The sequence below is a fragment of the Bradyrhizobium algeriense genome, assembly GCF_003062295.1.
GTDB lineage: Bacteria > Pseudomonadota > Alphaproteobacteria > Rhizobiales > Xanthobacteraceae > Bradyrhizobium > Bradyrhizobium algeriense.
In genome coordinates, this window is record NZ_PYCN01000011.1 from 1 (window position 1) to 56,936 (window position 56,936).

Consider the following 56,936-nt stretch of genomic DNA (forward strand, 5'->3'; position numbering starts at 1 on the left):
AAAGCGAAGCCGTTCTTCCATCACCGAACTCGCTTTCCACGGCATCCACACCTCCCGCTTGCAAAAAAAGCGAAAAGTGTAACCCATGTGTCCGGTACGAAATGTCACCTATGTCTCGGGCCGCTCACCTGCCGTGAAGAAGCTGATGCCCGGCCAAGGCGTCAGCCGGGAGCGAGCGATCCTTGCTTGAAGAGACAGACAGGCGGCAGGTCTGATGCGGATCATCTTTTTCTGTCTGGGTTGGGTGATGGTCGCGCTTGGCGTGATCGGTCTGGTGATGCCGCTGATGCCGGGAGTGGTTTTCCTGATCGCGGCAGCGGCGTGTTTCGCGCGTTCCTCGCCCCGGCTGGAGGCATGGCTGCTCGATCATCCGACATTTGGCAAATCGCTGCGGGATTGGCGCGCCGCCGGGGCCATCCCGCGTCCGGCCAAGGCCATGGCTTGCGCGGGGATGACGATCGGGTTCGTCGTATTCTGGTATAGCGTCGATCCGTCAATGCCGCTTGCTGCGGGTGTGGCGGTGCTGTTCCTGGCCTGTGCTGCCTATGTCGTATCGCGTCCGGCGATTGTCGATCAGGACTCCTCCGTCTAGGACACCCGGTTCGGTGGAGGACGGCGCCAGATCAGCACGGCCGTCGACGTGTCCGGGCTGCCGGGGTGGGCGGCAAAGCTGGCCCGCTCAGCGCAAGACCGCGATTGATTTTCGATCTGGTACGACCTGCCTTCGCACTTCGAGCCCTCTACCGATGGAATCCTGGCCCCATCGGACCTCGTTCATTGAGGCTTGATGCCTGCTTGCTTGATGATGCGGTCCCATCTGTCGATTTCGCTCTTTAGGAGGGCTTCGAGCGCTGCTGGCGTTGCGCGCTCCTGCTCGACGGGCGCCATGCTGAGTTCGGCGAAGCGGCTCACCAAAGGCGGATCCGCGAGTGCCTTCTGCAGGGCGTTCACGAGCGCATCGACGATCTGCTTCGGCGTATTGCGCGGCGCATACATCCCATACCAGGTCGTGACGTCGAATTGCGGCACACCAGCCTCGGCGGACGTCGGCACATTCGGCAAGGTCGCGACGCGCTTTTTGCTGGTAATGGCGAAGCCCGGGATGGTGCCGGCTTGAATATAAGGCGTCGGTCCGGTGGCGGGATCGCAATAGACGTCGATGTGACCGGCGATGATATCGTTCAGCGCGGGACCACCGCCCTTGTAGTAGATCGGCGTCAGCTTGGCTTCGATAGCGCTCATGAACATCAGCCCGCAGAGATGCGATGCGGAGCCGAGGCCGACATTGCCATAAGTAACCTTGTCGCCCTGGGTGCGCACATAGGCGACCAACTCCTTCAGGTCCTTGGCGGGAAAATTGGCTCGCGCCACCAGGATCATGGGCACGTCGGTGACGAGGCCGATCGGGGCAAAGTCGCCGACGGGATCAAACGGCAGCTTCGCATAGAGCGAGGGCGCGGTCGCCTGGCCGACATGCATGAGCAGGAGGGTGTGGCCGTCGGGTGCGGCCTTGGCGACACGGTTGGTGCCGATCGTGCCACCGGCGCCGACGACGTTCTCGATCACCACCGCCTGCTTGAGTGTCGCGCTCATTGAGCTGCCGAGCAGGCGCGCGATCACGTCGCCTGGGCCGCCGGCCGAGAAGGGAACCACCATGGTGATCGGTCGGTTCGGGAATTCCTGCGCCAATGCCGGCAGCATCGGCGACAGCAGCAACATCAGGAGAACGCCTTTTACGAACTTCATGGCAGCTTCCTATCGGCCTTGTGGCCCTTCGTAGCTCGATCGGGAAAAGGATCGGTCATTCATCCGCGTTCACCTTTTCGTCCGATGCGGATGTTCGCTCGATCATGCTGAGCGCGGCCACGGCCGCCGCCTTGATATGATCGACACAGCACTGCTCGGCGAGGTCGGGATCGCCGTTCTGGATGGCGCGCCAGATCGCCGTGACCTCGCGAAGACTCTTGTTAATTCGCTTCGGCTGCGACATCGACGTAATTCGCAACAGCGTGATCCGGTCGTGCAGCGGCCTGAGCATTCGCTCGATGAAGGCGTTCTGACAGCCGCCGATCAGCGCGGCGTAGAACTCGGTCTTGGCCTCGAGAGCCGTCATGAGATCGCCGTCGGCGAATGCGGCTTTCAATTTGGTCAGGGCATCCCCGATCCGGCGAACGACAGCGGGATCGTGCAGGCGCGCGCACTCTCGTCCGGCAAATCCTTCGAGGACGGCGCGGGCTGCGTAGAGCTGCTTTGCTTCCTCAAGGCTGATGGTGCTGACGACAGGGCCACGGTGAGGGACCGTATTGACGAGACCATCGGCTTCCAGCAACCGGAGCGCTTCGCGAATGGACGGCCGGCTTACACCCGTCATCTCGCAAAGCTCCCGTTCGACCAGGCGCTGGCCCGGCTTTAGCTTTCCGGACATGATCGCCTCGCGCAGCTTCTGGGCGACCCTCGACCGGACGGTCGGAACGTCCTCGATCCGGAGCGTAGATTGCAATTCACCGCGTTTGTCCATTGTCTACCGCCTTGGTGCCGGCATTGGTTCAATAGCGATTTACGGGCAGAATCATCATCTCCGCAATCTGAACATGCGGCGGCTGGTCCAACGCAAAGACGATCGACCGGGCAATATCGGCCGGATCGAGCGCCATCTTGAACTGGTCGAAATAGTCCTTTTCCTTCTCCCGGTCGCCGCGATAGCGGGTGAGGATGATGTTGGTCCTGGTCAGGCCGGGCTGCATCTCGGTGACCCGGATCGCCGTTTCCGCGAGCTCCCCCCGGAGCGTTTCGGTAAACATGTGTACGCCCGCCTTGCTGGCGCTGTAGGCAGCCATGTCGGGAATGATGCGTACGGCGTTGATCGAACTGATGTTGACGATGTGGCCTGCGTTACGCCTGACCATCTCGGGCAGCAAGCTACGGGTCACCCGCATCAGTCCGATCAAATTGGTCTGGATGATCCCGGACCAATCGTCGGCCGCGCCGGCGTCGAAGCGCGTCCGGCCGCCAATGTCGTGGCCGGCATTGTTGATGAGAATGTCGACCGGCTTGAAGGAGTCCGGGATGAGGTCGGGCAGGCGATCCACGGCCTTGGCGTCGGTAATATCGAGTTCAATCGGAAATGTTTTGTCGCCCATTTCGGCGGCGAACTCACGAAGCGAAGCCGGATCGCGATCAGCGAGCACGACCCGGCGTCCGCTTTCGACCAGCGCTTTCGTGATGGCGCGACCCATGCCTCCGGCGGCACCGGTCACCACGGCATTTCGGCTCGATGTTTCAGCCATTGCAGATCTCCTGAGTGAGACGGCCGACGGTGCTCATGCGATGGACCAGCCCCCGTCGATTGGCAGCGTTGCTCCGGTGACATCCTGTGCGGCAGGGCTGCACAGGAAGGCAGCCATCGCACCGACGGCCTCCATGGCGACAAACCGTCCGGTTGGCTGGCGTGCCGCCAGATAATCGCGCGTCGCTTCCTCGACGGTGCTGCCGTCGGCGGCCGCGATCCCTGCGATTTTTCCCTGAATGGCCGGCGTCGGCAGCGTGCCCGGGCAAAGCGCGTTGCAGGTAATCCCGCTCCTTGCCGTCTCGATCGCGACGGCGCGGGTCATGCCGACAATGGCTGTTTTGGTGGTCACATAATCGATGCGGTCCGCAACCGCGCGGGTCGAATAGATCGACGCCATGTTGATGATGCGGCCCCAGCGTCGCTCTTTCATTCCGGGCAATGCGAGACGGATCAGGTGGAACGGGGCCGACAGATTGACGGCGAGCGCTTCGTCCCATCGTTCCGGCGGGAAGTTTTCGACCGGTGAAAAATGCCGCACCACTGCATTGTTCACCAGGATATCGACCGCGCTGACGCGGCCGAGCAAGTCGTTCATCATCGCTTCGATGGCGGTGCGCTGCGACAGGTCGGCTGCGATGCTGACCACCTCGACGCCAAACTGCGTGCGCAGACGATCTTTCGTCTGCACCGGTTCGTTGAAATCATGCAGGACAATGTTGGCTCCCGCTCCGGCAAGGCTTTCGGCCACGGCCAGGCCCAGGCCCGCCGTTGCCCCGGTCACGAGAGCCCATTTGCCCTTCAACATCGTCTCAGGCCCCGGTTACTTCTTGTCCAGTTCGGCAAACACTTCCTTGGCGTTACGGAAAGCGTCCACGCCGGCCGGCACGCCGCAATAGATCGCGACCTGCATGAACACCTCGCGTATTTCCTCGCGCGTGGCGCCGTTGGTCAGGGCACCCCGCACATGGGTCTTGAGTTCCTGCGGCCGATTGAGCGCGCACAGCATCGCGAGGTTGAGAAAGCTGCGGGTCTTGTGCGTAAGGCCGTCGCGGCCCCAGACATAGCCCCAGCAATACTCCGTCGTGAGGTCCTGCATCGGGCGGTTGAAGTCGTCGGCCGATGCGATCGCCTTGTCGACGAATTCATTGCCCAGAACATTCTTTCGGATCTGGAGGCCTCGATCGTATGTCGTCTTGTCCATATCGGTATCCAATCTTCAGCTAGTTTTTGGGCCAGAACGGCTGGGACAGCGCCAGTTGCGGCGGGAATACCGTGACCGGTACGCCGGCTTGCCACTGCACGATGGTCATCCCAGCGCCGACGCGACGGCCCTTTTCGTCGAACTTGATTTCGCCGAGCGGGTAATATTTCGACGGACCGGCATCCATCGAGCGCAGCGCGTCGGCGACCGCAACGCGGTCGGCCTTGCCGGCCTTCTCGAGCGCGTCCTTGATCACCCACATGTCGCCATAGGTGGAGATCGCGTTCTGCGTCATCCAGGGCTCCTTGTAACGGGTCTTGAGTTCGGCGATCAGCGCCTCGTGGCCCTTGGCGCCCCAGCTCGCGACACAAGTGAGCAGGCCCTGCAGCAATTCCGGGCTGACGGTCTGCAGCATGTCCGGTTCGGCAATGGCGATGCCGAACGAGATGGTTGGAATCTTGCCTTGCCCGAGGCCGAACTCGTTCATCTTCTCGAGCAGCAGCTTGGCGTCGGAAATCACGGTCGGCAGGAAGAAGAGCAAGTCAGGCTTGGCCGACCGGATTTTTTGAACCAGTGGGGTGGCGTCGGCGAGCGGCGGGGTAAAGGTTTCATCGACGATCAACTGCAGACCGTTTTCGGCGAGCAGGCCGTCGCGCATCGCCTTTGCCGAGGAAACCGATGCCGCGGTGTTGTCGGTGATGATCGCGACCGTCTTGGGCTTCTTTCCGGAAGCGGTTTCAGCAAGCTTCACGATCTGCGGCAAAGCCTGTTTTGCCTGCGACCCCGCCGTGGCCGATGTCTGGAAGACATATTTGAAGCCGCGATCGGTAATCAGGTCGGAGTAGGAGAGGGTGAGGACCGGAAGATTGGCTCGCTCCGTGACCTCGGTGACCGCCAGCGTGAACGAACTCAGATAGGAACCGCTGGCCGCCACCAAATCGGGTTCCTGCGCGACCATGCGCTGCGCGGCATTTTTGGCCTTCTCGGTGGTATCGCCGGAATCGAGCACGACCAGCTTGAGCTTGGCGCCGCCGAGCGACTTGATGCCACCCTGCGCATTGATGTGTTCTACCCCCATCTCGGCACCGTGGCGCATCACGGCTCCCGGGCGCGCATAGAGGCCGGAAATCGGCACCAGCAACCCGACCTTCACTTCGGACGGTTGTTGCGCCCACACGCGCGACGAGATCAGGCCGGCGGATGCGCCAGCGAGCAGGCTGCGCCGCGTCAATGCGGCCCGGGTAATTTTTGTCATGACTATTCCTCCCTGAAATTTTTGAGATGCGTTGCAGTCAAGATTTCTTCGGCCAGAATGGAGCAGCTAATGCGAGGTCGGACGGATAGACGGTGACGGGCACGCCGGATTGCCATTGCGCGATGACAACACCGGCGCCGACACGGCGGCCCTTTTCGTCGAACTTGAGCTGGCCGCCGGGGTAGTGTTTCGACGGCCCGCCATCCATGGTGCGGAACGCCTGCGCAACGGAAAGTCGGTCGGCCTTGCCGGCTTGCTCCAGGGCAGCCTTCATCAGCCACATGTCGCCATAGGTCGAGATGACATTCTGCGTCATCCAAGGCTCCTTGTACTTCGCCTTCAACTCGGCGATCAGCGCCTCATGGCCCTTTGAGCCCCAGTTGGCGACAACCGTCATGATGCCCTGCACGGCGTCGGTGCTGACGCTTTGCAGCATGTCCGGCTCCGCAATCGTGATCGAGAAGGACACGGTTGGAATCTTGCCCTGGCCAAGCCCGAACTCGTTGATTTTTTCGAGGCCGAGTTTGGCGTCCGAGATGGCGTTGGGCATGAACAGCAGCAGGTCCGGACGGGCCGATCTGACCTTCTGGATCAGCGGCGTGGCGTCGGAAAGCGGCGGGGTCCACACTTCCTCCACGACCAGCTGCAGGCCTTCCTGCGCAAAGATCTTCTCCTTGAGCGCCTTGGCGGTCGCAACCGACGTCGCCGTGTTATCCATCAGCATCGCCACTGTCTTCGGGCGCTTGCCGGAGGCGGCTTCGGCAAGCTTCATCAGTTCAGGCAGGCCGAGTTCCGATTGCCGGCTCGCAGGCGCCGCCGTCTGGAAGATGAATTTGAAGCCGCGTTCGGTCAGCAAATCCGAATACGACAGCGTGAGGACAGGCAGTTCGGCGCGCTCGGTGACTTCAGTCACGGCCAGCGTGAAGGAGCTCAGATAGGAGCCGGTCGCCGCAACCAGATCGGCCTCCTGTGCGACCATGCGCTGCGCCGCGTTCTTGGCCTTTTCCGTGGTGTCGCCGCAATCGATCACGACAAGCTTCATCTTCGCGCCGCCGAGCGATTTGATGCCGCCTTGCGCGTTGATGTGCTCGATGCCCATCTCGGCGCCCATGCGCATCACCTGGCCCGGACGGGTATAGATACCCGACAACGGCACGATCAGGCCTACCTTGACCTCCGCCGGCTGCTGCGCGCGTGCTACCGTCGACAGGCCGATCGCAGCCGCACCGGAAAGCACGGTTCGTCGCGTCAGCGACGTCTGCGAGACCTTGTCGGATCGGTTGTCCTGGCCCATTTTCGTCCTCCCAATGGTGTCGTTTGTTGGTTACATGCCGAGGTAGGCCTTGCGGATGCGGTCGTCCGCCCGCAAGGTTTGGTTGTTGCCTTCGAGTGCGACGCGGCCGGCTTCGAGCACGTAACCGTGGTCGGCGGATTCAAGCGCCTCCGCCACGCGCTGTTCGACCAGCAGGATCGTCAGGTTCGATTGCCGGCGGATTTCGATCAGCCGTTCGAAGATGAAATCTGCGATCGTGGGCGCGAGGCCCATCGAGGGTTCATCCAGCATCAGGAGCTTGGGCGAGCCTGCGAGCCCGCGGCCGATCGCGAGCATCTGTTGCTGTCCGCCCGACAGCGTCCCTGCGAACTGGCCGCGGCGCTCGGCCAGGATGGGCAGCCATTCGAAGATGCGCTCGATGTTGTGTTTCCAGTCGCGCTGGCCGGCCTCGGTCATCGCGCCCATTTCGAGGTTTTCCATCACCGTGAGCGAAGGAAACACCTGGCGGCCTTCCGGTACGTGGGCGATGCCGAGATGCGCGCGTTGCGCCGGCCGGATCGACAGCAGGTCGTGATGCCTGAATGTGATCGTTCCCGCGCTTGGGCGCACGATGCCGGAAATCGTCTTGAACAGCGTGGTCTTGCCGGCGCCGTTCGGTCCGACGATCGCAACGAACTGGCCTTCCTCGACCTTGATCGAGACGCCGTTCAAAACGGGAATCGCGGAATATCCGGCGGTCAGCCCTTCAATGCGGAGCATGGGCCACCCATTTTTTGCCGAGATAGGCCTCGATCACGCGGCTGTCGCGGGTGACAGCTTCCGGTTCGCCCTCGACGATCACGGCGCCGTGGTCGAGCACCAGGAAACTGTCAACCAGGCGAACCATCGCCTGCATCGTGTGTTCGATGATCGCGATCGTCATGCCGTCGCGGGCAAGCCGCTGGATTACCGCGACGACCTCGTCAGCCTCGTCGTGTCCGAGGCCCGCGAGCGTCTCGTCGAGCAGCAGGATGCGCGGCTGTCCGGCCAGCGCGCGGGCGAGTTCCATCAGCCGCAATTCCTTGGTCGTGAGTTCGCCGGCGATGCGCTCGGCGATCTCGGACAGTCCGACGCGGGCAATTGCATCGGCCGCCAGCTTCCTTGCCTCGACATCGGTCTTGGCGCGCACATAGGCTCCGACCACGACATTGTCCGAAATCGACATGCGCAGGAACGGGCGCATGATCTGGAAGGTGCGGCCGATGCCTGCCTCGCAGAGCTCATGCGGCTTGCGGCCGGACATCTCCCGCCCGTCGAGGAGAAATTCGCCCGTACCTGGCCGAAGGAATCCGTTCAGCAGGTTGAACAGCGTGGTCTTGCCGGCCCCGTTGGGACCGATGATTCCGAGGATCTCATTTCGCCGCAGCTTGAAGCTGACATCCTGCACGGCCTTCAATCCGCCGAACGAGCGCGACAGGTTGCGAACTTCCAGGACGACGTCGCCTGTTCCGACGGATCGTTTGGCACGCGCTGGTGCCGGTGCGGCGGGGATGGCAACCGCAACCGGGACATCCGGCGCGCTCGACGTTGCCGCAGCCGGTGGTGCCGACCGCTTGCGCAGGAAGTCTCGCACTTTCCAGAACAGGCCCTCAGGCGCGAGAAGAATGACGCATATGATCGCGAGGCCGTAGATCACCCCCTGAATTCCGGGAAAGCGCGAGCCCGCTTCAGCATTGAGCGTTTCGGCCAGCGGTATCAGGATCACCGATCCGATCACCGGACCCCAGACCGTTCCGACGCCGCCGAACATGGCGACCGTCAACGCTTGTGCCGACACCAGCATGCCGAACACGGATTGCGGGGTCACCACCAGCAGCACGACTGCATAAAACCCGCCAACCGCTCCGGCGATGGCGCCGCTGAGCGTGACGGCACGGAGCTTCCAGGCCAGCGTGTTGATCCCCGCGGCTTCCGCGGCGGTTTCGTTCTGTTTGATCGCGAGCAACGCCATGCCGAAGCGCGATCGTTCGATGGCACGCGTCAGCAGGATCGTGGCCAGCATCATCGCCAGCGCCAGCAGCGTGTAGAGACGGTGATCGGCGAATTGCATATAGGCGATCGGATTATCGCGCTTGATCGGCAGCGTGACTTCCTGAAGGCCGAGCCATTCGAACACGTAGAGAATGGCGAGCGGGTAGGCGAGCATCGCCAGCGCGAAGTAGTGTCCCTGCAGTCGGAAGGTCGGAAAGCCGATCAGCAGTCCGGCGATGCCGCCGAGGATGGCCGCGATCGGGATCATGATCCATGGCGACAGATCGAAATGGATCTGGCCGAGCACGACGGCATAGGCCCCGACGCCGAAGAAGGCGGCATGACCGAACGAGATCAACCCGGTGTATCCGCTAAGCAGGTTCCACGACAGGCCGAAGATCGCCCACACCGGAACCAGCGTCATCACCAGCTGGTAATAGGAATTGGTCACGCTTAGCGACACCGTGGCATAGAGCGCGGTGAAGACGAAGATAGGGAGCAGCGAACGCCATCCGCGCATGATCATGTCCTTTCGACCATGCGCCCGAAGAAACCTTGCGGACGGAAGAAGATGATCAGGAGGAACACGACGAAGATCGCGGCATTCTGCAATTGCGTCGGCAGGATCAGCGTCGACATCTGCTGGACCAGCCCGATCGTCATGCCGCCCCAGAAGGCACCGATGATGCTGCCCATGCCGCCGAGCACGACGCCGGCATACATGACGATGACGTATTCGACCCCGACAAAGGGGTGAAAGGGGTAGTTGGTGGCGAGCAGGCCGCCGGCAATCGCGGTAATGCCGGTGCCGAGTGCGAAGGCAATGCGGTGCGCACGGTCGACGTCGATGCCCATATAGGTCGCCGCGGTAGGATTGTCGGCCGCGGCGCGCAGCGATTTTCCGATCCGGGACCGCGTGATCATCAGCGTCAGCAGCAGCATCGTCACCAGCGAGACGACCGCGTCGATCCCGCGCGCCTTGTTGATGAAGACGCTGACGTCATAAAACAGCGGTCCGAGCTCCCACGCCGAACTCGACAGCGGCGTCCGGATCGAGGCCAATACCGAGCCAAACACGAGCAGGCCACCATTTTGCAGGATCAGTGCGATCCCCAGCGTAAGAATGAGCTGGGCGTAGTGACCCTCGCCCTCGAGTGAAGAGGTGCGCGTGCCGGATACCCGCGAGATCAGGGTGAGGTGGACGAAGTAACCGAAGACGGCCAGCACGGGGCCGGCAAGCACGATCGCGACGAACGGCCCGAAGGTGTTGCCGAAAGTGGCCTGAACGCCGAGCGCGGTGAAGAAATAGAACGCCGCATACATGCCGAGCATCATGAAATCGCCCTGCGCGAAGTTGATCACCCGCATGACGCCGAAGATCAGCCCGAGCCCAACGCACATCAGGCCGTAGACCGCGCCGATCAAAAGCCCGGCGGACAATGCCTGCAGGAAGCCTTCCAGTGCCTGGGTCACCGGCAACCTCGCACAGGAATGGAACATCCGTGTTTCGTACCGGCTATTATCGGTATGGCCGTATCGGCGGTCTCCGGCTTGAACATGATGCCCCCCATTTTCTGTTTGTCGTTATCGATCATGACGCTGGCCGCAGCCTTTGTTCGGTCGGCTCAAGCCGGCACCGCGCGGCGATGACGCGGCTGTCCGGAAGTGATGCGCAATTGTCGACCAACTCTTCCAGATGCCGCGCCTGCTTGTCACCGATGACGGCGGCGGCAGCACCCCGAAAGCGGGTGCGGATTTCTTCGGGCGTCGCGGCAATCACATTGTCGAGACGCTGATGGACGGTGTTTCCGTTGCGGAGGCCAACCCGGATCTCGGCGCCCTGGTTGGCCGGGAACGCGGCGGTGAGACCGGGCTCGCTTTGCAGGTCGGTTCGTTCGACGAGGCGGAGGATCCTGATATCGTCGATATCAGCGTAATTGTCCTCTTCGAGCGCACCGCGCGCCAGCACGGCAGCGACGCTGAAGGGAATGCTCATCTTGGCCTGTAGCGCGTTGTGAAATGGTCCCTTGGAATCGCAGCCGGGGTAGCGGGCGGCAGCCTCCGGGACTCTGATCGCAACGGTCGCGATGTCTTCGGATGTTCCGAGTTCGCGCGCGACACGTAACGCTGTCTGCGCTGCGGTTTGTGCGAAATTGCAGGCGGGAGCGGGCTTGTTGTAGACGGCCATGATCTCGGGCTGGGAGCCGGCAAACAATCGGATCCCGGCGGGGGCAGGCTGGCGGCGGAAGGCGGCGAACAGTCCGGCCTCGCCCTCAAGGATGGTTTCGGAGGCGCACGCGCCGGCCTCGGCCAGTTCGACCGCGGCAATCGCGTTGCGCGCCGCAAAGCCTGGGTGGAAATACATTTCGGAGCCGCCGGCGCGCGGCCATTCGTTCAGGCCGGACGACGTGTTGGCGGCAATGGCAATTGCGCTGGTTGCGACATCTTCGGTCAGGCCGAGAGCATAGCTGCCCGCAAGGGCTGCCCCGAGCGGCGCAACAAGCCCGGTCGGCCGGTAGAGGCGCGCGAGGTCGGCGGCAAACAGTGCGCGGCCGATCTGTGCGCCGGTCTCATAGCCGATGATCGCGGCGCCAAGGAACGTTGCGCCGGACAGCGGCGTTCGTTCCGACAAAGCGAGCAGGGTCGGCCAGATCACCACGCCATGGTGACAGATGCTGGCCGCGTGCATGTCTTCGCGCACCAGGCCATGGCCCATGGTGGCGTTGGCGAAGGCCGCGTCGCCCGGCGAGGCGAGGGTGCGGGTGCCGATGACGGTTGCGCCGTTTCCGACCTCGCGCGCGATGCCGATGGCCTGGCGACTCCATGGATGGTTTCTCGCCTCGAAGGCACAGGAAAGAAAATCCAGCAGGCAGATTTTCGCCTTGGCGATGACATCAGCGTCAAAACGGCCGAGGTCGACGGCAAGCGCGGTGCGTGCCAACGCCCGCGCCAGCGACACCTCGCCTGATCCGGTCGATCCGATTGTCATGGCAATCGCCCTCGCGCGCCGTTGACCCGGGTCTAGCCGCGCATTTCCACGCCGGCCCATTCCTCCAGCACTTTCGCGATCGAGGTGAAATCGGATGACGCGCCATATTTGGCATTGGTGATGGCGAGCATCTGCCGGACCACCGAGCCGCAGACCATCGGCACGCCCATGGCCTCGGCCTCGTCGACGCAGAGCCGCACATCCTTGTAGGAGAGGCCGGTGGTAAAGCCGAAATCGAAGGTGCCGGGAAGCACGGCGCGAGGGAATTTGTCTTCCGAAGCGCTGTTGCGCCCGCTGCTGGCGTTGATGATGTCGATCAGCACCTTGGCGTTGACGCCGCCCTTGACGCCCATCGCGACTGCCTCGGAGGTGATCACAAGCGCTGCCGCCGCCATCAGGTTGTTCGCGAGCTTTGCGGTCTGCGCCGTGCCCGGCTTGTCGCCGGTGTAAAACAGCTTTCCGAAGTTCTTCAGGATCGGCTCAACCCTGTCATAGGTCGCTTTCGGGCAGGACACCATCACTGCAAGCGTGCCGTTCACCGCGCCCTTGATGCCGCCGCTGACCGGCGCATCGACCAGCGTCAGGTTGCGCGCTTCAAATCCCTTCGCGATCAATTTGGCGGCGCCGGGCCCGGTGGTGGACAAGTCGATCAGGACGGTCGCGCGGTTTCCGGCGATGATTCCATCGGGCCCCAGCGCAACGGCCTTGACGATGTCGGGGGTCGGCAGGCTGGCCAGCACGATGTCTGCGCTGGACGCGACTTCGGCGGGCGATTTCGCCAGCCGTGCGCCGCGCGCAACCAGCGGCTTGGTCGCTTCAGCCTGTGTATCGTAAATGCACAGCGAATAGCCGGCGTCGAGCAGGCGCCCGGCCATCGGTCCGCCCATGCGGCCCGTTCCGACAAAGCCGATTGTTTCTGCTGCCATGATTCGCTCCCTGTCGCGCCGCTGGCGCTTTCTTGTTCTTGCCGCGGCAGGTTTCCTGGCCGCGTTTGACCAAGCTCACAGATTGTCAGTTAATCTGTCAAGCATAAGATTCCTGTCGACAGGGCTCAACGCGCCGGAATAGGATTGGAAAAACAAGCTCCGGGGAATTCGCTCAGTGCGGCAAGATGAAGCGCAAGGCGTCGGCACAATTTTCGCCGATTTCGTTGCCGGTACAACGTGGACGGATGTCGCGAGCCAGAATCATGAAGCGAAGCGTTCGGTTCTGAACTTCTTTGCGACGTCCCTCGGTTCGGCTCATGACCCTGCGGTCGGCGTTGCCTTGCGCGTGCTGTCGCCGTTCAGCGGCGCTGCAACATCGGCGATCATCGGCCGCTCCGAGCGGCTCGATGCGATGGGCGCGGCGTTCGTCAACGCGATTTCGGCCAATCTGCTCGATTTCGACGATACCCATCTGGACACGATCATTCATCCGGCAGCGCCCGTTGCGGCGCCGGTCCTGGCATTGGCGCAGGCGCGCGGGTTTTCGGGGCGGGACGTTCTGACCGCGTTCATTCTCGGCGTGGAGATCGAATGCCGCGTCGGCAATGCGGTATCTCCCGGACACTATGCGCGTGGCTGGCACATCACCTCGACCTGCGGCGTGTTCGGCGCGGCCGCCGCTTGCGCCAAATTGCTCGGCCTCCCGGCAGACCAGATTTCCAATGCGATTGGAATTGCGGCAAGCCAATCGGCCGGCATCGTCGAAAATCTTCCGAGCGCCGCCAAGAATGTCAGCGTCGGCAATGCGGCGCGCAATGGCCTGTTTGCGGCATTGCTTGCGGCTGAAGGCTATTCCGCATCGCCACGGGCCATCGAAGGGCCGCTCGGCTGGGCCCGTGCCATGGGCGACGAACCTGATCTTGAGCGTTTGACGGACAGTCTCGGCAAGACCTGGGAGATCGCGAAGAACACCTACAAGCCCTATCCTGCGGGCATCGTGTTTCATGCCGTGATCGACGCCTGCTTCAAATTGCGGGAAAAGCTGGATCGGCGCATCGACGATATCGCCTTCATCACGGTGCGGGGTTCGGCGCTTTTGCTGGCGCGCGGAGACCGGCCGGTTCGCAACGAACGCGATGCGCGGGTCAGCATTCATCATTGTGCCGCCTGTGCATTGCTGCTGGGCGCGGCCGGCATCACCGAATTCTCGGACGCGATCGTATTTCGGCCGGAGGTCGCGGCCTTGCGGCAGAAAGTGAAGGCGGAGCTTGACGCTTCGCTTCCGGACGGCGCCGCGCGCGTCGCTATCCAAATGGCGTCGGGGGAGATGCTTAGTGAGGTCGTGATGGAAGCGAAAGGCAGTCTTGCCGATCCGCTGTCGGACCGTGATATCGAAGCGAAAATGCGCGATTGTGCGCGGCTGGGGCAAAGCGATTGGGATATCGATCGCATCATCGACGATGTTTGGCGTCTCGACACGCTTGCTGACGTCTCAGGCCTGATGAGGGCACACGGCTGAGCCGCACCTGAAAAGCAATACTCAAACAATGGAAGGAACCAATGATGAGCGAGTTGTTCGAAAAAGGCCTGCAGGTCCGCAAGGAAGTACTCGGCGAAGAGTACGTCAACAAATCCATCGCCGGCGCCGACGAATTCACCCGGACGATGGCGGAATGGTCGACCGAGTTTTGCTGGGGCGCGTTGTGGACCCGGCCGGGACTCGACCGTCGCACCCGCAGCATCGTCAATCTGGCGATGCTCGGCGCGCTGAATCGGCCTCACGAGCTGAAGCTGCACGTCAAGGGAGCGCTGAAGAATGGCCTCACCAAGGAGGAGATCAAGGAGATATTGCTTCAGGTCGCGGTGTATTGCGGCATCCCGTCGGGAATCGATGCCTTCCGGAATGCGCGCGAGGCGTTCAACGAGGTCGACGCAAAGTGATGAAGCGCCGCTCTATGAGGAGATAGCATGGCCGAGCAGGAGTACGAACTCTTTGCTATCCGCTATGCCACTCGCGAGGCGCGGCGGAGCGAGCATTTCATCGGCGGCGATCCGCACGACGGACCGATGCCGATGGACTATTTCATGTGGCTGGCAAGGGGAGGGGGCCGCACCTTTGTCATCGATACCGGTTTCAACGCGGAAGTATCGAAGAAGCGAAAGCGGACGTTCCTGCGTTGTCCGGTGGAGACGCTCAGTGCGTTCGGCATCGGTGCGAACGAGGTCGAGGATGTCATCCTCACACATCTGCATTACGATCATGCGGGCAATTTCGACCGATTCCCGAACGCGCGATTCCATCTGCAGGAGCGCGAACTGGCGTATGCCACGGGGCGCTTTATGCGATATCCGAGGTTGTCGCATTCGTTCGAGGTCGAGGACGTTTGCGGGATTGTACGGCTGAACTATGCGCGGCGCGTCTTGTTCTATGATGGCGACGCCGAACTCGCTCCCGGTCTTACGATACATGCGGCCGGCGGCCATTCCGCCGGGCTTCAGTTCGTTCGCGTCAGGACCCGCCGGGGATTTGTCGTAGTTGCCTCCGATGTCAGTCATTTTTACGAGAATATGGCCAGTGAGCGTCCGTTTACGACCGCCCTCCATATCGGCGAAATGCTGGAGGGATTTGATCGGCTGCGGGCGCTTGCGCCGGATGAGAGCCATATCGTTCCGGGGCATGATCCGCTCGTCATGAAGCTTTATCCGGCTCCAAGCCCGCAACTGAAGGGTATCGCCGTGCGCCTTGATGTGCCGCCATCAGGCGCCGCGCCCGTTCGCGCCGATTATCTGGCGGGGCATTAGCCAATGTCGATGAGCTACCATAGCGTTTTCGAGCGAAGTGGGTACCGGTTCGCGTGAAGAAAATGCGTCAAAACAAGAATCTAGAGCTTCGGTTCTGATTCAATCAGAACCGATAATGCTCTAACGGAAGCGAACGCGTTCCAACGGCAGATACATTCGCCGCGCTTATTTCTCCGCCGCTTCTCTTAGAATCGGCATCAACCGGGCAGATTCGCTTTTTATCAGGTTCGCGAGTGCCTTTGGTCCACGGCGGTCAGGCTCCACGATATCAGCGCCGAGATCAGCCAACCGTTTTTGCACTGAATCTTCGCTGAGGCCTTTGTTCAGGGCTTCCGCAAGTCTATCAATAACTGACTGCGGCGTGCCACTTGGCACGAACACCGCGTAAAATGGAGCGCAGTCGAACTCGGGCAGGCCCTGTTCATAGGAAGTTGGTACATCCGGCAACATTGGGCTGCGTTTCTTGGCGGCGATTGCCAGCGCCTTGACGGTGCCAGCCCGCACCTGGCTCAATGTGCCGAGCACTGGATCGCATTCATAGTCGATTTGACCGCCGAGCATCGCATTCAACACCGGGGCTGTGCCGGTAAACGGAACCATTGTCGGCTTGATGCCGATGGCCGCGTTGAGGAGGAGACAACCGATGTAGGATACCGAGCCAAGTCCGGCGTGCCCGACATTGAGCTGGCTCGCGTTGGCTTTGGCATAGGCGACGAACTCGTTGAGATTATTGGCGGGGAAGTCTTTGCGGACGACAAGCAGCTCGGGATATTCTGCGGTCAGTCCAATCGGCTCGAAATCCTTCTGCGCATCGTAGCCCAGATTCGGATAGAACGCCGGCGCCAGCGCATTGGTGCCCAAGTGGCCGGACAGGATCGTGTATCCGTCGGCCGGCGCGCGAGCGGCGCGAAGTGCGCCAATGGTGCCACCGGCACCTCCGACATTCTCCACCACGAATTTCTGGCCGAGATGACGGTTGAAAATGTCGGCGGCTATCCTGCCCGTGATATCGGCCGGCCCACCGGCTGCGAACGGAACGATAATCGTGACCGTTCTCGCGGGATAATCCTGGGCCTGTGCGCTATTCATTCCGGCCGCCATGAGAAGAACAGCCGCCGCCATCAAATGCCTTGCCATTTATCGCCTCCCTGAAATTTTTTATTGCTGTGAGCATATGCCGGTCTCGCCGGGAGGCAAATTGAATTGACGTCGTTGCCGTCCCCTTCGTGACCCTAGGCATTTGCTGTGCGCGAGCTAAAGTTGATCGTGCGCATCGATCATCTGTGAGTCAGGAGAAAGAAATGTTGGCCATCACCGCGATTATCCGGGTCAAGAAGGGGTGCGAGGCCGCCATGCGTGAAGCGCTGCTCGAAGTCGTCAGGAGCGTATGCGCAAATGAACCGGTGGCCTGGAAGCCGACATCGGACTAGGAATCCTAAGGGTAGGGTGCCTTCCGGCCGCGAGCTACCTACGGCTCGGCATGCCCGACTCTTCCAAATGAGCCTTGCGAAGCAACGCGTCTCGAACGATGCTCACAAGCTCCGCAAGCCACATCAAGGGATCGTCATGCCCGTCGACGTCAAAACCGCCACCGATCGCCTCATGCGCTTCCTCGCTGTCGAGGGAGTGACCGGAAAGGAGGCCGCGATAGGGCGCGAGCTCAGCGCGGCGCTGCAGGAAAGTGGCGTGCCGGCGACAGCGATCCGCCTCGACGACGCCAATACGCGCATTCCCGTGCCGACAGAGACCGGCAATCTCATTGTCGATCTGCCCGGCCGGGGCGCAATGCACAACCAGCCGCGGATCATGTTTATGACTCACATGGACACCGTGCCGCTGTGCGCCGGAGCGAAGCCGAAGCTAACGGGGCGCAAGATCGTCAATCAGGCGAAGACCGCGCTCGGCGGCGACAACCGCGCCGGCTGTGGCGTTCTCGTCACGCTGGCGGCCGAGCTTGCGAAACAGAAGCTCGATCATCCGCCAATCACGCTTCTGTTCTGCGTGCGCGAGGAGAGCGGGCTTTACGGCGCGCGCCATGTCAAGACCGCCGACCTCGGCTCGCCTGCCATGGCCTTCAACTACGACGGCGGCGCTGCCTCCAATGTCACGATCGGCGCCGTTGGCGCGGATCGCTGGCAGGTCGAGATTTTCGGCCGCGCGTCGCACGCTGGTGTCGCACCCGAGCGCGGGATCAGTTCGACCATGATCCTGGCGCTTGCGCTCGCCGATGTGAAGGCCGGTGGCTGGTTCGGCAAGGTGGTGAAGCGCAAGCTGCAGGGCACGAGCAATGTCGGCCCCGTCACCGGCGGCGACGGCCGGCCGGCCGGGGACGCCACCAATGTTGTCACCGACTATGTGCACGTGCGCGGCGAAAGCCGCAGCCACGACAGCAAGTTCTTCAAGGAGATCACCAAGGCCTACAAGGCGGCGTTCGAGAAGGCCGCAAAGCGCGTGAAGAACAGCGATGGCAAGTCGGGCCGCGTCAAGTTCAAGGCTGAGACCGACTATTATCCGTTCCGCATGAAGGAGAGCCTGCCCGTGGTCAAACGCGCGGTTGCGGCAGTGTCCGGCATCGGCGCAACACCGAACATCCGCGCCGCGAATGGCGGATTAGATGCAAACTGGATGGTCCGCCACGGCGTTCCGACGGTGACCTTCGGCGCGGGGCAGAACGAGCCGCATACGATCGACGAGTGGATCAATCTCGACGAGTACGACCGGGCGTGTGCTCTCGCGGTCCAACTCGCGACGATGCGGTAAGCATCGCAGTTCAGCTCCCGAGCTACGCACGGTCTCGTGTTTCATCGAGGTCGAACTCCAAAAGGGTTCTGGGTGAGCGGGCCGCGCTCCCGCGCTGGAAACGCGGCCGGTATCGGATGAAGCGCTTGCTACGCGCGCTGGTTCGGCCCTAACCCGACAGGTGGTCAGTAGTCCCACCAGGTGGGCACCCAACGAAAGACGTCGCCGGCGACCGCCACCCGGCCGACGGACGGGAACGGCATGTGCGTAGCCACCAGCCACGCGCCAGTCGCCGCCAGCTCCCGCAAGAGTTGGACCCGGACGCGGGCCGCCTCCTCGGGGTCGTGTTCGAAGCCGTTGTGCCAATCGGGGTGGTCGAACGACACCGGGAATATCGCGTCGCCGGCGAACATCAGCCGCTCACCGCCGGACGCCAGCCGGACCACGCTGTGCCCTGGGGTGTGGCCGCCGGTGCGACTGACGATCACCCCCGGCGCCACTTCGTACTCCTCCTCGAACGGCCGCAGTTGACTGCGGTACTCGTTCAAGAACCGCGTGGCGGCCGACCGAGCCACGTCCGCGAGCGCCGGCGGCATGGCGGTGCGCGAGAAATCGGGCGAGGCCCAGAACTTGACCTCGGCGGCGGCTACGTGGATCCGCAAGTCCGGGCGCAGCTGCTGCTTCACCCCGTCGACGAGCAGTCCGCCAACGTGATCAAAATGCATGTGGGTCAGCACTACGTCGGTCACCGATCCAAGATCAATGCCGGCGGCCTCCAGTCGCCGGCTCAACTGACCGGCTCGCGGAAAGTCCGGGTATTCCAGCCCCAGCCCACTGTCGATCAGGATGGTCTGGTCGCCGCTCCGCACCACGACGTCGTTCAGCGCCCAATCGAACGCGTCCCGCGACAGGAACATGTCGTCCAGCCAGGCCCCTCGGACGGCCGGGTCGGCGTTGGTAGCCATGGACTCGGATGGCGGAGTGAGCACTCCATCGCTGATCACCAGCACGTCAATCTCACCTACTCGCAGCGCGTAGCGCGACGGAACCAACTCGTCGGTCTCCGATCTGCCGAGGGGCGAGGTGTTGTCCAGGCTGATGTTCGTCTCCCGCTGAGTGCTCTGGATCATCTGATTCATCTTTGCCTCCTGCTGAGTGTTGCGGATCATCTGATTCATTTTCGAAAACTCTTGCGCTCGATCTTGGGCGGGCCGTGCTCTTGTGCGGGAAGCGCGGCCCGTTTCGCGTGAAGGGTCTAGAAGAAGCCAGTCACATCAGTCACACGCTCCGGATCGGCCGAGGCCAGTGCGGCAGCACGCTCGGCCTTCGGCGGATAGATCCAGACGGTGTTGATCTCCTGTTTGGTCTTCTTGCCGACGTCGCCGACCATCTCGACCTTGCGCTCCCAACCGAGCGTGAACAGCGCGCCGGCCTCTCCAAGGTCGAGACAGGTGACGTAGGCCTCCTGGTGATACGGCTTGGTCGGCACACCCAGCAGTTCCGCCGCGGCATTGTTGCCGGCAAAGGCGCCCATCCGCGTGGCGTGCTGGCACGACATCAGCGCGTAGTTGCCGACATCGTCGCAGGCGGCGCGCGCGGCATCGCCGGTGGCGAAGACGCCGGCGACCCCCGGCACGCGCAGCTCGCGGTCGACGAGCAGGCGGCCAAAATTGTCGCGCTCGGCCGGAATCTGCTGGGTCAATGGCGCGGCGCGAATACCCGCCGCCCAGATCACGGTCTCGGCTTCGATGTGTCCGCCGCTGGAAAGCGTGACGCCGGATTTGTCCAGTGAGGCGACGCCGGCGCCGAGCCGGATCTCAACACCGACCTTGCGCAGGGCGTCCTCGATGACGGGGCGGGGGCCTTCGCCCATATCAGGGGCGATCGCACCGTTCCGGTCGACGATGATGACGCGCGGCCTGGCATCCTTGCCGAGGATTTTGCGAAGCCGGGAGGGCATCTCCGTCGCAGCCTCGATGCCGGTGAACCCGCCGCCGGCAACGACGACCGTGTCGCGTCCGTTCACGGCCGGCCGGTCGGCGAGGGCATGGAGATGCTTGTCGAGCGCGATCGCGTCATCCAGCGAGTCGACGCTGAAGCCGTGCTCGGCGAGGCCCGGAATATTCGGACGGAATAGTTTGCTGCCGGTGGCCACGACCAGGCGGTCATAGGAGAGCGACTTGCGCGTGCCTTTGGCCGTGGCGACTTGCACCATGCGCGACTTGGTGTCGACCGTCTCGGCGCTGCCTTGCACGTAGACAACGTCGATGGCGTTGAGCACATCGAGCAGGGGCGCCGTCATGGTCTCGGGTTTCGGTTCGTAGAGCCGCGGGCGGACGACGAGCGTCGGCTCCGGTGCGACCAGCGCGATCTCGAGCTCCTCGGGCGAAACGCCCTGGATGTCGCGCAGGCGGGCAGCGGAAAGTGCGGCGTACATACCGGCGAAGCCGGCGCCAATGACGACCAGTCGCATGTGATTTTCTCCTGTGGTTTGAGCTTCCGAAAGTCCGCACGTCACCGCCGCCGCTCCTCATGGGAGGCAGCGATCGACAACGATGCGAAAGCGTGAAACGAAGGCGTCAGGTCTTATAGACGGGAGGGGCAGCCCGGCACGGACGACGCTGGCATGGTGAGCTCACATGCCGCGCGGCAGCCTCCCGAGCTCAGCGGCCAGCCGTGGCGAAGGACAATCGGCTGAGCGGAGTTCGTGCTCCAGTCCTGGTAAGGTAGCTGGGGGCCAGCTTTGGCCATGATGGAAATCACGGGATTGGTCCTTTGCACGGACTGCGCCGGTATTTCCACCTCTTCGCCTGTTGCCGAGGTGAAGCGAACCGACAACGAAAGTCCGTACACGAGGGCAGTCGCGACGCCCTTCCGTCGTGATGTGATTGCAAGTCGGTTGACGAAGTTCTTCCAGATCATTGTTTGTCTCCGTCTGTTACGTTGGACGTAGCGATGATCTATCGGATCAGGTTCGCAATTGCCCCTGAGCGATTGCCGTACCTGTAGAGCGATTGCTGCTACCGTACGCGCCGCCGCCAATCGCTCGGGGTTTCGCCGGTCAGCTTCCTGAACGCCGCGGCGAAGGCAGTTTGGGAGGCGTAGCCAAGCGCGGCTGCGACCGACACGACGGATGCGTCAGTGTCTCGCAGCATGTTCATGGCCTGCTCGAGCCGGTGCTGGCGCAGCCAGGCATGAGGCGAAAGCCCGGTGCTTTCCTTGAAGGCGCGGCAGAAGTGGAAGCGCGACAGGCCGGCATCGGACGCCAGCGCCGCAAGGGATACGTCCGCATCACTGTCCGAGCGCAGGCGTTCGATGGCGCGGAGCAGGACCTTCGGCGCGAGGCCGCCCACGACCGGCTGGGACATGATCGGTGAGCCGGCGTGCGCGGCCAGCAGGCGGTTGGCCAAGAGATCCGTCAGTTGCTGCCTGAACAGGGCATCCAGGGCCGCGCTGCCCTCAAGCGCATCCGCGGCACTCATGAGCAATCGGGATGTGATGGGGTCGGGATGGCCCGTTCGTTCCAGGAGATCGCCAGGCGCGGTCGTGTTGGCTTCGCCGGCAACGCGCTCGAGCGTCGTGTGCGGGAGATAGAGTTGGACGACATTGACGGAGCCGGGAATATCCCATCGCGCGCTCGAGCCGGCTGGAATGATCGTCACAACACCGGAACGCGCTGTTCCAATCGTAACTGATTTCCCCGAGCGCCGCTCCAGTCGCTGTAAGCCGGTGGGGTAAGTCATGACGACGTGATCAGCCATGGGCTCGACGACGTCGTGCAGAGCACCATGTTTCCAATGGGCAATCGCGCCGCTGGATGGATCAGAAGCCATGCGAAGGGGAGCGGTCCTGAGCACGCGCGCCATCTCCGCATCGGCGGGACGCAGCCGCTCGGCGACCGATAATTCGCCCGGGTAAGCCTCGGACACGGCCGGCAGCTCGGAAGGATCGCGCAAGATCGGTTTGCTCATGGCGGTGTGCTCGCGTTGAGGGGGCCATGGATTCGCTCCGCTTGGGCCCTGTCTGTTGGCTGGTGCGAAGCTACGTTCGGTGCGCGTTCTAGATGCTTGGCAGGTCCGGCGTATTTCCCAAAGCAGCCATGTTTTGCCCGATCCTGCTGCAATCTCGCCAATGCCATATGCAGCCAACAGTTGCGATCGTCGCAGCGAATGCAGCCCGACGCCTGCAAATGCCTTCGTGTTGAGCAACGATGTTGCCGATGAACACCAACGCCTAAAGCTTGGGCAAGACGATCAAACTTTAATTTTACAGAACCGTCACATCGCAGGCTCGATCATGCAGTCGGAGCAACCAGCTATTCCGCGTGGAAAATCTGGACGGCCGCTCACCGATCCCCGATAATGTGCAGCGACCTCGCGGGCGATGGTGCCCGATCCAATTCGACGGGTGGTGCCGCCCCTATGTCACTGTTAGGCGTGTACGGACAAAGGCTCGGGCAGCCCTTGCATCTGAAGGACGCGCCTTCGCTGATAACCCGCTCCCTGCGCAGTGCTGCACTTGCGGTTACCGAAACCCGGGATGATAACCCTGTGCCGGGTCTTTCCGGCTCGTTTCCCTCCGAGGATGCCTATCTCGTCAGCCTCAAATTTCGCGATTACAGCGATTGCGAATGCTGGGAGCGCGGCCGATGCGTGATCAAGACGGATGTTCGCGCGGGCGCAACCTATCTGTACGACCTGAAGCGCGATCCGCGCTACGTGATCGACAAGCCGTTCCACTCCCTGTTCTTCTATCTGCCGCGCACGGCGCTCGACGACATCGCCAAACAGACCGGCGCGCCACGGATTGGCGAACTCGGCTATCAACCCGGCATCGGCCATGACGACGCGGTCGTCCGTCATCTCGGCGCGTCGTTTCTGGAAGCGCTGCGTCGGCCGGACGAAGCCAACCAGCTTTTCATCGATCATATGATGCTCGCGTTCGCTGCCCACGTCGCCCAGACCTATGGCGGGCTGCAGCGCATCACCGATCCGCACCGCGGCGGCCTTGCCCCGTGGCAGGCGAAGCGAGCCTGCGAAAGGCTCGAATCCAACCTCGACGGAAAGCTCTCGCTGGAGCAAATCGCCGCCGAGTTTGATCTCTCGGTCAGCCATTTTTCACGCGCATTTCGAATCTCCACCGGCCTGCCGCCGCACCAGTGGCTTCTTCGCCAGCGCGTGGAGGCGGCCAAGCGGTTGATGACTGTCCGAGACCTGCCGTTGTCCGAGATTGCGATATCGGCAGGGTTTGCCCATCAAAGCCACTTTACGCGGGTGTTTTCGGCCGCGGTCGGCCTCAGCCCGGGAGCGTGGCGCCGCGAGGCGCATGGTGTCCCGGACGGCGCGTTGTGATCCAGGGAAATGTCAGGCGCCGCACGCTTTGATCGCGCGGTGAAAAGTTGGTGTCAATTTCGGGGCGTTTCTGAGGGCGAAATGCGTGTCTGCCAACGCATGCCTTACGGAACGCGTGGTCTAGCCACAAAATCAATCCGTTTCAGACACATTGCCGGCGAGTAGGGTTGAGACGGTGCCCGTTCGCATCACGCCCTCAAAAAAATTACAAAAATATTGGGGCTCACAGGGGGGGACTGCAATGGGGATCGCCACCACTCGTCCGCGTATGGAGCAACTGTCCCGGTTTCGGACAAGGGAGGCCATCCGCCGGCTTTTCACCGCGCCTCGGCGCAACGCCGCTACGGCGCTGATGCTGGCCGCGATGGTGGCGCCGGCGTTTACCGAGCGGGCGCTTGCGGGGCCGGGCGACGGCGAAATCCGGATCGGCAATACCATGCCCTATACCGGTCCGGCCTCCGCCTATGGCGTGATCGGCAAGGTGATGGCGGCCTATTTCGACAAGGTCAACGCCGAGGGCGGCATCAGGGGCCGCAAGATCAACTTCATTTCCTATGACGACGCCTACAATCCGACCAAGACGATGGAGGCGACCCGCAAGCTCGTCGAGGAAGACAACGTTCTCTTTATTTTGGCGAGCCTCGGCACCAACACGAGCCAGGCGGTCCATCCCTATCTGAACTCGAAGAAGATCCCGCAGCTCTTCGTCGCCTCGGGCGCCTCGATGTGGGACCAGCCGCGCGAGTTTCCCTGGACCATGGGCTTCCTGCCCAGCTACCAGACCGAAGCGCACATCTATTCGCATTATATCCTGGAGAACCATCCGCGCGGCAAGATCGCGGTGCTCTATCAGGACGATGGTTTCGGCAAGGACTACGTCAAGGGCCTGAAGGACGGCCTCGGCGGCAAGGTTCCGATCGTGGCCGAGGCGCCGTACAAGGTGACCGACACCAGCATCGACGCCCAGATCGCCAAGCTCAAGGCCTCGGGCGCCGACATCTTCATGCAATTCACCACGCCGAAATTCGCCACCATGGCGATCAAGCGAAATGCCGAAATCGGCTGGAAGCCGGTGCATTTCCTCGCCTCGGTGTCTGAATCAGTGTCGGCCGTGATGGCGCCGGCGGGCGTGGAAAACGCCGAAGGCATCATGTCGGCCATGTACCGGCTGGAGGGCGAGGATGCGGCCAGCGCCGGCCCCGCGGCGTTCCGCGAATGGAGCGCCTTCATGGAGCGATATGTCCCGAGCGTCAGCAAGTCGAACGGCCAGGCCGTCTACGGCTATCTGAACTCCAGGCTCATTATCGAAGTCCTGAAGAACTGCGGCGACGACTTCTCGCGCGAAAATATCATGAAGCAGGCCCGCTCGATCAAGGGCTTGCAGATTCCGATGATGGTTCCGGGCATCCAGATCAACACCAGCGTGAGCGATCACGCGACGATCGAGCAGATGCGGATGATGCGCTTTACCAACGGCCACTGGCAGTTCTTTGGGCCGGTGCGAAGCGGCATCGACCCGGGCACCGTCAGCGATTCCTTCAAGACCCTCTTCAAGTACGGCACCGCCACCAAGCGCGATCTGGCGAACCAGCTCAACGCCAACACGGTGAGCCTGATGACCGGTTCGTTCGGCTCTACCTACGCCCAGGTGGGCGCCGATCTCGCCTCCGTGCTCGACAATGGCACCTCGCTGCGGATCCTGCCGGTGATGGGCCGTGGATCGGTGCAGGCGGTGTCGGACATCCTGCTGCTGCGGGGCGTCGACGCCGGCATCGTCCGCAAGGACACGCTGTCCTATCTCGATCGCAAGGACTTCGCCAAAGACATTCGCAACCAGTTCGTCTACGTCGCCAAGATGTTCAACGAGGAAATGCATGTGCTGGCGCCGAGGTCGATCACCAACATGCGGGATCTCGACGGCAAGACCGTGGTGGTCGATTTGCCCGACAGCTCGACCTTCGTGACGGCGATCAACGTGTTCGACCGGCTCGGCATCAGGCCGCATCTGATCTATCAGGAGCCGCGGCTGGCGGTGGACATGCTGCGCAAGGGCGAGGTCGACGCCATCGTGGCGATCGAAGGCAAGCCGCTGCAATGGCTGAACCAGATCAACGACCGCAACCTGCATCTGGTGCCGGTCGACTATGCCAAGCCGCTGCAGGAGGAATATCTGCCGTCCAAGTTGTCGTCGGCGGACTACCCGAACCTGGTCGCGGATGGCGGCTCGGTGGAGACGATTGCCGCCGAGGCGGTGCTGGCGTCGTATAACTGGGCGCCGAACAGCGACCGCTACCGCCGTCTGGCGCTTTTGGTGGACACCATGTTCGACAAGGTCGGCCAGTTGCAGCGTCCGCCATTCCATCCGAAGTGGAAGGAACTGGCGCCACGCGCGGCGGTGGCCGGCTGGACCCGCTTCAAAGCGGCGCAGGAATGGCTCGACCGCAACATGCCACTGCCCGCGAACGCGGCCGTGTCGGCGGCATCCGGCGCGGCGCCGGCACCGGCTGCGCCGGCCACAGCCCTTGCCCCGCAGGACCCGCTGTATCGCGAGTTCCTGGAGTGGCGGGCCAGCCGCGCCAAGGCCAGTACCAACAGGTAATCAGGCCAGTCGGTATAAATCGGTTTGACGATAACGCGATTTGACGATAAGGGCGGTCCGCTTCGGCGGGCCGTCGTGTTTTTGGGATGAAGGGGCGGCGCAACGTGTCTCGTGTTTCGGTCGGTATCCTCGGTCGGCCTTCAAAATCGACCGCAGGCTGTGCTTGCAACCGTAAGAAGAATCGATATTCGCTGATGCAACCGAATCCCGATTCGGTAACGCTAATGTGCTGCATTGTCGCGGTAGAACACACAATCGACTAACCGCGCTCTGGTAAACGACTGGCCTTGACACAAAATCAATCCGATTGAGACACAATGTCAGCGAGTAGGGCTGAAACGTTATCCTTCTCGCTGCTGGGAAAATCGCAGGTATATTGCTTTAGGGGGCGCAGGCAGATGCGGGCTTTGATCGATACTCTTTGGGTGGCACAATTGTCCGGGTCTGGGGCCCGTGACGGTCTGCGCGGGCTTTTCACCGCGCCTCGGCGCAGCGCCGCGGCGGCAGTGGTAGTGCTTGCCGCGATGGCGGGGCCGGCTTTCGGCCAGGCGCTGCCGCCCCCGGGCGACAGGGAGATCCGGATTGGCAACACCGCGCCCTATACCGGTCCGGCCTCCGCCTATGGCGTTATCGCCAAGACCATCACGGCCTATCTGGACAAGGTCAACGCCGAAGGCGGGATCAACGGCCGCAAGGTCAATATGATCACCTATGACGACGCCTACGAACCGACCAAGACCATGGCGATGACCCGCAAGCTGGTCGAGGAAGACAACGTTCTCCTCGCCTTGGGGACCATCGGCACCAATACGAACGCCGCGATCCAGCCCTATTTGAACTCAAAAAAGGTCCCGCAACTTTTTGCGTTGTCGGGCGCGGCGGCCTGGGACCAGCCGCAAGAGTTTCCCTGGACCATCGGCTTCTTGCCGACCTACACGGCTGAAGCGCAAATTTTTGCGCAGTATCTGCTGGAGAACCATCCCCGCAGCAGGATCGCCGTCCTCTATCAGGAGGATGGGATGGGCAAGGAATATCTGAAGGGCCTGAAGGACGGCCTGGGTGGCAAGATGGCAATCGTGGCCGAGGCGCCGTACAAGGTGACCGACACCACCATCGACGCCCAGATGGCCAAGCTCAAGGCCTCCGGCGCCGACGTCCTCATCGAGTTCACCACGCCGAAATTCGCGATCATGGCGATCAAGCGAACCGCCGAACTCGGTTGGAGGCCGCTACAGTTCGCCGCCTCGATCTCCAATTCGTACTCGGCCGTGATTCAGCCGGCGGGCCCGCAAAATGCGGAAGGCCTGCTGTCGGCTGCATACAGGCTTGAGGGCGAAGACGCGGCGGCGGCCGGCGAGGCGGTGTTCCGCGAATGGAGCGCCTTCATGCAGCGCTATCTCCCGAGCGTGAGCAAGACCAACGGCCAGGCCGTCCTCGGCTATCTGGTCGGCAAGTTGACGGTCGAGGTCCTGAAGAACTGCGGCGACGACCTGTCGCGCGAAAACATCATGAAGCAGGCCCGCTTGCTCAAGGGTATCCAGCTTCCCATGATGGTGCAGGGCATCAAGATCGACACCAGCCCGTCCGACCACGCGCCAATCGAGCAGATGCGGATGATGCGCTTCACCAACGGCCAGTGGCAGCACTTCGGCCCGGTGCGAAGCGGCGTCGATGCGGGCGCCGTCAGCGATTCCTTCAAGACCATCTTCAAGTACGGCACCGCCACCAAGCGCGATCTGGCGAACCAGCTCAACGCCAACACGGTGAGCCTGATGACCGGTTCGTTCGGCTCTACCTACGCCCAGGTGGGCGCCGATCTCGCCTCCGTGCTCGACAACGGCACGGCGCTGCGGATCCTGCCGGTGATGGGCCGTGGATCGGTGCAGGCGGTGTCGGACATCCTGCTGCTGCGCGGCGTCGACGCCGGCATCGTCCGCAAGGACACGCTGTCCTATCTCGATCGCAAGGACTTCGCCAAGGACATCCGCAACCAGTTCGTCTACGTCGCCAAGATGTTCAACGAGGAAATGCACGTGCTGGCGCCGAGGTCGATCACCAACATGCGGGATCTCGACGGCAAGACCGTGGTGGTCGATTTGCCCGACAGCTCGACCTTCGTGACGGCGATCAACGTGTTCGACCGGCTCGGGATCCGGCCGCATCTGATCTATCAGGAGCCGCGGCTGGCGGTGGACATGCTGCGCAAGGGCGAGGTCGACGCCATCGTGGCGATCGAAGGCAAGCCGCTGCAATGGCTGAACCAGATCAACGACCGCAACCTGCATCTGGTGCCGGTCGACTATGCCAAGCCGCTGCAGGAGGAGTATCTGCCGTCCAAGTTGTCGTCGGCGGACTACCCGAACCTGGTGGCGGATGGCGGCTCGGTGGAGACGATTGCGGCTGAAGCGGTGCTGGCGTCGTATAACTGGGCGCCGAACAGCGACCGCTACCGCCGTCTGGCGCTTTTGGTGGACACCATGTTCGACAAGGTCGGCCAGTTGCAGCGTCCGCCGTTCCATCCGAAGTGGAAGGAAATGGCGCCACGCGCGACGGTGTCCGGCTGGACCCGCTTCAAAGCGGCGCAGGAATGGCTCGACCGCAACATGCCACTGCCCGCGAACGCGGCCGTGTCGGCGGCATCAGGCGCCGTGGCGCCGCCGCCGGCTCCGTTTGCTGCACCGGCCGCAGCAGCCCTTGCCCCGCAGGACCGCGATCCCCTGTATCGCGAGTTCCTGGAATGGCGGGCCAGCCGCGCCAAGGCCGGCGCCAGCAGGTAAAGGCCGGCGCCAGCAGGTAATCGGACCAGCCGGTAACACGGTTTGACGACAAGACGGCCCGCTTCGGCGGGCCGTCGTGCTTTTGGGGGCCGGCCGCCAGCGCGCAAGAGCGGGCGCCGAACGGATGGCGTCATGCCGGTAATGCAGGGCTCAGTCACATAAAATAGTGTATCGGCTTGGCTTCGCAGCGCCTGGACACGTTCCCGCGCCACCACGCCAAAAATTCGGAGGAAGTTCATGTCGGCTCTGCCACTTTCGGGCATCAAAATTCTCGACCTGACGCGGGTGCTTGCAGGCCCGTTGTCGGCGCAGATGCTGGCCGATCTCGGCGCCGAGGTGATCAAGATCGAACGCCCCGGCGGCGGCGATGACGCCCGCGCCTTCGGCCCGCCTTACCTCAGTGATCCCGAGGGCAAGGCGAACAACAACAACTCGTTCTACCTCTGTGCCAACCGCAACAAGAAATCCGTCACGGTCAATATCGCGACGGCGGAAGGGCAGGACATCGTCCGCGAGCTCGCCAAAACCTGCGACGTGATGATGGAGAACTACAAGGTCGGCGATCTCAAGCGCTACCGGCTGGATTACGAATCGATCAAGGCGATCAACCCCGGCATCATCTATTGTTCGGTGACCGGCTTTGGCCAGACCGGGCCTTACGCGCCGCGCGCCGGCTACGACGCGATCCTGCAGGCGATGGGTGGGCTGATGAGCGTCACCGGCCATCTCGACGGCGAGCCGGGTGCGGGACCGATGAAGGTCGGCCCTTCTATCGTCGACTACATGACCGGCATGAACTCATCGATCGGCATCCTGTCCGCGCTCTATCACCGCAAGGCCAATGGCGGGGAGGGGCAGCATGTCGATGTCTGCCTGTTCGACACCGTAATCGCCTCGCTGTCGCATTACGCGCAGATCTTTCTGGTCAACGGCCAGACCCCGCCGCGACGCGGCACCTGGGGCAATGGCGGCATGCCGGCCGGCGTGTTCCGCTGCACCGATGGCGAGCTGATGCTGGTGGTCGGCAATGACGGCCAGTTCCAGCGCACCTGCGGCGTCCTCGGTGCGCCCGAGCTCGCGACCGATCCGCGCTTCCTCAAGAACAACGACCGCGTCGTTCACGGCAAGGAGATCATGGCGATCTTCGCCGGACTGTTCCTGAAGAAGCCGGTGGCCTACTGGCTGGACGAGCTGGAGAAGGCCGGCGTGCCCTCAGGCCCAATCAACGATTTCTCGCAGGTGTTTGCCGATCCACATGTCAAATCGCGCGGCATGCAGGTCAAGGTCGACCACCCCTTGCAGCACGACCTGTCGCTGATCCGCAATGCCATCACCTTCTCCGGCACCCCGGTAAAGGAATATCGCGCCCCGCCGTTGCTCGGCGCGGACACCAGGGATGTGCTGGCGACGATCGGCTACGACGACGCGAAGGTGGAAGCGTTGAAGGCGCAGAAGATCGTCTGATCTCGACATTGACACTTCCATCTTTATCGAAGCATGCCGGCGCCAGATGGCGCTAGTCTGTACCCTCGATCAGTCCGTTCGAGAGGTGCAACGATGAAGCGGGAAGTCATTCGCGTCGAGCCGATGTCGTCCTGGCTTGCGAAGCGGAGCGCACCGGTCTCGACGGTGACGCGCGGCGGCGGCATGGTGTTTGTTTCGGGCCTGCCGCCGTTCGATCCCGATACCGGCGAACTCTTCGCCGGCCCGATCGAGCGTCAGACCGAGCTCGTCCTTGAGCAATTGAAGCTATGCCTGGAGACCGCGGGCACATCGCTGCGCAACGTGATGAAGTGCAACGTCTACTGCACCTCGGTCGGGCACTTCGCCGCCGTCAACGCGATCTACGCGCGCTATTTTCCGGAAGATCCTCCGGCGCGCATCTTCGTTTGCGTTCCCGAATGGTTCGCCCCGTTCGATATCGAAATCGATTGCGTCGCGGTGATGTAGGCGCGCTCCAATTCAGCGTAGCCCCTGACGGTCGATCACGATTCGGTGGATCTGGATGAACTCCGGGAGTTCGATCAGGAACTCGGGATCGCGGTCGAGATGGTGAACCTTGGTCGGCTCGCCCTTGGTGAAGGCGGTCATCGAGTCGAGGTCCGGCCAATAGGAGATGGTCGTGAACCAGCTCTCGTGTGCGCGATCCTCGCGGAATAGCTGGACGCCGAGAGCGGTTTTCTCCAGCGGCGGGATTCCATCCGTCTTCAGATAGGCTTCGTAACTGTCCGCGACGTCGGGCCGCGTCCGGCCGCGCCAGATGCGCGCGATGGTCGGCTGGCTTGGCATGATCAGCTCCTTCCCTGGCGTGCTATAACCGCGGAGCCAGCCTGACCGTTCCGGGAGTTGAGATGACTTCAGCCGTCGTCACGCGTTGGCTCATCCAGGCTCACAAGTCCTGCCGTGTCAGCCTTCCATTTGGCACCGCCGGCCGGGCAGGCGCCTTCTTCGCCGGCGCCTCGCCGCCCGTCAGCGCCATCACCGAGACCGAGACCACGCGATCGACGATGGCGTCCACGTCGTTGAGGTCACATTGCCCTTCCGACAATTTCGTCAGCCGCTCCTTTTCCCGGATGGTGTGATGCGACATCGCCAGCGCGAAATGCAGGCCCCAATAGAGATCGGCGTCGTCGCGGCCGGGCATCGCGCGGCGCATCGCTGCGATGAACTTCCGCAAGTGATCGACTTCGCGGTTCTTGATGCGGCGGATCGGCGGTACCGATTCAATCGAGGCGCGGATCATGAAGCGCGCGGCCGTCGAGCCTTCGCGGTCGGGGCCGAGGCAGCCGCGCAGGGTAGGGCTCACCAGCGCGTGCAAAATGGCGTCGATCGGCGCGCGGCCGCCGCCCTTTTCCTCTGCAAGCTTCAACTCGTTGAGCCGCTCGCGGTTGGTGGCGAGGCTGCGCGTGACGAACAGTTCCGCGATCAATTCGTCCTTGGAGCCGAAGTGATAATTCACCGCGGCGAGATTGACGTTCGCTTCGGCGACGATGTCGCGCAGCGTCACGTCGCCGAAACCGCGATCGGCGTAAAGCCGTTCGGCGGCGGCAAGGATGGCAGACCTGGTCCGATCGCTCGACATATCTGACCCCCATGTGGGGAGTTGCAATTCAAACAGTTGTATGAAACTATCGTTTGAAGGGCGGGAAATGTCAATCCGTCGCCTCATGCGAAGCGCAAAATACCTTGCGGCGAATGGGAGGCGGGCGGACAGTGCGGCCCAACGAATTCAGAAAGCCCACAGCCGAGGAGCGTCCCATGAACTTCGATATGTCCGAAAAGCAAAAGGAATGGCTGAACCGCGTGCAGGCGTTCATGAAGACGCATGTCCGCCCCGCGGTGCCGATCTACGATAAGCAGGATGCGGAAGGCCCGCGCTGGAAGGTGATCCCGATCCTCGAGGAACTGAAGAAAAAGGCGAAAGCCGAAGGCCTCTGGAACATGTTCATGCCGCCGAACGCGCATGAGGACGACGAATTCCGCGGTGCGGGATTGACCAACCTCGAATATGCGCTGCTGTCGGAAGAGATGGGCCACATCTCCTGGGCCTCGGAGGTCTTCAACTGCTCCGCCCCTGATACCGGCAACATGGAAGTGTTCATCCGCTACGGTACCAAGGAGCAGAAGCGGAAGTGGCTGCGGCCGCTGATGGACGGCGAAATCCGCTCCGCCTTCCTGATGACCGAGCCGGCCGTGGCGTCGTCGGACGCCACCAACATCGAGACGCGCATCGAAAAGGATGGCGACCACTACGTCATCAACGGCCGCAAATGGTGGTCGTCGGGTGTCGGCGATCCCCGTTGCAAGATCGCGATCCTGATGGGCAAGACCGATCCGAAGGCGGCGAAGCACCAGCAGCAGTCGCAGATCCTGGTGCCGCTCGATACCCCCGGCATCAAGGTCGAGAAGATGCTGCCGGTGTTCGGCTTTGACGACGCGCCGCACGGTCACGCCCAGGTACTGCTGGAAAACGTTCGCGTGCCGAGGGAAAACATCCTGCTCGGCGAAGGCCGCGGCTTCGAGATCGCGCAGGGCCGCCTCGGCCCGGGCCGCATCCATCACTGCATGCGCACCATCGGCAAGGCCGAGGAGGCGCTGGAGAAGATGGTGAAGCGGCTGGCCTCGCGCACCGCGTTCGGCAAGAAGATCATCGAGCACTCGGTGTGGGAACAGCGCATCGGCGAAGCGCGCGCCGATATCGAGATGAATCGTCTGCTCTGCCTCAAGGCCGCCGACATGATGGACAAGGTTGGCAACAAGACTGCGCAGGCCGAGATCGCGATGATCAAGGTCACGGCCCCCAACATGGCACTGAAGATCATCGACAATGCCATCCAGGCCTATGGCGGCGGAGGTGTCTCCGACGAGGCCGGCCTGGCGCGGGATTATGCGCACATCCGCACGCTCCGCCTGGCGGATGGTCCGGACGAGGTGCACAATCGCGCCATTGCGAGACTTGAACTTCGGAAGTATGCAAACGCTACGCACTAACTAATAGAGGGGGCGAACGCAGCGCTCTCTCAACCGTCATTCCGGGGCGCGCGAAGCGCGAACCTCAGATGTGCGGTCGCACATCGGGGAATCTCGAGGTTCCGGGTCTGGTCCTTCGGACCATCCCGGAACGACGGATAAGAAACTTAAGGGAGCGTCATCGTGGCGGACGGCGTCAGGAAAGACGAAGAGTTCTCGGGCACCAAGGAAGTCGAGGAGCGTCATCGCATCAACGAGGCGAACCTCGATGGCTGGATGCGCGAGCATGTCGAAGGTTATCAGGGTCCGCTGAGCGTCCTGCAGTTCAAGGGCGGCCAGTCCAACCCGACCTACAAGCTCGAAACACCCGGCCGATCCTATGTGATGCGCCGAAAACCGTTCGGCAAACTGCTGCCGTCGGCGCATGCGGTCGATCGCGAGTTCCGCGTCATCGCCGCGCTCGGCAAGCAGGGCTTTCCGGTCGCGAAAGCCTATGCGCTGTGCACCGATGACGCCGTGATCGGCGCGGCCTTCTACATCATGTCGATGGAAGAGGGCCGGGTGTTCTGGGACCCGACGCTGCCGGGCCAGACGCCGGACAACAGGCGCAAGATCTTCACCAGCAAGATCGAGACGCTGGCCAAGCTTCACGTCTTCAATCCCGAGCAAATCGGGCTCGGCGATTTCGGCAAGCCCGGCAATTATTTCGCGCGCCAGGTCGATCGCTGGACCAAGCAGTACCGCGCCTCCGAAACGCAGCACATTCCGGAATTCGAGAAACTTGCCGAGTGGCTGCCGAAAACCGTACCGGAGCAGGCGCGCGCCTCGATCGTCCACGGCGACTACCGTCTCGACAACATGATTTTCCACGCTACGGAACCGCGCGTGCAGGCGGTGCTGGATTGGGAACTGTCGACGCTTGGCGATCCCATGGCCGACTTCACCTATCTGTTGATGCAGTGGACCATGCCGGGTCTCGCCAATGCCGATCTCAAGGCGCTGAACATTCCAAGCCTGGAAGAGGCCGCGCAGATCTATTGCAACGTCACCGGCAGCGCCGTGCCGGACCTGAACTGGTATTTCGCCTATAATTTGTTCCGCCTGGCCGGCATCACGCAGGGCATTGCGGGACGCGTTCGCGACGGCACCGCGGCCAACGCCAAGGCGCTTGAGTCCGCGGCGCGCACCGTGCCGCTGTCGAAGGCTTCCTGGGAATACGCGCAGAAGGCCGGCGCGACCTAAGCCGCGTCGTTAGTTTACTTGGCACTCTCTCCGAATATTCGCGGCAGCCTGCTCATGGCGGTATCCATGGCGGCGTTCACCATGAACGACTCCATCACCAAGGCGGTGTCGTCCGAGATGAACTTCGGCCAGGTGATGCTGGTGCGCGGGCTGTTTGCGATTGGGCTGGTCGCGGCGTTCGCGTGGCATCAGGGCGCGCTGCGTCCGCTGCGCACGCTGATGCTCAAGCCGGTGGCGCTTCGGGTGTTCGGCGAAATCGGCGGCACGATCTCGTTCATGGCGGCGCTCGCGCATTTGCCGCTTGCCAATACGTCGGCAATCTTCCAGGCCTTGCCGCTGGCGATCACGCTCGGCGCCGCCGTGATATTCGGCGAGCCGGTCGGCTGGCGGCGCTGGTCGGCGATCGTGGCGGGCTTCATCGGCGTGCTCATCATCGTGCGGCCCGGGCTTGCGGGCTTCAGCCAGTATTCGCTGTTCGCGCTGGTGTCGGTCGCGTTCTGCGCGCTGCGCGATCTCGCAACCCGGCGGATCCCGGCAAAGATCCCGTCGCTGTTCATTACGTTGCTCACCACGGTGACGGTGACGACCGCCGGCGGCGCCATCCTGGTTCCGCTCGGCGGCTGGACGCCGCCATCGATAGGCGCGCTTGGCCTGCAGGCGCTGGCCGCCGTGCTGCTCCTGATCGGCTACCAATGCATCATCACGGCGTTGCGCTCCGGCGACATCTCGGCGGTGGCGCCGTTCCGCTATTCCGCGCTGCTGTGGGCGATGCTGCTCGGCTATCTCGTGTTCGGCGACGTGCCCGACGCGATGATGGTGCTGGGCGCATCCATTATCGTGCTGTCCGGCCTCTACGCCTTCTACCGCGAGCGCATCCGTCACCGCACGCTGGCGGCGGAATCCTCCGGCTTTCCGCCCGACGGGTTGTGATCGCGTCGCGGGCGCCCATATCTCCGAAGCTGATTGGAGATGGCCATGATTCAGCAACTGCGCATCTACGAAATATTCGAGAACAACAAGGCCGCGTTCCACGCCCGCTTTCGCGATCACGCCGCGCGCATCATGCAAACCCAGTACGGTTTCCGGATCGTCGCGATGTGGGAAACCAAATTCGGCGACAGGACCGAGTTCGCCTATCTGCTGGAATGGCCCGACGAGGCAACCAAGACTGCTGCATGGTCGGCCTTCATGGCCGATACCGAATGGTCCGACATCAAGCGCGTGACGCATGCGGAACACGGCTTGATGGTCGGCCAGATCGAGGACCGCTTGCTGGTGCCAACAGATTATTCGCCGGCGAAAGGCAGGAGCCTCCTTGCGATCTCCGCATAGAAAATCAGTCTTGTGCCCCGAACGCGATGCGGCATAGAGCGTCGCGCTGCGCCGCGTCCGAGGACGAAGTCGCGGCTAAATCGGCTTTCCCGTATACGGCATCGATGCGGTGAGGCCGCCGTCGACCGGGATCGCCTGGCCGTTGACGTAGGAGGCGTCATCGCTGGCGAGGAACAGTCCCATCGCCGCGAGTTCGTGCGGCTGGCCCGGGCGCTTCAGCGGATTGAGCTGGCCGATCTTGTCCTGGGTGCCGCGCTCCTTGGCGCGGTCGAACACCGGCTTGGTCATGCCGGTTTCGATCAGGCCCGGGCATACCGCGTTGATGCGCACGCCGGTGCCGGACAGCGAGTAGGCCGTGGTCTGCACCAGGCTGATGACGCCGGCCTTGCTCGCGCCGTAAGGATGACCGCTGGCGCCGGCCTTGAGGCCCGCGACGGAGGCGGTGCAGACGATCGAGCCGGACTTCTGCTTGATCATGTGCGGTATCGAATGCTTGATCGCCAGGAACGGCCCGATCAGATTGACGCGCAAGACTTCCTGCCAATGGTCGACGGTCTGCTCGGCGAGCGGCACCAGCCCGCCGCTGACGCCGGCATTGGCCCAGATCGCATCGAGCCTGCCGTATTTCGCGACGGCCTTGTCGATAAAGGCCTTCACGTCGCTTTCGGAACCCGCATCCGCCATCACGGCTTCGACGATGCCGCCGGCATCGCTGACGAGTTTCGCGGTTTCCTTCACGCCCTCGGTGCGGTCGACGATGACGAGCTTCGCGCCTTCCCTGGAGAACAGCACCGACGCGGCGCGCCCGATGCCGCTTCCAGCACCTGTGATGACGACGGATTTGCCTTCGAGGCGGCCCATGAGTTTCTCCCTGTGGTATTATGCGTGTCGGCGTCTGCCGCCTTGCGGAATTCAAACAAGATTTCAAACGTCAAAGTCACTTGAGACGATGCGTGCTCTGACGTACAGCGACAACAAACAGTATTGAAGGGCTTTGGCGATGTCCAATGCAGACAGGCCGAAAGTTGTCGCGACACGCTGGTGGTGGGTGCGTCACGCGCCGGTGCGCAGCGATGGCGGCAACATCTACGGACAGGAAGACATCGCCTGCGACACCGGCGACACCGAAGTGTTTGAGGCGGTCGCAAAGATCCTGCCGCGCAACGCGGTGTGGTACGCAAGCAATCTGCAGCGCACGCATCAGACCGCGGAGGCGATCTGGGCCGCGGGCTTTCCAAAGCCTGCTGCCATGACGAAGGAAGCGTCGTTCGCCGAACAGCATCTCGGGCAATGGCAGGGCATGAACCGCGCCGCGTTTCTCGCCAGCCAACCGGTCGGCAGCAGCTGGTTTGCCGATATCAACGAGCCCGCGCCTGGCGGTGAAAGTTTCATGGACCTCTATACCCGCGTCTGCCGCACGATCGTGCGGATCAATGCCGCGGAAGCCGGCAAGGACGTGATCGCCGTCGGTCATGGCGGCGTGATCAGGGCCGCGGTCGGTCTCGCGCTCGGCGGCCAGCCGGAGCGGGGGCTTTCCTTCGACATCGATAATGTCTCGGTGACGCGGCTCGATCATATCGCAAGCCCCGGCATATCGATCTGGCGGCTGCCGATGGTGAACCAGCAGCCCTGGATCGCCGACCCGCGCCACGCTGCGATGCATCAGCCGGCCGGGCCCGAGGTCAAGCCGGCAACCAAGCTCGCGTGATGCAGTTGTCGCCGCGTCCGAACGCTGCTTAGCTCAACACAGAATACAAGACCTCACATCTGGGAGAGAAACATGACCTTGTTCGATATGTCGGGAAAAGTCGCCGTCATCACCGGCTCCACGCGCGGCATCGGCCGCGCCATTGCCGAGCGCATGGCCGAACACGGCGCCAAGGTCGTGATCTCCTCGCGCAAGCAGGACGTCTGCGACCAGGTCACCAAGGAGGTCAACGAAAAGTTCGGCAAGGGGACGGCGGTTGCGATCGCCGCGAACATTTCCAGCAAGGAAAATTTGCAGAACCTGGTCGATGAATCCAACCGCGCCTTCGGCAAGATCGACGTGCTGGTCTGCAACGCCGCATCCAATCCCTATTACGGTCCGCTCGGCGGCATTTCCGATGACCAGTTCCGAAAAATCCTCGACAATAACATTGTCGCCAACAACTGGCTGATCAATATGGTCGTGCCGCAGATGATCGAGCGCAAGGACGGCTCGATCGTGATCGTGTCCTCGATCGGCGGCCTGAAGGGCTCGACCGTGCTCGGCGCCTACGCGATCTCGAAGGCGGCCGACATGCAGCTCGCGCGCAACCTCGCCTGCGAATACGGCAAGCACAATATTCGCGTGAACTGCATCGCGCCCGGCCTGATCAAGACCGATTTCGCCAAGGCGCTATGGGACAATCCGGAGACGCTGAAGGCATCGACGGCGCGTTCGCCGCTGCTCCGCATCGGCGTGCCCGACGAGATCGCGGGCGCCGCGGTGCTGATGGGATCGAAGGCCGGCGACTTCATGACCGGCCAGACCATCGTGATCGACGGTGGGGCGACGATCAGTTGACTATTGGCCTGTCATTCCGGGGCGCGCGCCAGCGCGAACCCGGAATCTCGAGATTCCGGGTTCAGCCCTAACGGGCTGCCCCGGAATGACGCTGCGCCTCAGTCCACCGCGGCGTACACCAGATCCCGCAGCAGGTTGCGGATATATTCGCGTTGGCCGGGGCCCTGCATCATGAACACCGTGAACAGGTCCTCGGCGGGATCGATGAAGAAGAACGTGCCGGCCATGCCGCTCCAGAAGAACTGGCCGAGCGAGCCCGGGAACGGCGCTATCCCTCTGTGAGTGCGGACCGCGAAGCCGAGGCCAAAACCGTGGCCGGGCGGCATCAGCGGTGAGTCGACCTTCACGCCGGGGGAGAGGTGATCCGAGGCCATCAGCTCCAGCGTCTTGCGGCCGATGATCCTGTTGCCGTCGAGCGCGCCGCCGTTGAGCAGCATCTGGCAGAAGCGCGCATAGTCCATGGTGGTCGAGACCATCCCGCCGCCGCCGGATTCCATCGCAGGCTTCTCAAGCATGTTGAAGAGCTGCACCTTGTCGCCATTCCAGGGATCGGTCGGGAACGGTTCGGCGAGGCGGCCGGCATTCGCTTCCGGCGTATGGAATGCGGTCTCCGTCATCTGCAGCGGCGCCAGGATGCGTTCGGTCAGGAAGGCGCCGAGCGACTTGCCGGAAACAACCTCGATGATGCGGCCGAGCACATCGGTCGAGCGGCTGTAATTCCATTCCGCGCCGGGTTGGCAGATCAGCGGCATGCCGGCGATTATGGTCGCGTGTTCGGCGTTGGTGATCTTGCGGCTGCGCAGCCGGGACTGCTGGTAGAGCTGCTGGACCAGGCCGTTGCCGGTGTGGTCGTAGGTCAGGCCCGAGGTGTGCCGCAGCAGATCCTGCACGGTCATCTGCCGCTTCACCGGTACCAGCTCGAGCTTGCCGTTGTTCTCGACGCCAACCTTCTGCTCGGCAAACTCCGGAATGAATTTTGCGACGGGGTCACCCAGGACGAAGTGGCCGTCCTCGACCAGCATCATGATGCCGACGGAGACGATCGGCTTGGTCATCGAGAAGATGCGGAAGATGCTGTCATGCGCCATCGGCGTGGCCGCCGCCGGGCTCTGCCGGCCGATCGCATCGAACCAGCCGACTTGGCCGCGCCGCGCCACCATCACGGTCGCGCCGGGCAGGGTTCCCTTGTCGACCTCGCGCCGGAAGGCATCGGACATAGACTGCAGGCGTACGCTCGAGAGCCCGATCGTTTCCGGCTTGGCATCGGGGAGGGCGGGGGTCTGGGGGGCGGACGTCTGCCGGGCGGCGGTCTGCGCGTTCATGGTGTCTCCCGTTGCGCTTGTTGTTTGTGACAGACGCGAACTTTGGCGCAGAAGCCCTGGCTTGGATAGAGTTCTTGATGTGGGGGCAATCGCTTCGCCCTTGCAATCGGGGCATGGCCTATGCTTGAAACGGCGCGAAGCGGCGCATGCGCCGGTTCCCTGCAGGAGTGTAGCTCAATTGGTAGAGCACCGGTCTCCAAAACCGGGGGTCGCAGGTTCGAGCCCTGCCACTCCTGCCAGTCTTTTCAATGACTTAGAAAAACTTCCAGCGGACTCTTGCTATCGTTCCGAGGCGACTTTGGGATGGGCTCCGGAGGCCAGATGAGCCTTCAGACGCTTGAGAACGAGATCATTCTCCTCAACGGGCTTAGCTCCGACGTAGCTTTCCGGCTTGGGTGCCGCCATCCGTGAAAGGCCTGAACCTCGCTTTTGCCCGCTGGTTCGGCACTTGAGGTTGCAGCGGCGAATCTGCTGCACTTATCCCGAGCGTCAGTTACAATGCGCAGGCGTTCCGGTGTGACAGGGGGAAGATTTCCTTGGCTCGCATTTTCTTGAGCCATTCGAGCGCGAACAACGTGGAAGCGGTTGCGTTGCGCGATTGGCTGGTCGGCGAGGGTTGGGATGATCTTTTCCTCGATCTCGATCCCAAACGCGGCATCGTCGCGGGCGAGCGGTGGGAGCGCGCGCTCAATCAAGCGGCAAGCCGGTGCGAGGTGGTCCTCTTCCTCGTCTCGAAGGCGTGGCTTGCCTCGCGCTGGTGCCTCAAGGAGCTTAATCTCGCCCACCGCCTCGGCAAGCGCCTGTTCGGCGTCCTGGTCGAGGATATTCCGCTCGGCGAGCTGCCTGCCGATTTGACCGGCACGTGGCAGCTCGTGCGGCTCGCGTCCGGGCGCGACCATGTCATGCTGCGCGCCATGCTTCCGGAGTCAGGTGACGAGGCGCATGTCACCTTTTCGGCCGAAGGCCTGGCGCGGCTCAAGGCTGGGCTGCAGAAGGCCGGCCTTGACGCCAAGTACTTCGCCTGGCCGCCGCCCGACGATCCCAACCGCCCGCCGTACCGCGGATTGCGCCCGCTGGAAGCCGAGGACGCTGGCATCTTTTTCGGCCGCGACGGTCCGATGGTCGAAGCGCTGGACCGGCTGCGCGGGTTGCGCGAAGCGCCGCCGCCACGTCTCATGGTGATCCTTGGGGCATCCGGCGCCGGCAAGTCGTCGTTCCTGCGCGCCGGGCTGATCCCGCGTCTCGCGCGGGACGACCGCCACTTCCTGGTGACGCCGGTGGTGCGTCCGCAGCGCGCCGTGCTGAGCGGCGAGACGGGACTGGTGGCTGGCCTCGAGGCGGCGTTCAACGCGCGCAGCCTTGCTTGCACACGCGCCAGAATCAGAGCGTCGCTCGACGGTGGCGCGCAGACTCTGAAGCCCCTGCTGGCGGACCTTCTCCAGGCCCATTGCCGAATGCTGCTCCCCGGCGATGCCGAAGTGGCAAGCCATCCGCCGGCTCTCGTCGTGCCGATCGACCAGGGCGAAGAGTTGTTCTTGGCCGAGGGCGCCAGCGAGGCGCAGGCCTTTCTGGCGGTGTTGCGAGACCTGCTAACGGTCGACGCCCCCGCGGTCGTGGCCGTCTTCACCATCCGCTCGGATGCCTACGAGCGCCTGCAGCTGGCAAAACCGCTGGAAGGCATTCGCCAGGACACCTTCAGTCTGGCGCCGATGCCGAAGGGGGCCTACGCGGAGATCATCAAGGCGCCGGCGCGGCGCCTCGAGGGCACGGCGCGCGCGCTCACGATCGAGGAGCCGCTCGTCGACGCGCTGCTGGCCGATGTCGAAGCCGGCGGCGGCAAGGACGCGCTGCCGCTGCTCGCGTTCACGCTCGAGCGGCTCTACCTCGAGCACGGGGGCGACGGCGATCTCAGGCTCAAGGAATACGACGCTCTCGGCAGGGTCCGGGGCTCGATCGAAGCCGCCGTCGAGCGCGCGCTCAGCGCCGCCGCCGCCGATCCGGCCGTACCCAAGGAGCGCGCCGCGCGGCTTGCGCTGTTGCGGCTCGGCCTCATCCCGTGGCTTGCCAATATCGACCTCGATACCGGCGCGCCGCGCCGTCGGGTCGCCCGGCTTTCCGAGATCCCGGCCGTAGCATCATCATTGATCAACTGCCTGATCGAGATGCGGCTGCTCGCGACCGACGTCGCCAGGGATACCGGTGAGGTGACGGTTGAGCCGGCGCACGAGGCGCTCCTGCGCCAGTGGGGCCTGCTGCAGATCTGGCTTGCAGAAGATTTCCAGGATCTCGCCGCGGTCGAAGGCGTCAAGCGCGCGGCGCGCGGCTGGGTCGAGAACGATCGTAATCAGGAGTGGGTCGCCCATGCCGGCGGACGACTGGAGGAGGCCGAGCGCGTGGCGGCCCGGGAAGATTTCGCCCTCCACGTGGAGCCGGCCGAGCGGGCATATCTGGCCGCGTGCCGCGCGGTCGAGCAGGCCGCGCGCCGCGACCGCGAGGCACAGCTGGCGGCGCGCGAAAGGGCGCAGCGACGGGCGCGCTGGGCGACGGCCGGCGTTTTCCTCGTTGGCCTCATGGCGTTGGCAGCGGGACTCTACCAGGCGCGCGCGACCGCCAAACGCGAGGCGCGGGTGCTGACCAGCCTGGCGAACCGGGCGATCATCGATCAGCACTATGATGCGGCCATGCGGATCGCCCTGCAGGGGTTGCCGGCTCCGGGCGATCTACCAGTGGCCCTCGGCTGGTCGACGCCAGAGATCAGCGGGCTCGAGGCTAAGCTTGCCGGCGCCGCGCAGATGAGTCCATTGCTGCACGCGTTCACAGGCCGCGGTAGGGGAATGCGGGGCGCCACGTTCAGCCCCGACGGCAAGCGCATCGTCACAACGTCGCAAGATGGGGCGGCTCGGATGTGGGACGCCGGCAGCGGCGAACTACTGGGCGAGTTCAGGGATCGCGGTGCCGATGTTTTGAGTGCGGCATTCAGCGCCGATGGCGCTCGCATTGTCACTGCCTCCGAAGACGGCACGGCGCAGATTTGGGATGCTGCCGGGCGCGAGATTCTAGGCAAGCTCAAGGGTCACGAAGGAAAGGTGTTCGCGGCGGCGTTCAGCGCCGATGCGAGGCGCATCGTCACGGCATCTGAGGACAAAACTGCGTTGGTATGGGACGTTGCCAGCGGCGAGTCGGTGTGCCGGCTCGAGGGCCACCTTGACGAGGTGTATCGTGCCGCGTTCAGCCCCGACGGGGCGCGTATCATTACGGCGTCGAGGGATCAAAGCGCGCGGGTGTGGGATGCCGCCAGTTGCGAAAAACTCGGTGAGCTCAAAGGCTACCGCAGCGTAATTTTCGACGCGGAGTTCAGTCCAGACGGTGCACGCATTGTCACGGCCTCGGACGACGGCATGGCACGCGTGTGGGATGTGGCAAAGGGCGAGATGCTGGGCGAGCTTGCGGGCCACCGCAGCAGGGTTTACAGCGCCGTGTTCAGCCCGGATGGCCGACGCATCCTCACGGCGTCGGAAGACGGAACGGCCCGAATATGGGACGCCGCCAACGGCGAAACGCTGCGCGAGCTCACCGGCCATGGGAGCTGGGTGCGCGCCGCCGCGTTCGACCCTGACGGGAGGCGCATCGTGACGGCATCAGGCGATGGAACCGCACGGGTCTGGGACCCCACCAGCGGCGAGCCGCTGCGGGTGTTCGCAGGCCACCGCCAATGGGTCCTGAGCGCGGCGTTCAGTCGCGACGGTGCGCGCCTCGTCACGGCATCGACCGATAAAACGGCGCGGGTGTGGGACGCCGCCAATGGAGCGCTCTTGCATGAGCTCAAGGGCCATCGTGACGGGGTTTCCGGGGCGGCCTTCAGCCTCGACGGGGCGCGCGTCGTCACCGCTTCCGACGATAGCACCGCGCGGGTGTGGGACGCCGCCAACGGCGAAACCCTGCGCGAACTGGCAGGACACGGCGGCGTCGTCCACGGCGCCGCGTTCAGTCCTGACGGAACGCGCATCGCCACCGCGTCCGCAGACAAGACCGTGCGGGTGTGGGACGCGGCCGTCGGCGAGACGGTGCATAAGCTCGAGGGCCACAGCCATCAGGTCATGAGCGTCGCATTCAGTCCCGACGGGAGGCGGATCGTCACGGCGTCCTACGATCGGACCGCGCGGGTGTGGGACGCCATGAGCGGCAAGATACTGCGCACCCTCGAGGGCCATGACGACAAGGTCACGAGCGCCGCCTTCAGCCCCGACGGGGCGCGCATCGTGACCGCAGGGTACGACCGCGCCGCGCGCGTGTGGGATGCCGGCAGCGGCGACATGCTGCGCGAGCTGAAGGGTCACAGCGACACACTCTATGCCGCGGCGTTCAGTCCCGACGGCGCACGCATCGTCACCGCATCGTACGACCGAACGGCACGGGTATGGGATGTGACCAGCGGCGACGTGCTGCGCGAGCTAAAGGGGCACAGCGACGGTGTCGCCAGCGCAGAGTTCAGTCCCGACGGGACGCGCGTCGTCACCGCGTCCGGAGATGGAACTACCCGGATGTGGGATGTGAGCTTTGGGACAATGATCCGTCGCGAAGAGCTGATCCGCCGAGTCTGCACCGAGAAGCTGCGCGGCGCCCGGACGTTTGCGGCGGTGGACACCGCGGACCCGGTTTCGTCCGGGTTTGCTGGCACCGATCCCTGCAAACGCGTGGGTCCTCTGTCCCTGCAATATTGGCTCGGCCTCGGCCGCGCCATGTGGGCCCTAGTGACGAAGTAGAGCCGCCGTCTTCCTCCGGCGGCTCTCTTCTGTCCGACGTCCGGGTTCAGCGGTACATGCGGTAGTAGCCCGGCCCTCTCACGCTCATCCCACCGTAGAACCGGCCGCTGCTACCGTAGAACCGGCCGCCATTACCGTAGTGCCGGCCGTAGCTACCGTAATAGCGGCGGTTACTGCCGAAACGACTGCCGCTGTTGAAGTGATCCTTGCGTTTTCCGTGCCGGAACGACGGCCGCTGGCCGCTATCGGCAACCTGGTTACCTTCGGTGCTAGGTCTTCTGGAAGGCATGTTCATTTCGCCCCCGCGGCCACCAAGAATGCTTCGGCTGCCGGAGTCCCTGCTGCTGCCGATCTCCCGGCCACCGCCAAAGTCGCGGCCGCCGCCGGAGTCAGAACCACTCCGAGATCCGCGTCGGTCCGATGTGTCGTCGCGGCTCTGGCGTCCGTTTGACGTATCGTCGCGCGTATCGTTCGTGTTCCGGCGCTGGTTATCTGTCGACTGGCCCTGGGACCGCGGTGACTTTTCGCCCCATGACGCAGCCGCTCGGCGCGAGTCCTCGTAATCGAGCCGCGTGCACGCCTTGTTGAGGTCTTGTGCGGATTTTTCGGTGCGCTTTCCATCCGTGATGGTGTAGCTCACGGCAAACCAGCCGAAACGACCCTCGGATTGCCGGCAGTCCCGATATAGCAGCGCCTCTTCCGCCAAGGCGCTTGAGGCCAGCATCGTCAAAAGGCTGGCCGAAAGAATGTACTTCCTCATTGGCCGTTCCTGTCCTGGATAGCCAGGAGAGATGTCGACCGCGGGAACGGACGTGAGCTCCCACCACCTCGGCCTGTCCGACCGCATTTTATACACGCTGCCCGGCCGCCCGGTTGTGACCTCCTTCACATTGCCGAGCGGTTCGCGCGTCTTTTTTACCTGCTTTGGTCGAACTCGAACTACAGCCTCGGAACGAGCGTAATCTGACTTTCCAGAGCAGCGGAAGTCATTCACGGCAGCGGGGCTCTATGTCGTGGTTCGGGGGAGGGGTCGCAGGTTCGAGCCCTGCCATTCCTGCCAGCTAAGTCAGCCTAATCAAAGACTTGATCGAAATTCCTGCTGTTCCGTGAACTTACGCGAAGAACGCGGTGAGAACCGCCATGTCCGATCGGGCGGGAGTCTCGCCCCGCAGATCGGCGTCGATCACCCGCCGGCATGCATCGATCGTGATGATGTCGCCGAGATCATTCGCCGCGTCGAGAACGGTCCAGGCCGTCTCGCCCGAGGGTCTTTCCAGGTCTTGGCCTAACAGAGCCATGGTCGTCTCGCTCCCCTATGGAGCGCCCAGAATAGCCGGGAGCTTTTAAAATCAAGATCGCGGGCTTGCGGGCATTTGAGAGAAGGCTGTATCTGGGGATTAACCAATGGCTGGCCGGTCTTTTTCGTTGGGGCGCCCCCAAAGGGGACCATTTGGAGCCCGCGGCACCCCGTACCTTGACCTTTTGCCCGGCCGGCAGTAGATACCCGCCACCTGCAGCCGGCCCGCTAGATGCGGATATCCGGCGCGGCTTTGAATTCCCCCGAACAATCGAGCCCGCTTGGCGGCTCATCCTTCGAGAGAGGGCTGGGCGCGAGAGGGCTGTTCGGATTCGCTTTAAATTGCAATCGTCTCACGAAGGACGCGGTAACCAACGATGGCTTTCAGCCCGTTCAAATTCCTGCAGGAAGTGCGCTCGGAGACCGCCAAGGTCACCTGGCCGACCCGCCGCGAGACGACGATCACCACGATCATGGTGTTCGTGATGGTTGCGCTGGCTTCGATCTTCTTTTTCATGTCGGATCTGGTGATCCGCTACGTTGTCACTTTCCTGCTGGGCGTTCACTGATGAGCACCGGAACCCAAACCATGGACAAGCGCTGGTACATCGTTCACGCCTATTCGAATTTTGAAAAGAAGGTCTCTGAATCGATCCGCGAGCAGGCCAAGCAGCGTGGGCTCGAGGAACTGTTCGAGCAGGTGCTGGTGCCGACCGAAAAGGTCACCGAGGTGCGCCGCGGCCGCAAGATCGACGCCGAACGCAAGTTCTTCCCGGGCTACGTGCTGGTGAAGATGAAGCTGACCGACGAGGCGTTCCATCTGATCAAGAACACGCCCAAGGTCACCGGCTTCCTCGGCGCTGAAAACAAGCCGATGCCGATCTCCGAATCCGAGGCGATGCGAATCCTGCACCAGGTGCAGGAAGGCGTCGAACGTCCGAAGGCGTCGGTGTCGTTCGAAATCGGCGAGAACGTCCGCGTGGCCGATGGGCCGTTCGCGTCGTTCTCCGGCGTGGTTGAAGAAATTGACGAGGCGCGTTCGCGCGTGAAGGTCGCGGTGTCGATCTTCGGCCGCGCCACGCCCGTCGAACTGGAATTCGGTCAGGTCGAGAAGGTCTGATCGGCAAAAGCGCGGAGCGCGTCTCCGCACTTAGAGAGCGCGAAGCTTAGTCTTCGCGTATCAAGAGGCCGTGGGAGGAAGGGGCGGTTGCCAACCGTCCTTGATCCGAACCACGAACCTGAAACCGCCGGCTTCGAAACCCGGCACAACAGGAGTGATACATGGCAAAGAAAGTGACCGGATACCTGAAATTGCAGGTGCCGGCCGGTGCGGCGAATCCTTCGCCCCCGATCGGTCCCGCGCTTGGTCAGCGCGGTCTCAACATTATGGAATTCTGTAAGGCGTTCAACGCGCAGACGCAGAAGGAAGAAAAGAACACCCCGATCCCGGTGATCATCACCATCTATGCGGACCGTTCCTTCACCTTCGAGATGAAGACGCCGCCGATGTCCCACTTCCTCAAGCAGGCCGCCAAGATCCAGTCCGGTTCGAAAGCTCCGGGCCGCGACAAGGCCGGCCAGGTGACCAAAGCGCAGGTGCGCGAGATCGCCGAGAAGAAGATGAAGGATCTCAATTGTGATTCCATCGAATCGGCCATGAAGATGGTCGAGGGCTCTGCCCGTTCGATGGGTCTGGAAGTTGCGGGGTAACGGGCCATGGCAATCGGAAAACGTTTGAAGAAGGCCCGCGAGGGTGTCGACCGCGAGAAGCTCTATCCGCTCGCGGATGCCATCAAGATGGTCAAGGAACGCGCCAAGTCGAAGTTCGACGAGACGATCGAGATCGCGATCAACCTCGGCGTCGACCCGCGTCACGCCGACCAGATGGTTCGTGGCGTCGTCACTCTGCCGAACGGCACCGGACGCACACTGCGCGTCGGCGTGTTCGCCCGCGGCGCGAAAGCGGAAGAAGCCAAGGCGGCGGGTGCTGACGTCGTCGGCGCCGAAGACCTGGTCGAGAAGGTGCAGGGCGGCAACATCGATTTCGATCGTTGTATCGCCACCCCCGACATGATGCCGCTGGTCGGTCGCCTCGGTAAGGTGCTTGGGCCCCGCGGCATGATGCCGAACCCGAAGATCGGCACCGTGACGATGGATGTCGCCACCGCCGTGAAGGGCGCCAAGGGCGGCTCGGTCGAATTCCGCGTCGAGAAGGCCGGCATCGTGCAGGCCGGCGTCGGCAAGGCCTCGTTCTCCGAGGAAAAGCTGGTGCAGAACGTGAAAGCGCTTGCGGACGCGGTGTCGAAGGCAAAGCCCGCCGGCGCCAAGGGCACCTACATCCAGCGCGTGGCGGTCTCCTCCACCATGGGCCCGGGCGTCAAGGTCGAGCCGGGCACGCTGCTCGGCTAATTCCTCGCGGCTTACGTGAATAAAATAAAAAAGGGCGGAATCGGGTGACCGATTCCGCCCTTTGCGTTTGATGTGGCATTGCGTAATCGTCGCAGCGCCGGACTTGCCAAGAAGGAACAACAATGCCCGAGAAGGTCCTGATCTATTCGCGTTTTCCAAAAGCCCAGATGGAGCGTTTCGGCGAGCGTTTTGAGCTCCTGAACGCGGCCGGCAAGTCGCCCAATGAAGTGTTTTCCGCCGAACAGCTCGCAGACATTCGCGCGATGATCACGGCCGGCGGCACGCCGCTTCGCGGCGAGGCGATGGACATGTTGCCGAAATTGAGCGCCATCGTCTGCTACGGCACCGGCTATGACGGCGTCGATCTGGCGGCTGCGGCGAAACGCAACATTGCGGTCGGCCACAGTCCGGGGGCGAATGCGGCATCCGTCGCCGACATCGCGGTAACCCTGATGCTGGCGGCCACGCGGCGACTGCTCGCGGCGGACGATTATGTGCGGGGCGGGAGTTGGGCGGCTGCAAAACCATCGCCGATGATGCGACCGCAGGCCGGGATGCTGGGCCGCAAAATCGGCGTCTACGGCATGGGTGAGATCGGCCGCAAGATCGCGGCGCGCGTCGCGGCCTTCGAGACCGAGGTCGGCTATTTCAGCCGCAGCCAGCACGACGTGCCCTATCAATATTTTCCGACGCTCGATGGGCTGGCCGAATGGTGCAGCGTCCTGATGATCGCGGTGCGGGCGGGGGCGGATACCAATCACGCTGTCGATGCCGATATCCTGAAGAAGCTCGGCAAGGACGGTTATGTCGTCAACATCTCGCGCGGCTCGGTGATCGACCAGCCGGCTTTGATCGCGGCGCTGACCGACCAGACCATCGCCGGGGCGGGCCTCGACGTGTATGCGAAGGAGCCGCATGCGCCTGACGCGCTGACGTCGCTGCCCAACGTCGTGCTCTCGCCGCATATCGGCGGCCATACGCTGGAGTCGCATGTCGCGATGCAGGACTGCGTGCTGGCTAATCTCGACGCGTTCTTCGCCGGCAAGCCGCTGCCCTATACGGTGCCGCTCGGCTGATGGCTTCAGTGCATCCCGGCGCCCGGCAAATGGCGCAGCTTGTCGGGATTTCGGACGATATAGATCGCGGCGATTTTCTCGCCGTCAATCGCCATGCTCATGGTGTTGTCGAGTTCGCCGTCCAGGTAGAGCAGGGCGCCGAAGGCGCCGTTGATCATGGCAGGCTCGATGCGCATGTCGTGGCCGGCGTTCTTGGCGGCAATACCGATGAAGAAGCGCGCGATCTTGTCGGCGCCGATGATCGGATTGCGCGCTGCCGTCTTGCGGCCACCGCCATCGGTGAGCGCCACGGCATCCTCTCGCAGCAGCGCGGCGAGTTGCGCAACGTTACCGCTGGTAACCGCCTCGCCAAATGCCTGCAGCAGGCGGGCGTGATTGTCGGGTGCGCGCGCCGGGGCCGGGCGATTGTCGCGCACCGCGCGGCGGCCCCGCGAGGCCAGTTGCCGGCAGGCCGCCTCGGTGCGGTCGAGCATGGTGGCGATTTCGGGGAATGGCGTGTCGAAGACGTCGTGGAGCAGGAAGGCCGCGCGTTCCATCGGCGACAGCCGGTCCAGCGCCAGCAACAAGGCGAATGAGAGATCGTCGGCCAGTTCGGTGGCGGCGTCGGCTGACAGGCCTTCCGCGTCGAACACGGGCTCGGGGAGCCACGGGCCGACATAGATCTCCCGCTGCGCCTTCGCGCTCTTCAGGCGATCGAGACAAAGCCGGGTCACGACGGTGACGAGAAACGCCTCCGCGTTGTGCACGTCCCGCGCGCCGGCAAAGCGGAGGTAGGCATCCTGCACCACGTCTTCGGCGTCGCTACGGCTGCCGAGCATGCGATAGGCGAGCCCGAGCAGGCGCCCGCGATGGGGCGCCAGCGGGTCGTCATCATGCGGCCTGTTTGACGACATCGACATTGTGTCCACTCACGGTGACACGCCGGCACTCCTTGGCGTAGCCGAGCCCCGCCTTCACCATCGGGAACATGCGGCCCATTTGCAGCGCCAGCGTCAGATCTATTACGCCTTTCTGGCCCCATTGGGCCCGGACGGCGTCGCGAAACTCGTCCTCCGCCTCGGCGGCCCGGCGCACCACGGCGTCGGCGAACCGGAATCCAAGCGTCGTCGCCTCATTCATCGCCCGGGGATCGCGGCGGAGAACCGCCTCGATCTGGTCCCTGGGCATGCCGGCTTCCAGCGCCATGTCGACGACCAGCTGCGTGCACGGACCACAATCCTCCGCGAGGGCGCCGACGATCTTGGCTGCGAAGCTCGCGTCGATCGGGACCGCTTCGCGGTGGGCGGCCGCCTTCATGAGGGGCGCGAACTTGAAGAAGGCGGCAGGGGACACGTTCAGCATCATTTCCATATAGCTGACGTCGTACCCGTAACGCTTGGCAAATGCGCGCAGCGTGCGGCGCGCGATCCAACTACGCATGATGCTCTCCTTGGCTGGGGAAGGCGGAATAGAGGGCGGCTGCCGACGGCAGCACGATGGCGAGGAGGTCGAAGGTGGGATGATGGGTGTGCCCGCCCGCCAACATCACCAGGTGGAGCAGGGCATGGGCGGTGAGAAAGCTGGCGCCCGCGACGGCCGCCGGCCAATACCGTGGCCGCCATGCCCGGGCGGCCAGCGCCAGGCCGGCCACGAGGAACGCGACCCCGATGTCCTGAACGAAATGTGGGTTGAACGGGCCGGTGTCCGGCACCCCGGGTACGGTTTCGTACCAGAGGGGGCCAGTCACCAACATGGCCAGTCCGTTCAGAACCGTGGGTATCGCAAGAATTGCCGCCAACTGACGCCGCATGGGAACCTCCTGCGGCCAAGACGAACCAGGAGCCCCCGGCGTGACAGAATTCATCAAAGAATTTCCGCGATTCGGGACGAAAATCTTTGTTCCGGCCGGGCCGATGAACTGGTGTGAATTTTGCCCTTGGCAAGCCGGACAAGACTCGGTAAACAACCGCTTCCGGGCGTGCTGGCAGTTGCTGGCACGTCCGTGCGCGCATTCCGAAAACCCGACACGGTAGGAGATCATTCCTTTCAGGACATCCGTATGGATTGCTCGAAAGGAAGGAAAACTCATCGCTTCGGTGGAGTGCGGCAGGGGTCTTTCGGCTTGCCGGATGGCCTCGATCCTGTCCGAGACTGCAGGCGCTCAAGTTGAAATTTGTGCCGAAACGCAAGTTTCTTCAACGGCTTAATCTTACAGCCTGCATAGACGGGTGAAGACCGGATTTCGCTTCAACGCTGCCTCGCGCGGCGTCATGGCTGATTTGGTTCGAACCTCGACACCCCGCGCCATCTGGTTCGGGAGGGCAGGCTTATCAATGTCGTCCTGCCCGGCGTGTCCTTGAGACTGGTGTCTAGAGGTCAGGTTTTGGGCGAGACGATGGGTGCAACCCGGCGGTCTCGCTTCTTGCGAAGGCCGCCAACCGGAGAGAGCTTGCTGTGGAAAGAGCGGCAAAAAAGGACGCGGTTGAGGCGCTGAACGAGGTCTTCAAGACCACGAGCGTCGCAGTCGTCGCCCACTATTCCGGCCTCACCGTGGCCCAGATGCAGAAGCTGCGCATGCAGATGAAGCAGGCTGGTGCGTCGGTGAAGGTCTCGAAGAACCGTCTCGCCAAAATTGCTCTTGAAGGCACGGATGTCGTTGCCATCGGCTCCCTGCTGAAGGGACCGACCGTGATCGCGACTTCAAACGATCCGGTAACGGCGCCGAAGGTTGCCATCGAATTTGCCAAGGCGAACGAAAAGTTCGTCATCCTCGGCGGCTCGATGGGTAAAACCGTCCTGGATGTGAACGGTGTGAAGGCGCTTGCCTCGCTGCCGTCACTCGATGAACTGCGCGGAAAGCTTGTCGGCCTCCTGGTGGCGCCGGCGACCAAGATCGCTCAGCTCTCGACTGCGCCCGCGGCCAAGCTCGCGCGCGTCGTCCAGGCCTATGCCTCAAAGAGCGAAGCGGCCTGACCCTTCGCAAATCAAACCTGGTTCGAACCAAACGTTTTAAGGAAATAGATCAATGGCTGACCTACAGAAAATCGTCGACGACCTCTCGAGCCTCACCGTGCTCGAAGCTGCCGAGCTCGCAAAGCTCCTCGAAGAAAAGTGGGGCGTGTCTGCTGCTGCCGCCGTTGCGGTCGCCGGTCCCGCTGCCGCCGCTGCCGCTCCGGCTGAAGAAAAGACCGAGTTCACGGTCGTTCTCGCTGCCGCCGGCGACAAGAAGATCGAAGTCATCAAGGAAGTCCGTGCCATCACCGGCCTGGGCCTCAAGGAAGCCAAGGACCTCGTCGAAGGCGCGCCCAAGCCGGTCAAGGAAGGCGTGAACAAGGAAGAGGCCGACAAGCTCAAGGCCCAGCTCGAAAAGGCTGGTGCGAAGGTCGAATTGAAGTAAGCGTACTACACAGAAAAGTGTGGGGATTCGCGGGGTTAGCCCCTCGAATCTCCACGATTCCGCCCCATATCGGAGCGGCAGCAGGAAAAGGCGGTAGGCGGTGGGGACGGCAGGGTTCCTGGCGTAAGCCGTTGGGAGACAGTCAGATTTCGGGCTTTTTCAGTCCGTGAAGCGGCAAGTTGAGACGGGCGGGTGCAGTCATGCGCCCCGCGCGTCGTTTTGCGTTTTGAAGGTCTAAGGTGCGAATTCAGGACTTAATTCCTGAAATTGAGCTTTGTTCCTTTTGAGCGATTCGAAATTCAACCCGGGGGCGATGGCAGTCGCGCTTCGGAAGGTTCGCCCACAAGGGCGACGAAAATGAGAGGCCACGATGGCGCAGCAGACATTCACCGGTCGCAAACGCGTTCGCAAGTTCTTTGGACACATCAAGGAAGTCGCCGAAATGCCGAACCTCATCGAGGTTCAGAAGGCGTCCTACGACCAGTTCCTGATGGTCGAGGAACCCCATGGCGGCCGGCTGGACGAGGGCCTCCAGGCGGTGTTCCGCTCGGTGTTCCCGATCTCGGACTTCTCCGGCACCTCGATGCTGGAATTCGTCCGCTATGAATTCGAGCCGCCGAAATACGATGTCGACGAGTGCCGCCAGCGCGGCATGACCTATGCTGCGCCGCTCAAGGTGACGCTGCGCCTGATCGTGTTCGATATCGACGAGGAAACCGGCGCCAAGTCGGTGAAGGACATCAAGGAGCAGGACGTCTACATGGGCGATATCCCGCTCATGACCATGAACGGCACCTTCGTCGTCAACGGCACCGAGCGCGTCATCGTCTCCCAGATGCACCGTTCGCCCGGCGTGTTCTTCGACCACGACAAGGGCAAGACCCATTCGTCTGGCAAGCTGTTGTTTGCCGCGCGCGTGATTCCGTATCGCGGTTCCTGGCTCGACATCGAGTTCGACGCCAAGGACATCGTGTTCGCGCGCATCGACCGCCGCCGCAAGATCCCCGTGACCTCGCTGATGTACGCGCTCGGTCTCGACGGCGAGACGATCCTGTCCACCTTCTACAAGAAGATCAATTTCAAGCGCGCCAAGGAAGGCTGGCGCGTGCCGTTCGACGCCGCCCGTTTCCGCGGCTATTCCACCATCAACGACCTGATCGACGCCGATACCGGCAAGGTCGTGCTCGAGGCCGGCAAGAAGCTGACGGTGCGCGCGGCGCGCCAGCTGCAGGAAAAGGGCCTCAAGGCGCTGCGCCTGTCGGACGAAGAGCTGGTCGGCAACTATCTCGCCGAGGATCTCGTCAATCCGAAGACCGGTGAAATCTATGCCGAAGCCGGCGAGGAGCTGACCGAGAAGTCGCTGAAGGCGCTCAACGAGCAGGGCTACAAGGAATTGCCGCTGCTCGACATCGACCACGTCAATGTCGGCGCCTACATCCGCAACACGCTGCATGCCGACAAGAACATGACGCGTGAAGACGCGCTGTTCGACATCTATCGCGTGATGCGTCCGGGCGAGCCGCCGACCATCGACTCGGCGCAGACCATGTTCCAGTCGCTGTTCTTTGACAGCGAGCGCTACGACCTGTCCGCGGTCGGCCGCGTCAAGATGAACATGCGCCTCGAACTCGACGCGCCCGACACCCATCGCACGCTGCGCAAGGAAGACATCCTGGCCGTCATCAAGACGCTGGTCGATCTGCGCGACGGCAAGGGCGAGATCGACGACATCGACCATCTCGGCAACCGCCGTGTGCGTTCGGTCGGCGAACTGATGGAGAACCAGTACCGCATCGGCCTCTTGCGCATGGAGCGCGCGATCAAGGAGCGCATGTCCAGTGTCGATATCGACACCGTGATGCCGCAGGACCTGATCAACGCCAAGCCGGCGGCTGCCGCGGTGCGCGAGTTCTTCGGCTCGTCGCAGCTGTCGCAGTTCATGGACCAGACCAACCCGCTGTCGGAGATCACCCACAAGCGCCGCCTCTCGGCGCTTGGACCGGGCGGTCTGACCCGCGAGCGCGCCGGCTTCGAGGTGCGCGACGTGCATCCGACGCATTACGGCCGCATTTGCCCGATCGAAACGCCGGAAGGTCCGAACATCGGCCTGATCAACTCGCTGGCGACGTTCGCGCGCGTCAACAAGTACGGCTTCGTCGAAACGCCCTATCGCAAGGTCAAGGACGGCCGCGTCACCGAGGAGGTCGTGTACCTCTCGGCGATGGAAGAGGGCCGTTATCGCGTGGCGCAGGCTAACGTGCCGCTCGACGCCAAGGGGCGCTTCACCGAGGACCTGATCATCTGCCGTCACGCCGGCGAAGTGCTGCCGATCACGCCCGACAAGGTCGACTACATGGACGTGTCGCCGAAGCAGCTCGTTTCGGTGGCCGCGGCGCTGATCCCGTTCCTCGAGAACGACGACGCTAACCGCGCGCTGATGGGCTCGAACATGCAGCGCCAGGCGGTGCCGCTGGTTCGTGCCGAGGCACCGTTCGTCGGCACCGGCATGGAAGGCGTGGTCGCCCGCGACTCCGGTGCTGCAATCGCCGCCCGACGCTCGGGCGTGATCGACCAGATCGACGCCACCCGCGTCGTGATCCGCGCCACCGAAGATCTCGATCCCACCAAGTCGGGCGTCGATATCTACCGGCTGATGAAGTACCAGCGCTCCAACCAGTCGACCTGCATCAACCAGCGTCCGCTGGTAAAGGTTGGCGACATCGTCAGGAAGGGCGACATCATCGCCGACGGTCCCTCGACCGATCTCGGCGAACTCGCGCTCGGCCGCAACGTGCTGGTCGCGTTCATGCCGTGGAACGGCTACAACTTCGAAGACTCGATCCTGCTCTCGGAGCGGATCGTGAAGGACGACGTCTTCACCTCGATCCACATCGAGGAGTTCGAGGTGATGGCCCGCGACACCAAGCTCGGACCTGAGGAAATCACCCGCGACATTCCGAACGTCTCGGAAGAAGCGCTGAAGAACCTCGACGAAGCCGGCATCGTCTATATCGGCGCCGAAGTCCGCGCCGGCGACATCCTGGTCGGCAAGATCACGCCGAAGGGCGAAAGCCCGATGACGCCGGAAGAAAAGCTCCTGCGCGCCATCTTCGGCGAAAAGGCTTCCGACGTCCGCGATACCTCGCTCCGCGTGCCGCCTGGCGTGCAGGGCACGATCGTGGAAGTGCGCGTGTTCAACCGTCACGGCGTCGACAAGGACGAGCGTGCGCTGGCGATCGAGCGGGAAGAGATCGAGCGTCTGGCCAAGGACCGCGACGACGAACAGGCGATCCTAGACCGCAACGTCTACGGCCGCCTCGCGGAGCTGCTGGAAAATCGCCAGGGCATCGCGGGTCCCAAGGGCTTCAAGAAGGACACCAAGATCACGCGCGCCGTGCTCGAGGAGTATCCGAAGTCGCAGTGGTGGATGTTTGCTTCGCCGAACGACAAGCTGATGAGCGAAATCGAGGCGATGCGGAAGCAGTACGACGAATCGAAGAAGGGCCTTGAACAGCGCTTCCTCGACAAGGTCGAAAAGCTGCAGCGTGGCGACGAATTGCCGCCCGGCGTGATGAAGATGGTCAAGGTCTTCGTCGCGGTGAAGCGCAAGATCCAGCCCGGCGACAAGATGGCCGGCCGTCACGGCAACAAGGGTGTGGTGTCCAAGATCGTTCCGATCGAGGACATGCCGTTCCTCGAGGACGGCACGCACGCGGACATCGTGCTCAATCCGCTCGGCGTGCCCTCGCGCATGAACGTCGGCCAGATTCTGGAGACGCATCTTGGCTGGGCCTGCGCAGGCCTCGGCAAGCGCATCGGCCAGACCATCGACGCCTACTATCAGAAGCAGGACCTCAAGCCGTTGCGCGAGACCCTGAAGAAGATCTATG

At 63.1% G+C, this 56,936-nt stretch carries 50 protein-coding genes, 1 tRNA gene and 1 pseudogene (1 of these 52 running past the window's edge); 27 read left to right on the top strand and 25 right to left on the bottom strand.

Going from position 1 to position 56,936, the window contains the following annotated elements; translation table 11 throughout:
* Nucleotides 1–214: 214 nt before the first annotated feature.
* Nucleotides 215–592: a YbaN family protein gene (locus C7G61_RS21170; RefSeq protein WP_108517965.1), complete on the top strand. Its 378-nt coding sequence runs from the start codon at nt 215–217 to the stop codon at nt 590–592.
* Nucleotides 593–774: 182 nt separating this feature from the next.
* Here the strand turns inward: C7G61_RS21170 and C7G61_RS21175 are convergent, their stop codons facing one another.
* From C7G61_RS21175 to C7G61_RS21230, 12 genes and pseudogenes are all read right to left on the bottom strand, one after another.
* Nucleotides 775–1,746 carry a tripartite tricarboxylate transporter substrate-binding protein gene (locus C7G61_RS21175; RefSeq protein WP_108517967.1) on the bottom strand — a complete coding sequence of 324 codons (972 nt, stop codon included), beginning with the start codon at nt 1,744–1,746 and terminating at the stop codon, nt 775–777.
* Between the two features lie 55 nt (nt 1,747–1,801).
* A complete protein-coding gene (locus tag C7G61_RS21180) occupies nt 1,802–2,518 on the bottom strand; it encodes a GntR family transcriptional regulator (RefSeq protein WP_108517969.1) in 717 nt (238 codons plus the stop codon).
* Between the two features lie 28 nt (nt 2,519–2,546).
* Entirely contained in the window at nt 2,547–3,287 is a 741-nt protein-coding gene (locus tag C7G61_RS21185) for an SDR family oxidoreductase (RefSeq protein ID WP_108517971.1), read from the bottom strand.
* 33 nt (nt 3,288–3,320) lie between these two features.
* On the bottom strand, nt 3,321–4,094 hold the full coding sequence (locus C7G61_RS21190) for a 3-hydroxybutyrate dehydrogenase (RefSeq protein WP_108517973.1): 774 nt from the start codon (nt 4,092–4,094) through the stop codon (nt 3,321–3,323).
* A gap of 15 nt (nt 4,095–4,109) precedes the next feature.
* On the bottom strand, nt 4,110–4,490 hold the full coding sequence (locus tag C7G61_RS21195) for a carboxymuconolactone decarboxylase family protein (RefSeq protein WP_108517975.1): 381 nt from the start codon (nt 4,488–4,490) through the stop codon (nt 4,110–4,112).
* A gap of 19 nt (nt 4,491–4,509) precedes the next feature.
* Complete coding sequence (locus tag C7G61_RS21200) at nt 4,510–5,745, bottom strand: ABC transporter substrate-binding protein (RefSeq protein WP_108517977.1); 1,236 nt, start codon at nt 5,743–5,745, stop codon at nt 4,510–4,512.
* Nucleotides 5,746–5,782: 37 nt separating this feature from the next.
* The gene (locus C7G61_RS21205) at nt 5,783–7,039 is read right to left on the bottom strand and encodes an ABC transporter substrate-binding protein (RefSeq protein ID WP_108517979.1); all 1,257 of its coding nucleotides are present in this window, start codon (nt 7,037–7,039) and stop codon (nt 5,783–5,785) included.
* A gap of 30 nt (nt 7,040–7,069) precedes the next feature.
* Nucleotides 7,070–7,777 carry an ABC transporter ATP-binding protein gene (locus tag C7G61_RS21210; protein ID WP_108517981.1) on the bottom strand — a complete coding sequence of 236 codons (708 nt, stop codon included), beginning with the start codon at nt 7,775–7,777 and terminating at the stop codon, nt 7,070–7,072.
* The gene (locus C7G61_RS21215; RefSeq protein ID WP_420836778.1) at nt 7,764–9,554 is read right to left on the bottom strand and encodes a branched-chain amino acid ABC transporter ATP-binding protein/permease; all 1,791 of its coding nucleotides are present in this window, start codon (nt 9,552–9,554) and stop codon (nt 7,764–7,766) included. The genes C7G61_RS21210 and C7G61_RS21215 overlap by 14 nt, the downstream gene beginning before the upstream one ends.
* Complete coding sequence (locus C7G61_RS21220; protein WP_108518395.1) at nt 9,551–10,489, bottom strand: branched-chain amino acid ABC transporter permease; 939 nt, start codon at nt 10,487–10,489, stop codon at nt 9,551–9,553. The genes C7G61_RS21215 and C7G61_RS21220 overlap by 4 nt, the downstream gene beginning before the upstream one ends.
* 130 nt (nt 10,490–10,619) lie before the next feature.
* Nucleotides 10,620–12,017, bottom strand: coding sequence for an MmgE/PrpD family protein (locus tag C7G61_RS21225; protein WP_108517983.1), 1,398 nt, complete (start codon nt 12,015–12,017; stop codon nt 10,620–10,622).
* A gap of 32 nt (nt 12,018–12,049) precedes the next feature.
* Nucleotides 12,050–12,961: pseudogene (locus C7G61_RS21230) on the bottom strand (NAD(P)-dependent oxidoreductase); the annotation flags it as partial.
* Nucleotides 12,962–13,118: 157 nt separating this feature from the next.
* Between C7G61_RS21230 and C7G61_RS21235 the strand changes: the two are divergent.
* Genes C7G61_RS21235 through C7G61_RS21245 form a run of 3 tightly spaced genes read left to right on the top strand, consistent with a single transcriptional unit; the run spans nt 13,119 to nt 15,745 of the window.
* Nucleotides 13,119–14,462 (top strand): MmgE/PrpD family protein, encoded by a 1,344-nt coding sequence (locus tag C7G61_RS21235; protein WP_108517988.1) that lies wholly within the window; start codon nt 13,119–13,121, stop codon nt 14,460–14,462.
* Nucleotides 14,463–14,506: 44 nt separating this feature from the next.
* Entirely contained in the window at nt 14,507–14,884 is a 378-nt protein-coding gene (locus C7G61_RS21240; RefSeq protein WP_210205915.1) for a carboxymuconolactone decarboxylase family protein, read from the top strand.
* A 27-nt stretch (nt 14,885–14,911) separates the two neighbouring features.
* Entirely contained in the window at nt 14,912–15,745 is an 834-nt protein-coding gene (locus C7G61_RS21245) for an N-acyl homoserine lactonase family protein (RefSeq protein ID WP_108517992.1), read from the top strand.
* Nucleotides 15,746–15,910: 165 nt separating this feature from the next.
* Here C7G61_RS21245 and C7G61_RS21250 read toward each other — a convergent pair whose 3' ends face one another.
* Nucleotides 15,911–16,882, bottom strand: coding sequence for a Bug family tripartite tricarboxylate transporter substrate binding protein (locus C7G61_RS21250; protein WP_108517994.1), 972 nt, complete (start codon nt 16,880–16,882; stop codon nt 15,911–15,913).
* A gap of 164 nt (nt 16,883–17,046) precedes the next feature.
* Between C7G61_RS21250 and C7G61_RS47035 the strand changes: the two genes are divergently transcribed.
* Both C7G61_RS47035 and C7G61_RS21260 read left to right on the top strand, forming a co-directional pair.
* A complete protein-coding gene (locus C7G61_RS47035; protein WP_274542283.1) occupies nt 17,047–17,175 on the top strand; it encodes a hypothetical protein in 129 nt (42 codons plus the stop codon).
* Between the two features lie 136 nt (nt 17,176–17,311).
* Nucleotides 17,312–18,505: a M20/M25/M40 family metallo-hydrolase gene (locus tag C7G61_RS21260; protein ID WP_108518398.1), complete on the top strand. Its 1,194-nt coding sequence runs from the start codon at nt 17,312–17,314 to the stop codon at nt 18,503–18,505.
* A 164-nt stretch (nt 18,506–18,669) separates the two neighbouring features.
* Here C7G61_RS21260 and C7G61_RS21265 read toward each other — a convergent pair whose 3' ends face one another.
* The 3 genes from C7G61_RS21265 to C7G61_RS21280 all read right to left on the bottom strand — a co-directional run bounded on the left by C7G61_RS21265 (nt 18,670) and on the right by C7G61_RS21280 (nt 22,455).
* The gene (locus C7G61_RS21265; RefSeq protein WP_108518400.1) at nt 18,670–19,623 is read right to left on the bottom strand and encodes an MBL fold metallo-hydrolase; all 954 of its coding nucleotides are present in this window, start codon (nt 19,621–19,623) and stop codon (nt 18,670–18,672) included.
* A 116-nt stretch (nt 19,624–19,739) separates the two neighbouring features.
* A complete protein-coding gene (locus C7G61_RS21270) occupies nt 19,740–20,957 on the bottom strand; it encodes an NAD(P)/FAD-dependent oxidoreductase (protein WP_108517996.1) in 1,218 nt (405 codons plus the stop codon).
* Between the two features lie 547 nt (nt 20,958–21,504).
* Entirely contained in the window at nt 21,505–22,455 is a 951-nt protein-coding gene (locus C7G61_RS21280; RefSeq protein WP_108518000.1) for a helix-turn-helix transcriptional regulator, read from the bottom strand.
* A 450-nt stretch (nt 22,456–22,905) separates the two neighbouring features.
* Here C7G61_RS21280 and C7G61_RS21285 point away from each other — a divergent pair, with 450 nt between their 5' ends.
* From C7G61_RS21285 to C7G61_RS21305, 5 genes are all read left to right on the top strand, one after another.
* Nucleotides 22,906–23,835, top strand: coding sequence for a helix-turn-helix domain-containing protein (locus C7G61_RS21285; protein WP_190241910.1), 930 nt, complete (start codon nt 22,906–22,908; stop codon nt 23,833–23,835).
* Between the two features lie 352 nt (nt 23,836–24,187).
* On the top strand, nt 24,188–26,434 hold the full coding sequence (locus C7G61_RS21290; protein WP_420836781.1) for an ABC transporter substrate-binding protein: 2,247 nt from the start codon (nt 24,188–24,190) through the stop codon (nt 26,432–26,434).
* Between the two features lie 434 nt (nt 26,435–26,868).
* Entirely contained in the window at nt 26,869–29,211 is a 2,343-nt protein-coding gene (locus tag C7G61_RS21295) for an ABC transporter substrate-binding protein (RefSeq protein ID WP_338026104.1), read from the top strand.
* A gap of 237 nt (nt 29,212–29,448) precedes the next feature.
* Nucleotides 29,449–30,675, top strand: coding sequence for a CaiB/BaiF CoA transferase family protein (locus C7G61_RS21300; protein ID WP_108518008.1), 1,227 nt, complete (start codon nt 29,449–29,451; stop codon nt 30,673–30,675).
* A 93-nt stretch (nt 30,676–30,768) separates the two neighbouring features.
* Entirely contained in the window at nt 30,769–31,161 is a 393-nt protein-coding gene (locus C7G61_RS21305) for a RidA family protein (RefSeq protein WP_108518010.1), read from the top strand.
* A gap of 12 nt (nt 31,162–31,173) precedes the next feature.
* Here the strand turns inward: C7G61_RS21305 and C7G61_RS21310 are convergent, their stop codons facing one another.
* Both C7G61_RS21310 and C7G61_RS21315 read right to left on the bottom strand, forming a co-directional pair.
* Nucleotides 31,174–31,500 (bottom strand): hypothetical protein, encoded by a 327-nt coding sequence (locus tag C7G61_RS21310; RefSeq protein WP_108518012.1) that lies wholly within the window; start codon nt 31,498–31,500, stop codon nt 31,174–31,176.
* A 100-nt stretch (nt 31,501–31,600) separates the two neighbouring features.
* On the bottom strand, nt 31,601–32,293 hold the full coding sequence (locus C7G61_RS21315) for a TetR/AcrR family transcriptional regulator (RefSeq protein WP_108518014.1): 693 nt from the start codon (nt 32,291–32,293) through the stop codon (nt 31,601–31,603).
* 176 nt (nt 32,294–32,469) lie between these two features.
* Here C7G61_RS21315 and C7G61_RS21320 point away from each other — a divergent pair, with 176 nt between their 5' ends.
* The 4 genes from C7G61_RS21320 (at nt 32,470) to C7G61_RS21335 (ending at nt 36,255) form a co-directional block, all read left to right on the top strand.
* Nucleotides 32,470–33,702, top strand: a complete 1,233-nt coding sequence (locus tag C7G61_RS21320; RefSeq protein WP_108518017.1) for an acyl-CoA dehydrogenase family protein — start codon at nt 32,470–32,472, stop codon at nt 33,700–33,702.
* Between the two features lie 162 nt (nt 33,703–33,864).
* Nucleotides 33,865–34,923: a phosphotransferase family protein gene (locus C7G61_RS21325; RefSeq protein WP_108518020.1), complete on the top strand. Its 1,059-nt coding sequence runs from the start codon at nt 33,865–33,867 to the stop codon at nt 34,921–34,923.
* 18 nt (nt 34,924–34,941) lie between these two features.
* A complete protein-coding gene (locus C7G61_RS21330; protein ID WP_108518022.1) occupies nt 34,942–35,853 on the top strand; it encodes a DMT family transporter in 912 nt (303 codons plus the stop codon).
* Between the two features lie 45 nt (nt 35,854–35,898).
* Complete coding sequence (locus C7G61_RS21335) at nt 35,899–36,255, top strand: NIPSNAP family protein (protein WP_108518024.1); 357 nt, start codon at nt 35,899–35,901, stop codon at nt 36,253–36,255.
* 75 nt (nt 36,256–36,330) lie between these two features.
* Here C7G61_RS21335 and C7G61_RS21340 read toward each other — a convergent pair whose 3' ends face one another.
* Nucleotides 36,331–37,116, bottom strand: coding sequence for an SDR family NAD(P)-dependent oxidoreductase (locus tag C7G61_RS21340; RefSeq protein WP_108518026.1), 786 nt, complete (start codon nt 37,114–37,116; stop codon nt 36,331–36,333).
* Nucleotides 37,117–37,255: 139 nt separating this feature from the next.
* Here C7G61_RS21340 and C7G61_RS21345 point away from each other — a divergent pair, with 139 nt between their 5' ends.
* Nucleotides 37,256–37,963: a histidine phosphatase family protein gene (locus C7G61_RS21345; RefSeq protein WP_108518028.1), complete on the top strand. Its 708-nt coding sequence runs from the start codon at nt 37,256–37,258 to the stop codon at nt 37,961–37,963.
* A gap of 72 nt (nt 37,964–38,035) precedes the next feature.
* Complete coding sequence (locus tag C7G61_RS21350; protein ID WP_108518030.1) at nt 38,036–38,803, top strand: SDR family NAD(P)-dependent oxidoreductase; 768 nt, start codon at nt 38,036–38,038, stop codon at nt 38,801–38,803.
* Nucleotides 38,804–38,901: 98 nt separating this feature from the next.
* Here C7G61_RS21350 and C7G61_RS21355 read toward each other — a convergent pair whose 3' ends face one another.
* Nucleotides 38,902–40,125 (bottom strand): serine hydrolase domain-containing protein, encoded by a 1,224-nt coding sequence (locus C7G61_RS21355; RefSeq protein WP_108518032.1) that lies wholly within the window; start codon nt 40,123–40,125, stop codon nt 38,902–38,904.
* Nucleotides 40,126–40,288: 163 nt separating this feature from the next.
* Here C7G61_RS21355 and C7G61_RS21360 point away from each other — a divergent pair.
* Nucleotides 40,289–40,364, top strand: a tRNA-Trp gene (locus C7G61_RS21360).
* Nucleotides 40,365–40,661: 297 nt separating this feature from the next.
* A complete protein-coding gene (locus C7G61_RS21365; protein WP_108518035.1) occupies nt 40,662–44,888 on the top strand; it encodes an nSTAND1 domain-containing NTPase in 4,227 nt (1,408 codons plus the stop codon).
* 46 nt (nt 44,889–44,934) lie between these two features.
* On the opposite strand, the gene C7G61_RS21370 is transcribed toward C7G61_RS21365, so the two are convergent.
* Both C7G61_RS21370 and C7G61_RS21375 read right to left on the bottom strand, forming a co-directional pair.
* Nucleotides 44,935–45,648, bottom strand: a complete 714-nt coding sequence (locus C7G61_RS21370; RefSeq protein ID WP_108518037.1) for a hypothetical protein — start codon at nt 45,646–45,648, stop codon at nt 44,935–44,937.
* A 352-nt stretch (nt 45,649–46,000) separates the two neighbouring features.
* On the bottom strand, nt 46,001–46,186 hold the full coding sequence (locus C7G61_RS21375; RefSeq protein ID WP_108518039.1) for a hypothetical protein: 186 nt from the start codon (nt 46,184–46,186) through the stop codon (nt 46,001–46,003).
* 376 nt (nt 46,187–46,562) lie between these two features.
* Between C7G61_RS21375 and secE the strand changes: the two genes are divergently transcribed.
* The 5 genes from secE to C7G61_RS21400 all read left to right on the top strand — a co-directional run bounded on the left by secE (nt 46,563) and on the right by C7G61_RS21400 (nt 49,670).
* Nucleotides 46,563–46,754: a preprotein translocase subunit SecE gene (secE, locus tag C7G61_RS21380; RefSeq protein WP_108518041.1), complete on the top strand. Its 192-nt coding sequence runs from the start codon at nt 46,563–46,565 to the stop codon at nt 46,752–46,754.
* A gap of 20 nt (nt 46,755–46,774) precedes the next feature.
* Nucleotides 46,775–47,305 (top strand): transcription termination/antitermination protein NusG, encoded by a 531-nt coding sequence (nusG, locus tag C7G61_RS21385; protein WP_108518403.1) that lies wholly within the window; start codon nt 46,775–46,777, stop codon nt 47,303–47,305.
* Nucleotides 47,306–47,466: 161 nt separating this feature from the next.
* Entirely contained in the window at nt 47,467–47,895 is a 429-nt protein-coding gene (gene rplK / locus C7G61_RS21390) for a 50S ribosomal protein L11 (RefSeq protein ID WP_108518044.1), read from the top strand.
* A 6-nt stretch (nt 47,896–47,901) separates the two neighbouring features.
* Nucleotides 47,902–48,594, top strand: coding sequence for a 50S ribosomal protein L1 (gene rplA, locus C7G61_RS21395; RefSeq protein ID WP_108518047.1), 693 nt, complete (start codon nt 47,902–47,904; stop codon nt 48,592–48,594).
* A 122-nt stretch (nt 48,595–48,716) separates the two neighbouring features.
* A complete protein-coding gene (locus tag C7G61_RS21400) occupies nt 48,717–49,670 on the top strand; it encodes a 2-hydroxyacid dehydrogenase (RefSeq protein ID WP_108518049.1) in 954 nt (317 codons plus the stop codon).
* Between the two features lie 5 nt (nt 49,671–49,675).
* Here the strand turns inward: C7G61_RS21400 and C7G61_RS21405 are convergent, their stop codons facing one another.
* From C7G61_RS21405 to C7G61_RS21415, 3 genes are read right to left on the bottom strand one after another with little or no spacing between them, the layout of a single operon-like run.
* Nucleotides 49,676–50,563 (bottom strand): sigma-70 family RNA polymerase sigma factor, encoded by an 888-nt coding sequence (locus C7G61_RS21405; protein WP_108518405.1) that lies wholly within the window; start codon nt 50,561–50,563, stop codon nt 49,676–49,678.
* Nucleotides 50,541–51,089: a carboxymuconolactone decarboxylase family protein gene (locus C7G61_RS21410; protein ID WP_108518051.1), complete on the bottom strand. Its 549-nt coding sequence runs from the start codon at nt 51,087–51,089 to the stop codon at nt 50,541–50,543. The genes C7G61_RS21405 and C7G61_RS21410 overlap by 23 nt, the downstream gene beginning before the upstream one ends.
* Nucleotides 51,082–51,459, bottom strand: coding sequence for a hypothetical protein (locus C7G61_RS21415; protein WP_108518053.1), 378 nt, complete (start codon nt 51,457–51,459; stop codon nt 51,082–51,084). Before C7G61_RS21415 ends, C7G61_RS21410 begins: the two co-directional genes overlap by 8 nt.
* Nucleotides 51,460–52,103: 644 nt before the next feature.
* Between C7G61_RS21415 and rplJ the strand changes: the two genes are divergently transcribed.
* The 3 genes from rplJ to rpoB all read left to right on the top strand — a co-directional run.
* Nucleotides 52,104–52,622, top strand: coding sequence for a 50S ribosomal protein L10 (gene rplJ, locus C7G61_RS21420; protein ID WP_108518055.1), 519 nt, complete (start codon nt 52,104–52,106; stop codon nt 52,620–52,622).
* Between the two features lie 52 nt (nt 52,623–52,674).
* Nucleotides 52,675–53,046 (top strand): 50S ribosomal protein L7/L12, encoded by a 372-nt coding sequence (rplL, locus tag C7G61_RS21425; protein WP_108518057.1) that lies wholly within the window; start codon nt 52,675–52,677, stop codon nt 53,044–53,046.
* A gap of 370 nt (nt 53,047–53,416) precedes the next feature.
* Nucleotides 53,417–56,936 carry the 5' portion of a DNA-directed RNA polymerase subunit beta gene (rpoB, locus tag C7G61_RS21430; RefSeq protein ID WP_108518059.1) on the top strand. The gene runs 599 nt beyond the window's last position, so only the first 3,520 of its 4,119 coding nucleotides appear in the window; it begins with the start codon at nt 53,417–53,419; its stop codon lies off the right edge, out of view.

What these genes read in the sequence shown, in the direction of transcription:
- C7G61_RS21240 (WP_210205915.1), top strand. Translation starts at nt 14,507, where the DNA reads ATGAGCGAGTTGTTCGAAAAAGGCCTGCAGGTCCGCAAGGAAGTACTC.
- C7G61_RS21415 (WP_108518053.1), bottom strand. Translation starts at nt 51,459, where the DNA reads ATGCGGCGTCAGTTGGCGGCAATTCTTGCGATACCCACGGTTCTGAAC.
- C7G61_RS21190 (WP_108517973.1), bottom strand. Translation starts at nt 4,094, where the DNA reads ATGTTGAAGGGCAAATGGGCTCTCGTGACCGGGGCAACGGCGGGCCTG.
- secE (WP_108518041.1), top strand. Translation starts at nt 46,563, where the DNA reads ATGGCTTTCAGCCCGTTCAAATTCCTGCAGGAAGTGCGCTCGGAGACC.
- C7G61_RS21345 (WP_108518028.1), top strand. Translation starts at nt 37,256, where the DNA reads ATGTCCAATGCAGACAGGCCGAAAGTTGTCGCGACACGCTGGTGGTGG.
- C7G61_RS21185 (WP_108517971.1), bottom strand. Translation starts at nt 3,287, where the DNA reads ATGGCTGAAACATCGAGCCGAAATGCCGTGGTGACCGGTGCCGCCGGA.
- C7G61_RS21405 (WP_108518405.1), bottom strand. Translation starts at nt 50,563, where the DNA reads ATGTCGTCAAACAGGCCGCATGATGACGACCCGCTGGCGCCCCATCGC.
- rplK (WP_108518044.1), top strand. Translation starts at nt 47,467, where the DNA reads ATGGCAAAGAAAGTGACCGGATACCTGAAATTGCAGGTGCCGGCCGGT.
- rplA (WP_108518047.1), top strand. Translation starts at nt 47,902, where the DNA reads ATGGCAATCGGAAAACGTTTGAAGAAGGCCCGCGAGGGTGTCGACCGC.
- C7G61_RS21170 (WP_108517965.1), top strand. Translation starts at nt 215, where the DNA reads ATGCGGATCATCTTTTTCTGTCTGGGTTGGGTGATGGTCGCGCTTGGC.
- C7G61_RS21285 (WP_190241910.1), top strand. Translation starts at nt 22,906, where the DNA reads ATGTCACTGTTAGGCGTGTACGGACAAAGGCTCGGGCAGCCCTTGCAT.
- C7G61_RS21210 (WP_108517981.1), bottom strand. Translation starts at nt 7,777, where the DNA reads ATGCTCCGCATTGAAGGGCTGACCGCCGGATATTCCGCGATTCCCGTT.
- C7G61_RS21340 (WP_108518026.1), bottom strand. Translation starts at nt 37,116, where the DNA reads ATGGGCCGCCTCGAAGGCAAATCCGTCGTCATCACAGGTGCTGGAAGC.
- C7G61_RS21205 (WP_108517979.1), bottom strand. Translation starts at nt 7,039, where the DNA reads ATGGGCCAGGACAACCGATCCGACAAGGTCTCGCAGACGTCGCTGACG.
- C7G61_RS21400 (WP_108518049.1), top strand. Translation starts at nt 48,717, where the DNA reads ATGCCCGAGAAGGTCCTGATCTATTCGCGTTTTCCAAAAGCCCAGATG.
- C7G61_RS21335 (WP_108518024.1), top strand. Translation starts at nt 35,899, where the DNA reads ATGATTCAGCAACTGCGCATCTACGAAATATTCGAGAACAACAAGGCC.
- nusG (WP_108518403.1), top strand. Translation starts at nt 46,775, where the DNA reads ATGGACAAGCGCTGGTACATCGTTCACGCCTATTCGAATTTTGAAAAG.
- C7G61_RS21305 (WP_108518010.1), top strand. Translation starts at nt 30,769, where the DNA reads ATGAAGCGGGAAGTCATTCGCGTCGAGCCGATGTCGTCCTGGCTTGCG.
- C7G61_RS21225 (WP_108517983.1), bottom strand. Translation starts at nt 12,017, where the DNA reads ATGACAATCGGATCGACCGGATCAGGCGAGGTGTCGCTGGCGCGGGCG.
- C7G61_RS21195 (WP_108517975.1), bottom strand. Translation starts at nt 4,490, where the DNA reads ATGGACAAGACGACATACGATCGAGGCCTCCAGATCCGAAAGAATGTT.
- C7G61_RS21200 (WP_108517977.1), bottom strand. Translation starts at nt 5,745, where the DNA reads ATGACAAAAATTACCCGGGCCGCATTGACGCGGCGCAGCCTGCTCGCT.
- C7G61_RS21370 (WP_108518037.1), bottom strand. Translation starts at nt 45,648, where the DNA reads ATGAGGAAGTACATTCTTTCGGCCAGCCTTTTGACGATGCTGGCCTCA.
- C7G61_RS21290 (WP_420836781.1), top strand. Translation starts at nt 24,188, where the DNA reads ATGCTGGCCGCGATGGTGGCGCCGGCGTTTACCGAGCGGGCGCTTGCG.
- C7G61_RS21215 (WP_420836778.1), bottom strand. Translation starts at nt 9,554, where the DNA reads ATGATCATGCGCGGATGGCGTTCGCTGCTCCCTATCTTCGTCTTCACC.
- C7G61_RS21280 (WP_108518000.1), bottom strand. Translation starts at nt 22,455, where the DNA reads ATGAGCAAACCGATCTTGCGCGATCCTTCCGAGCTGCCGGCCGTGTCC.
- C7G61_RS21260 (WP_108518398.1), top strand. Translation starts at nt 17,312, where the DNA reads ATGCCCGTCGACGTCAAAACCGCCACCGATCGCCTCATGCGCTTCCTC.
- C7G61_RS21355 (WP_108518032.1), bottom strand. Translation starts at nt 40,125, where the DNA reads ATGAACGCGCAGACCGCCGCCCGGCAGACGTCCGCCCCCCAGACCCCC.
- C7G61_RS47035 (WP_274542283.1), top strand. Translation starts at nt 17,047, where the DNA reads ATGTTGGCCATCACCGCGATTATCCGGGTCAAGAAGGGGTGCGAGGCC.
- C7G61_RS21250 (WP_108517994.1), bottom strand. Translation starts at nt 16,882, where the DNA reads ATGGCAAGGCATTTGATGGCGGCGGCTGTTCTTCTCATGGCGGCCGGA.
- C7G61_RS21245 (WP_108517992.1), top strand. Translation starts at nt 14,912, where the DNA reads ATGGCCGAGCAGGAGTACGAACTCTTTGCTATCCGCTATGCCACTCGC.
- C7G61_RS21180 (WP_108517969.1), bottom strand. Translation starts at nt 2,518, where the DNA reads ATGGACAAACGCGGTGAATTGCAATCTACGCTCCGGATCGAGGACGTT.
- C7G61_RS21300 (WP_108518008.1), top strand. Translation starts at nt 29,449, where the DNA reads ATGTCGGCTCTGCCACTTTCGGGCATCAAAATTCTCGACCTGACGCGG.
- C7G61_RS21320 (WP_108518017.1), top strand. Translation starts at nt 32,470, where the DNA reads ATGAACTTCGATATGTCCGAAAAGCAAAAGGAATGGCTGAACCGCGTG.
- C7G61_RS21315 (WP_108518014.1), bottom strand. Translation starts at nt 32,293, where the DNA reads ATGTCGAGCGATCGGACCAGGTCTGCCATCCTTGCCGCCGCCGAACGG.
- rplL (WP_108518057.1), top strand. Translation starts at nt 52,675, where the DNA reads ATGGCTGACCTACAGAAAATCGTCGACGACCTCTCGAGCCTCACCGTG.
- C7G61_RS21350 (WP_108518030.1), top strand. Translation starts at nt 38,036, where the DNA reads ATGACCTTGTTCGATATGTCGGGAAAAGTCGCCGTCATCACCGGCTCC.
- C7G61_RS21175 (WP_108517967.1), bottom strand. Translation starts at nt 1,746, where the DNA reads ATGAAGTTCGTAAAAGGCGTTCTCCTGATGTTGCTGCTGTCGCCGATG.
- C7G61_RS21265 (WP_108518400.1), bottom strand. Translation starts at nt 19,623, where the DNA reads ATGAATCAGATGATCCAGAGCACTCAGCGGGAGACGAACATCAGCCTG.
- C7G61_RS21410 (WP_108518051.1), bottom strand. Translation starts at nt 51,089, where the DNA reads ATGCGTAGTTGGATCGCGCGCCGCACGCTGCGCGCATTTGCCAAGCGT.
- C7G61_RS21270 (WP_108517996.1), bottom strand. Translation starts at nt 20,957, where the DNA reads ATGCGACTGGTCGTCATTGGCGCCGGCTTCGCCGGTATGTACGCCGCA.
- C7G61_RS21375 (WP_108518039.1), bottom strand. Translation starts at nt 46,186, where the DNA reads ATGGCTCTGTTAGGCCAAGACCTGGAAAGACCCTCGGGCGAGACGGCC.
- C7G61_RS21310 (WP_108518012.1), bottom strand. Translation starts at nt 31,500, where the DNA reads ATGCCAAGCCAGCCGACCATCGCGCGCATCTGGCGCGGCCGGACGCGG.